Below are 57,671 nucleotides of genomic sequence, written 5' to 3' on the forward strand. Positions count from 1 at the left end.
TGTCAAGCGGGCGAAAAGCGTGCCCGCTTGACACCTCCTCCTGGACGCGGCCAACGATCAGGCACGACTCGTGACGGGGCCCGCCGGAGCGCACGGAAAGGCAAGCTCGGCTTCGCCATCGCCCTCAGGCAGCTCGCCTTCGGCGTCGCCAAGGCAACTCGGCTTCGCCATCGCCACTGCAGCTCGGCTTCGCCATCGCCTTGCTCGCCTTCGGCCTTGCGACGTGAGTTGCCCTCGCCTACGCCCCTGCCCGTGGCCCCACTTTCGCTCCCGTCCTCGCCTTCGCCTTTGCCTCCGGTCCGCCTTTGCCTCTGCACTCAGCCCGCCCTTGCCTGCCCCCTGCGTGCTATGGCGGAGGCGTGTGAGCAGGGGCACGGCGTGAGGGCTTCTGAAGCGCGTCAGAAGGGTCGTAAAATCGTTCCGGTTGCTAACTAGTCTTTCAAGGGGAGCCGTGAACACCAGCCGTGCCATGACCGCGCTCGCGCTTGGCGGGTTCGGGATCGGGACCACCGAGTTCGCGACGATGGGGTTGTTGCCGCAGATTGCGGAGACGTTCGGGATTCCGGACTACGAGGCTGGGCACGCGATCAGCCTTTATGCGGCTGGGGTGGTGGTTGGGGCGCCGTTGATCGCGGTGCTCGGGGCCAAGTTGCCTCGCAAGGGGATGCTCATCGGGCTGATGCTCGCGGTGGCGTTGGGGAACGGGCTGTCGGCTGCTGCTCAGGACAAGACGCTGTTGTTGGTGGCTCGGTTTGTGGCTGGGTTGCCGCACGGGGCGTTCTTCGGGATTGCGGCTGTGGTGGCGGCTACGTTGGTGGCGCCGGAGCGGCGGGGGACGGCTGTTGCTCGGGTGATGGTCGGGCTGACGGTGGCGAACCTGGTTGGGGTGCCGTTGGCCACTGCGGCTGGGCAGCAGATCGGGTGGCGGACGGCTTACCTCGCGGTGGCGGTGATCGCGGTGGTCACTGCTGTGGCGATTGCTGCTTGGGTGCCTCGGGTGCCCAAGGTCGAGGGCGCGTCCATGAAGGGCGAGGTTCGGGCGTTCGGGCGGCCCACGGTGTGGTTTGCGATCTTCACCGGGATGATCGGCTTTGGTGGCATGTTCGCGGTGTACTCGTATGTTGCGCCGTTGACTACCGAGGTTGCCGGGCTGGACGCGACTGTGGTGCCGTGGATGTTGGCGGTGTTCGGGTTGGGGATGACGCTCGGGGCCACGTTCGGCGGGCGGTTCGTGGACCGGTCGGCTATGGGGTCGGTGTTCGGCGGGCTGGTTGCGGTGTGCCTGATCCTGGTGCTGTTCGGGCTTACGGCGACGGTTCCCGTGTTCCTGTTCGTGAACCTGTTCCTGCTCGGGTTCGTGGTGCAGATCTTGGCTGCGGCACTGCAGATTCGGTTGATGGACGCGTCGCCGGACGCGCCGTCGCTGGCTTCGTCGTCGAACCACTCGTCGCTCAACGTCGCCAACGGTGCTGGGGCGTGGCTCGGTGGGCTCGCGATCGCGGCGGGCTGGGGGTATACGAGCACGGCTTGGGTTGGTGTGGGGCTTTCGTTGGCCGGGTTGGCGATCGCGGGCGCGTCGGTGGTTTACGAGCGCCGGGCTTTCAAGCGGGAGACTACGAACCAGGCGATGGCGATGGCCAGCGCGACCAGCACCGCGGTCGAGACCCAGCCCAGGTAACGGTCGATCAGTGCGTAGTTCTCGCCCAGGAAGTAGCCGGCGAGGATCAGCGCGGAGTTCCAGGCGAGGCTGCCCGCCGCGGTGTAGAGGGTGAAGCGGGTCAGGGGCATGCCGGAGACGCCTGCTGGGATGGAGATCAGGCTGCGCACCACCGGGACCATTCGGCCGACGAACACCGCTGCGTTGCCGTGCTTGTCGAACCACGCGTCGGCTTTGTCCACATCGGACGCGGAGACGAACGGCAGGCGGCGTAGGCGGGCAAGGCCCAGCCAGGCGCCCAGGAAGTACAGGACGAGCGCGCCGCTGACCGAACCCAGAGTCGTCCACGCGATCGCGGCGACGAGCGAGATCTTGCCCTGAGCGGCCGTGAAGCCCGCCAGCGGCAGGATCACCTCGCTCGGTACCGGTGGGAAGACGTTCTCCAGGGCTACTGCGAGGCCCGCCCCCGGTGAGCCCAGTGCCTCCATCAGGCGAGTGATCCACTCCATGTCCTGATTTACCCGTTTTGCCCTGCACTTCAACCCGCGGGTGGAGACGGATCTCCACCCTGGCTACGGCGCCGGGACCAGGTGCTGACCTGCGCGGATCCTTAGCGTTGAGGCCATGACAGGGACTGTGGAGATTGTGCTGATCGCCGCCGCCGTCATCTACGTGATGGGGCGCCGGTTGATGGGGGAGCCCGCGGTGGGCAAGCGGCTGCTCCTGCTCCCGGCGGTGCTCGGGCTCATCGGGTTGACGCAGACTTCGGTGCACTCGGTGGCCGCGATCGGGTTTCTTGTGGCCAGTGCGGTGCTCAGCGTCGTGTTCGGGGTGCTGCGCGGCGTGACGATCCGGACGTACGAGCAGAACGGCATCGTGATGCTGCGGTACACGGCCATGACGATCGTGCTGTGGGTGGCCAGCATCGCCGCGCGGCTCGCCGCCGGGTTCGTGATGAACCTGATCGACCCCGGTGCGGTGCAGGCGGGCAACGGGCTGATGCTCGTGGTCGGTGCGGGGCTGCTCGCCGAGGGGCTGGTTGTGATGTCCAAGGCCGTGCGGGTGGGTGGGCAGGTCGTGTGGGCGAAGGGGCGCAGGGGTGAGGCTCACCGCACGTCGCCGTTCTTGGACTCGTGGCAGGAAAAGGTGCGCGGAACCCGGCATGATTCAGCTCGATGATGATGTTCGCTGACGGGTTGTTCCGGCCGCTGGTCGCGCTGGTGATCTCCGCGCTGACGGTGATCCACCTGATCGACCGGCCGCCGCACCTGCCCGTGCTGACCTGGACCCTGACCGTCGTGGCCATCGCCGCGGCGGTCGTGTCCGCGTTCGTGCTGGAGCGGTTGTCGGAACGCTGGGCGATTGCGGTGGTCACGGTGTTCGTGCTGGCCAGCGCGCCGATGTTCGCGCTGGCACCGGCCACCGCGGGGGTCGCGTTCGTGTTCCTCGCGACCAGCACCGCGGGGCGGCGCCTGCAGGACATGCGTCTGGCGGTCGGGCTGGCGGTCGTGGGGGCGCTGCTCGCGATGATCTCGACGTGGGTGGTGGTGACGCCCGACGGTCCGGAGTGGTGGCTGTGTCTCACGGCCGGGTTGCCGGTGTTCTTCGGGCTCATCCGCCGCGAGCGCGCCAACGCCCAGGTGGCCGCCGAGTACGCGGCGGCGTTGGAGGAACGCGGCCGGATCGCTCGCGAGATCCACGACGTCGTCGGGCATTCGTTGTCCGGTATCGCGGTGCAGCTGGACATGGCCGATGCCCTGCACGCGGCGGGGAAGTCCGACGAGGCCAACCAAGCCGTGCTGCGAGCGCGTGCGTTGGCGGTGTCCGGGCTGAAGGAGACGCGACGGGCCGTGCACGCGTTGAAGGATGCCGCGCTGCCGTTGCCGGAGTCGATCGCGAAGCTGGCGGAGAGCCACGGCGCGTCGTTCCGCGTGATCGGCGAGGACGCGGTGAGCGTGGAGATCGCGCAGGCCATCATCCGTGCGGCACAAGAAGCTCTGACCAACGCGCACAAGCACGCGCCGGGTGCGGAGGTGGACCTGGTGCTCGAGTACACGGCCACGACGATCAAGCTGACCGTGACGGACGACGGACCGGGCGGGGAACAGGGCAGCGGCATGGGCATCAACGGCATGCGTGAACGGGCGGCATTGCTCGGCGGGACGCTGTTCGCGGGTCCGGAAGGTCCGGGGTGGACGGTCAGGATGGAGCTGCCGCGATGATCAGGCTGTTGATCGTGGACGACCAGGCGGCGGTGCGCGACGGGCTCGCCGTCATGCTCGACCTCGACCCGGACGTCACGGTCGTCGGCACCGCGTCCAACGGCGAGGAAGCCCTTGCGGCGGTGGAGGAACTGACGCCCGAGGTCGTGCTGATGGACCTCAACATGCCGGTCATGGGTGGCGCCGAGGCCACCGGGAAACTCCGGGAGTCACACCCCGGACTGCCGGTCGTCGTGCTGACGACGTTCGACGACGACGACTCGATCCTGGCGGCGCTGAGGGCGGGTGCGCGCGGCTACCTGACCAAGGACGCGGACCGGGGCACGATCATCCAGGCCGTGCGCGGTGCTCACGCCGGCAACGCGATCCTGGATCCCGCCGTGCAGCTGCGGTTGCTGGACCTCGCGAGCCGCACGCCCGTGGAACAGCCCGGTGTCGACCTGACCGCCCGCGAGCGCGAGGTGCTCGACCTGATCGGCGAGGGCCTGCGCAACGGCGAGATCGCGCGCAGGTTGTTCATCAGCGAGGCGACCGTGAAGACGCACATCAACAACCTGTTCGCCAAGGCGGACCTGCACTCCCGCGCGGACGCGGTCAGGCTCGCCTTGGCGCTCAGGGGCTGAGCCTTCAGCCGCGCGGCTCCGGCCCGCACGACACGGTGTGCAGGGTGGCGTCGTTCGTCTGCACACCCCAGCTGCCGCGCGGCTGGCCGCAGCCGAACCACACCTGGCCGACCAGGTCGTCGTGCCGGTAGTCGTCGTAGTAGTTGATCACCACGAGCCGATCCGGCGTCGGGAACGGGATCGTCGGGATGGCGGCGGCCGGCGCGGCGGTCGCGGTCGCGAGGGCGGCGGTGAACAGAGTCGCCGCCAGGGCGCGCTTGAGCATCGGGCAGTCCTCTCCGATCAGGGGCATTCCACCTGAAAGGCGTTCCACCCGGTTCCACACTCGTTCCGCGGGACCGGAACGGGAACAGGGCATGAGGAATGATCGCGTTTCCACCTGAACTAATCCGATGAATCTTGTAAACGGCAGTCAAGTTGTGTCACTTTCGTTGACATCGCAGGTCGAGACCTCCTACCTTCGTCACCACAAGGACATCGCTTCGCCGCCCGATGTGCTCCCCCTGTCGTTACGCCGCCAGGAAGGACGCGCCGAACGATGGAATCGCGTATCACCCGCAGGGCAGCACTCACTGCAGCCGCCCTGATGCTCGTCACCGTCGGTCCAGCGGAGGCACTGGCTCCCGCGTGGAGCCCGAACCCCGGGACGGACGGGCTCAAGGCTTTCGAGGGCATCGAGGTCGACCGAGGCAACAAGTTCCCCGAGCGCAAGGGCAAGTACATCGTCGTCGAGGGCGACCACTACCGGTTCAACATCTGGAAGAACGACCGCGACACGACCGGTGGCGGTGACCGTCAGCGGACCGAGTCCAAGGGCATGGTCACCAACGGCGCCGCGCTCAAGATGAAGAACGGCGAGACGTGGGTCATCTCCTACGAGATGTACATGCCGTCGTCCTTGCACGGCACGAGCAAGTTCACGCACATCTTCCAGACCAAGACACCGTCGACCAACGGCGGCCCGTGGACCACCCTGTCGCTGGGCCGCAGCGGTAGCACCGAGACGATCAAGGCACGCGCGTTCAGCACGTCCGGCGCACCGGACATCGCCTCGGGCAACCTGGCCCCGTTGCGGGACAAGTGGGTCACCGTCGAGTGGACGATCACCCCGGGTTCCAGCGGCACGGTCGGCTTCGTGCTGCGCAACGGCTCGGGTGCGAGCGCGCCGATCGCGTTCCAGGGCAAGCGTTCCGGTGTGCGGATCCCGGACGAGGGCGACTACGTCCGGCCGAAGTGGGGCATCTACCGCTCGGTGCAGAGCGCCTCGTCGGACATCCTCGACACGTACATCAACTTCCGGAACTACACGGCCACGAAGAAGTGAAGTAACGGGTCGGGTGGCCCGCTGATCGCGTACAGGTCTACCGTTGATTGCCTTCTTCTCGATGGAGGTCGACGGTGCGAGGCGCGATCGCGGCGGGCCACCCGCTCACCGCACAGGCGGGCGCGGCGATGCTGCGCGCCGGAGGAAACGCCGTGGACGCGGCCGTCGCGGCGATGCTCACGTCGTGCGTGACGGAGCCGCTGCTCACCGGGCTCGGCGCGGCGGGCTACATGCTCATCGCCCCGGCTGGTGAAACCCCTGTGCTGCTGGACTTCTCGGCCGTGGCACCGGGTCGCGCGCCGCAGCCGAACCGGGCGGAGCTCGACCCCATCACCGTCCACTTCGGTGACGCCTCCCAGGAATTCCACGTGGGACCGTCATCCGTGGCCGCCTACGGCATGCCCGCCGGCGCGGCGAAAGCCGCCACCTACGGCCGGATTCCGCTCGAGGATCTTGCCGCCACGGCGGTGAAACACGCGCGCGAGGGCCACCGGGTCAACCGCTACCAGGCCTACGTCACCTCACTGCTGCTGCCGCTCGCGCACAGCGCGGGCCTCACCGCGTTCGAAGAAGGCGACCTCCTGGTGCAGCCCCAGGTCGCCGAAGCCCTGGAACGCCTGGGCAAGGACGGCGCGGCCCCGTTCTACACCGGCGACATCGCGGCAGCCATCGCCGACGAGATCACGCGGAACGGCGGCGACCTCAGCCGGGAAGACCTGAAGGCCTACGAAGTCGCACTGAGAGAACCGCTGCACGTGCGCCATCGCGGCCGTGACATCCACACGAACCCACCACCCGCGGCGGGCGGTGCGTTGCTCACGCAGATGCTGGAAGCGTTGCCGGACAACCCTTCGCAGCGGGATCTGATCCGCGCGATGGCCGCCCCGAAGACCCACCTGAACCGACTCGGTTCCACCACGCACATCTCGGTGCTCGACGCCGACGGCACGGCCTGCTCGGTCACCACGACGAACGGCGCGGGCTCCGGCATCTCGATCGCGGGCGTGCACCTGAACAACATGATGGGGGAGGAGGACCTGTCGCCCGACGGGTTCTTCAGCCACGCGCCCGGCGACCGGCTGCCGTCGATGATGTCGCCGACCGTCGTGACGAACCACGGCCGCGCGGAGCTCGTGCTCGGCAGCGCGGGCTCGAGCCGGATCTGCGGCGCGATCCTGCAGGTGCTCGTGAACGTCCTCGACCGCGGAATGCCCGCCCAGGACGCCGTCGACGCACCCCGTCTGCACCTCGGTGGAGATCATCTTCACGTCGAACCGGGAATTCGCCCGGAAACCGAGCTCCCGGTCACGCGATTCCGCGCTCCGAACATGTTCTTCGGCGGTTGCCAGGTGGTCGAGATGACCGGATCTGGCCTGCTCAGGGGTGGTGGAGATCACCGTCGCGACGGTGCTGTCGTGATCGTGTGAGACATTGCCCGCATAATGGGATAATTAGTTTCCTGATTGACCGGTCAACAAGCACGATGAGGGCGTGACGGCACTCAGCGAGAGAACCTCCTCGCCGCTACTTTCCCGAACGTTCCTCCAACTCTCCGTCATCAGCGTCGTCTGCGGCGTGTCGATGGCCTTCGCGATGCCGTTCGGCTCGCTGTTCCTGACCTCCGAGATCAAGGTCTCGCCGCTCCAGCTCAGCGTGTTCCTGATCGCGAGCCCGCTCGCGTCCGTGGTCGCCAGCACGATCATGGGCAAGCTCTCGGACGGCCGCGTCCAGCGCCGGTACATGCTCGTCGCGGGCGGTGTCGCCGGCGCGATCGGCTACGGCCTGTTCGCCGTGCTGCGCGACTACTGGCTCCTGCTCGGCACTTCCGTGGTCTTCGTGGCGATCACGTCGTCGTTGTTGCCACAGCTCTTCGCGTACGGCCGCCAGGTCTCACAAGGACCGTCGATGGTCGTCAGCATCCTGCGCACCCTGCTCTCGGTCGCCTGGGTCGCCGGCCCGCCGCTGGCCGCGCTGGTCGTCTCGACCATCGGCTGGGTGGGCCTGTTCGGTGCCTCGGCCGCCCTTCAGCTGGGTGTCGCGGTGCTCGCGATCCTGTTGCCAGTGCCCGAAGCAGAGCCCGAAGCGCCCGTGGTCGAGGAGGTCGGGCATTCGCGCGCCGGGTTCTCGTTCGTCGTCGCCGCCTTCACGTTCCTGCAGGGTTCCGTGGCGCTCGCGGTCAGCGGTCTGCCGTTGTTCGTGACGACGAACCTCCAGGGCACGGCGGGCGACGCCGGTCTCGCGATGGGGCTCTGCGCGGCGCTCGAGATCCCGATGATGCTGTGGTTCGGCTCGTTGGCGAACCGCATGTCCCAGCACAAGCTCGTCGTCATCGGTGCCGCGATCTCGTTGAGCTACCACGGTTTGATGGTGTTCGCGCACGCCGTCTGGCAGGTGATGGCGTTGCAGCTGCTGCACGCCACCGTCATCTCGTTGATCATGGGTGTCGGCATCACGTACTTCCAGAGCCTCGACCCCGAACGGCCGGGGCACGCCACCACGATGTTCAGCAACACCCAGATCGTCGGCGGCATGGTCGCGGGCGCGCTGCTCGGCGTGGCGGCGCAGTTCGGCTATCGCTGGGTCTACGGGTTCAGTCTCACGATGTGCGTGCTGGGGCTGGTGTTGCTGCTCGTCGCGGGCAAGGTCAGGGCAGCCGCGGAACCACGGCTTTCGCCAGCTCGGTAGCACCGGGGCACAACGTCGTGCCCTCGGCGAGCTTCTCCTCGGAGAGGATCACGCGAACCACCTCGATCCGCTCGTCGGCGCCTTCCCTGGCCACGCGATGCCGGATCTTCACCTGGCACACGCCCTCGTCGGACTCCGGGTCCAGGTAGGCGAGCTTGCCGCCGCCCACGTCGATGACGGTGCCGTCCTCGGAGTCGAACGGCGACTGGCGGCTGAACTCGATCTGGACCTGCCGCGGGTCGTAGTCCCAGCCACAGCCCCAGAACCCCAGCTCGTTCCACGGGTACGGGGTCGCCGCGGACTTCAGCCGCGGCTCCAGGTCCTCCGGTTCGAGCAGGCTGCACGCGTCGACGTTCGCGAGAGAGTCCTGGGGCCATGGCTCCCTGCGTCGCGGGATCCGGCTTTCCGTGAGCACCGCGTGCGCGCGCTCGCCCGCCACCTGGCCGATGTCGCACAACGGACGACCCGGACCGCCCTTGACGTCGATCTGCAGGCTGTTGCCGTCGACCAGCACGATCGACTTCGTGCAGACCTTCTCCGCGGACGCGGTCTGGGTGATCGCGCCGAGCGTCCCGGTCGTCTTCGTGGCGCCGTACTGGTTGAACTGCTTCACGAAGTAGTCGACCACCACACCGTCGTCACCACCGTAGGAGAGCCAGCTGGTGCACCCGTTGATCCAGTAGGAGTTCAGGGCGCTGGTGTCGACGTGGTTCGGGTTGAAGCGCTGGAGGTCGTCCTTGCTCGCGGTCAGCCCGCACACGTCCATCGTGCGGGGATCGCCGACGGTTCCGGCCACCGGCAGCCGCGAGTAGATCACCGCGCCGGCCACGACGACGGCGACGAGCGCGACGGCACCGAACACGAACACCTTGCGGCGCCTGGGATTCGGCAGCTTCAGCCCCTCCAGCAACGCGCGGACGTTCTCGGTCGCCGGCCGGTCCTGCGGGTTGCGCCGCAACAGCTGGGCGAGCAGCTCGCCGAACGGGCCGGAGCGCTGGGGCGCCGTGATGTCGTAGGCCTTGGCACGGCGGAGCTGTTCCGCGGATCCGGCGTCCGGGGATCCCCACGGCGAGGTGCCCTCCACGGCCGCGAACAGCGTGGCGCCCAACGCGAACACGTCGGAGGCCGGCCGCGCCTCGTGCCCGTCCGCGACCTCGGGCGCGAGGTAGGCGGCGGTTCCGGCCACGTCACCACCGCCGACGCGGGTCTGCTCGGCCCACCGCGAGATGCCGAAGTCGCTGAGCTTCGCCACGTCGTTGTCGGTGACGAGAACGTTGCCGGGCTTGACGTCCCGGTGGACCATGCCCTTCGCGTGCATGGCGGCCAGCGCGTCCGCGAGCTGCGCGCCGATCTTCGCGGCCCGCCGCGGGCTGATCGGGCCGTCCGCCTCGATGATCTCCGCCAGCGACCGCGACGGCAGGTACTCCATCACCAGCCACTGGTCGGCGCCGTCGTCGACCGTGCCGTGGACGGTGATCACGTTCGGGTGGCTGAGCTCGCCGCCGATGCGCGCCTCGTGCCCGGCGTCGCCTTCTCTGGGCCGCTTGAGCGCGACCGTCTCCTGCAGCTGGAGGTCGGTCGCCCGCCAGACCTCTCCCATGCCGCCCGCGCCGAGGTGCTCTTCGAGCCGGTACCTGTCCGCGATGGTGCGTCCAACCACGAACCTGGATCTTAGGGACAGGTCCCGGAGCGATGAGGGCACACTGCGAAGAATGTACGAAAGCCTCGCACGCCAAGTGCCGCAGACCGTGCCCGGCGGAATAGTCGCGCTGGCCGTGACTGGACGGGTGAACAGCGCACCCGTCGACGGCCACACCGTGGTGTTCGGGCGCAACCGGCCCGAGGTCGACATCTGTGTGGGGGAGAGCGACCTTCGGGTGTCACGGCGGCATGGCGCGCTGACGTGCCGTGAGGGTGCTTGGTGGGTGAGCAACCTCGGGCAACTGCCGATCCGGTTGCCGAAGTCGCGGTGGCTGTTCCCGGACGAGGACGCGGTGCCGTTGAACGACGGCTACACGCCGCTGTTCATCCGAGGCACGCGCGACCGTGAGCACCTGCTGGAGCTGTACGTGGCCGGACCGGACGGTGGTCAGCCCGCGGTGCCGCACGGGGCCGTGACCGAGCCACCGCGCCGTTGGCGGCTCACCGACGACGAACGGCTGCTGCTCGTCGTGCTCGGTCAGCGCTACCTCATGCACGAGGCGAACCCTCAACCGTTGGCCCGCCAGCACGTCGCCGAGGTGATGGCCGAGCTGCGGCCGGACGAGGCGTGGAGCCACAAGAAGGTCGAGCACATGGTCGCGGCCGTGCGCTCGCGGCTGTCGCGTGACGGCGTCGCGGGGCTCGTCCGGGAAGAGGTCGGCGAGCCCGTCGGCAACGCGTTGAACGACAACCTCATGCGGGAGCTCGTGCTGTCGACGACGCTCGTGCCACCGGATCTGGCGTTGATCGATGCGTTGTCATGACGTTAGATAGGCGAACGAAGCACCTTCTTGTTGTGCCACAACATGAGCGTCGCTCGCAGGTGATCTGTATCGGTTGCGAAACTACAAAACGCCGTGAGATCACCGCGTTCCGCAGGTGTCGCCAAAACGTAATCCGGAAGTCGGTGCAAGATCAGGATTTCCGGGCCTGGCGCGAGCGTTGCGCGCAGGTGCGAGACGGCTCTCGGAACGGCGTGGAACGGCACCGCGCGTCGATCAACTTCTCGACCGCGACAACGCGGTTGTGCTGCAACAACAACGTCGCTAACGCTGTTCGCGGATGGGTGCCGCGCAACGACTTCGAGTGTCCTCTGTGCACCGAGTCTCATGCCCCGCTTCCCTGACTCACGAGTCAGGATTCCGAGGGTCCGTGGAGGCCGGTTTTGTGACGGAACGTATACAGAGCAGGCTCATGATCTACACAGCGTGCTGTTAATTGAGCTCAAACGACACGTTCGTGAAAGAACCACGCGTTCGAGTGGTCCTGAGCTACTGGCACACTGCGCTCCGTGCAATCCCAGTTCCCCGACGAACCGACCGAGCGCCATCTCGCGCCGGACCCAGCGTTGATGGAGGCTGCCCGCGCCAGGGGCCGCGAACGCTGGGCCTCGGCCGGTGATCTGCCGGTGCAGGAGGAAAATCCGGCGCCGAGCCGTCAGCTCAAGCCGCGTGTCGCCGCGATCGCCCTGATCGCCGCGCTGCTGCTCCTGGGCGGCATCGCGATCGTCACGTTCAACAGCGGATCCGGTGACGCGGACCCGAACATCGCGCAGCCCTCGCACAGCTACATCCCCGGCTTGATCACGCCGCCGGAGGAGCTGTCGGAGACGCCGTCCCTCGGGCAGTCCGGGAGCATGAACCCCACGCTCGCCTCGTCGGTGCTGGGCCTGGTCCCGCCGACGACCCAGCCCGGCACGCCGCCGCCGGGCAACAACGACGGCAACCGGGCTCCCGCAGGCGCGAAGTCGCTGACCATGGGACCGGGCTGTGGTGGGTACTCGAGCGTCGGCTCGTACCGCGACGGCCGCAAGGGCTGGGTGGACCACGGCGACGGCAAGTGCGGTTCGGCGTTCGTGTCGATCCCGATGTCCGGCGACTCGCGCAAGGACGACGCCTCCGCCTACGGGATGTGGACGTTCACTGCGTCGGGCTCGTGCGACGTCTCGGTGTTCATCCCGAACGGCAACCTGGAGGAGGTCGGGGGTAACCCGACCGTGTACTACGTCTTCGACCGCAACGGCGTCGGCGGCACCCCGATGGCGTCGTTCGCGATCAAGCAGGTCGACAAGCGCGGACAGTGGGTCTCCGCCGGGAAGTTCAAGGCCAGCGGAAACCTGACCGTGCAGCTTCTCACCCGAGGTCAGGACTGGAACAACTCCGGACCTACCTACGCCCATCACGCCGCTTCGGCCATCAAGGCAGACTGCACTGCGTGAGAGATCTTCATCTGGTCCGGCACGGAGAAGCGACGAAGGACGAGTCGAGGCTGACCGCACGCGGCCGCAAGCAGTCCGAACTGCTCGCGGAACGGTTGCGGGGCAAGGGTTTCGCGGCGGTGCACCACGGTCCGTTGCCACGCGCGGTGGAAACGGCGTCGATCATCGCCGAGGTGCTGAAGGTGCCCTGCCGAGCCGAGGCCGCAGCGGACGACTTCGTGCCGCACTTCGTCCCCGACCACGACGAGTTCTTCGACCAGTTCCCGGAGTCGGAGCGCACCCGCGGCCCGGCGCTGGCGCACGAGGCGGAGACGCGGTTCGCCCGGCCCGGTGACGGACCGGTGCTCGTCGTGACGCACGCGTTCCTGATCAGCTGGCTGGTGCGGGACGCGCTGGACGCCCCGCCCGAGCAGTGGCTGACTTTGAACAACGACAACGCGGCGCTGACCGTCATCCGCTACGACGCGGGCAAGTCACCCGCGCTGGTGCGGTTCAACGACGCGGGGCACCTCAGCTCGCTTTGAGCGTGAGGAGCGTGATCTCGCTGGGAGCGAAGACGCGCATCGGCGGGCCCCAGAAGCCGGCGCCGCGGCTGGTGTAGAGCTGGGTGCGGTCGCTGTGCCTGCTGAGGCCGGCGACCACCGGCTGCTGCAGCCGCACCAGGTAGTGGAACGGCCAGATCTGCCCGCCGTGCGTGTGCCCGGACAGTTGCAGGTCGACGCCCGCCGCGACGGCCTTCTTGATCTCCGACGGCTGGTGGGCGAGCAGCACGACCGGGTCGCTGCCGTGGGTGCCGCTCAGCGCTGTCGTGAGGTCGGCGGAGTGGCCGGGCTCGCCGGAGTGGTCGGCGGTGATGTCGTCGATGCCCGCGAACACCAGGCGGGCGTCGCCGCGCTCGATCGCCACGTGCTCGTTGTGCAGCGCCTTCCAGCCCAGGCGGGTCATGAGGTCGATCCAGCCCTGGGCGTTGGAGTAGTACTCGTGGTTGCCCGTGATGTAGAAGCGGTGCTTCGTGTTGACGTCGCCGAGCGGCGTGGCCTGCTCCAGGCGCTGGTCGGCGGTGCCGTCCGCGATGTCACCGACGTGCACGGCGACGTCGGCGTTCAGGTCGTTGACCGCGTCGACCATGCCGCGCGACCACTTGGCGCGGTTGATGGCGCCGTAGTGGGTGTCGGTGATGACCGCGACGGTCAGACCGTCGAACGCCGGGTCGAGGCGCGGGATGGTGACGTCCTGGCGCTTGATCCGTGGCACGCGCATGGCCTCGTAGACGCCGTACGCCGTGATGGCGACGATCAGGATCGCCAGCAGAACCGCGATGAAGCGGGAGCGGAACGGGTTCTCGACGCCGCCCAGAACGAGTGCGAGGCGCACCACGTCGGTGATCAGTGTCCAGACGAACGCGATCCACACGAAGCCGAGCAGGAACTGGGAGATGCGCGCGGCCCGGTCACTGCCTCGCTGCGTGAAGAGCACGATCATGGAGATGGCCGCTGCGACGAAGACGACGGCGGCGATCGGGCGGACCGGCTCCGGCCACTCGGCGCTCGCGGCGAACAGGCCCTCGAACGGGACCCAGAACAGCAGTGTCGTGACGCTCAGGAGGACGAGCGTGAAGACCACCCGCCGTACCGTGATGCGGGGCCGGGTCGCGGTGGTCGTCATCGCTCATCCTCCTGAAAGGTCTTACATCTAATTTATGTCAACGCACGGATGAGGGTTTGCTCGCCCGAGTTGCCGTTGACGTCCGTCACACGTGTTTTGAGGGAAATCGGGCCGGGTTTCACTGACAGCAGAACTCCGCGGTCTCCGAACAGCACGTAGGACGCCGGTTTCCACGTCTTTCCGTCGTCGTAGGACACGTCCACGGTGAGCTTCTTGGTTCGGCCGGCCGTGGTCGTCTTGTCGAGGCGGAACGGGATGCTGCCGCCGTCGCGGTCGTCGAACCTCACCGCGGTGAGGGGGAGCGGGCCTTCTTTTGCGTCGAACTCCCAGGCCGCCTGAACGGTCTTGGTGGTGGCTTCGAGGCGGTAGCGGGCCTTGCCCGGTGGAACCTGGAACGTGCCGCCGTCGGGGTGGTTGATGCCGTTGACGAGCTTGCCGTCGCGGGTGAGCTCGGTGCGGCCCTCGACGCCCTGGTCGCCCGCGAAGCCGTAGTGGCCCGGGGTCGAGTCGGACAGCAGTGCGGTGTTCGCCGTGATGATGTTGCCGTTGCGGCGCATGGTGGTGGAGGAGACGGACGGGCCGTACGCGCCGTGGCTCCACTTCTCGTCGTAGGTCTTGCCGTTGGTGAGCTGGCGCCAGGTCTGCGCCTGCAGCACTGCCTGGTCCTGGACCTGCCCCGACCACCATTCGATCTCGCCGGTCGAGTGGTAGTAGGTCGTGTGCTTGCCGGGGAACGTGAGGCCTTCGGCCGCGTCGCCCGGTGGTGGCGTGGAGAGCGGGTGTTCGGTGAAGGTGATCCACTCGCCCGGTGCCTCCGGTTTGCCGACGGTGGCCGTGGTCCTGGCCAGGTCGGCGTCCTTGACGTCGGGGAACGTCGCGGTGAGGGCGTTCTCCGAGCTGGCCGCGATGGCGCACATGTTCGTGTCACAGGTGCTGCCCTTGGCGTTGCGGACGAACTGCACGCCGGTGTAGATCATGCCGTTCGCGCTGCCGGGCGCCACATAAACCTCGGTGCCCTGGCTGGCGAACGCCGATCCGTTCGCTGTGCCGAGGCTGGTGCCGATGTTCCCGGTTCCCTTGGCGCCGTTGACCGTGGCTTCGAGCTTGTCTCCCCGGCGGGCGTCGAGCGTGACTTCGGCGCCGTCCGGGCCGACCGTGACGTCTTGCGCGACAAGGGTTTGCGAGGGTTCCCACGGCGGGCGGCCCTCGATCGGGCTCGGCACCCAGGAGAAGACGGTGTAGCGGCCCTGCGGGACTTCACCTTGCAGCGCGTGGCCGTTGCCGATGCCGCCCGCGTACATCTTCTTGTTGGTGTGGTTGGCCATCGCGATCAGGAAGCCGTAGCCGCCGGTGCCGTTCGGGGCGCCGTCGCGGGCGATCGACTGCACCTTGATCCTGCCGGTGGCTTCGGTCTTCTGCTGGGTGGAGATCGCCGTGCGGAGGACGTTGTTGTTGTCTCGCGCGATGATCACGTCACCGGCGCCGGGTGTGGTGGCCTTGAACGTCGCCGTCGCCGTGCCCTTCGCCGGGACCTCGACGGTGGTGTGGTCGGCTTCGACGTTGGCGGGCTTGGAGATCGTGAGCTTGATCTTCTGCGCGCTGTCGTTGCGGTAGGTGACGGTTCCGGTGCCGAGCTTGAGGGTCGCGGGCTCGGCGGTGAGCTGGGTTTTCGTTGCCCTGTCGAGGTTCGCGACGCCGGTGCCGCCTTCGAACGTCGTCGCGTTGATCGCGTCCGCGGTGTTGGTGAGCGCTGCTTTGAGACGGGAGGGGGACCAGTCGGGGTGCTGCCCGGCCAGGATCGCCGCCGCGCCCGTGACGTGCGGGGTGGCCATCGAGGTGCCGCTCGCGACGGTGTGTCGGTCGTTGATCGGATAGCCCATGTCGGTGCCCGCTGCTCGTGCCGCCGCGATGGCGTATCCGGGTGCGCTGATCTCCGGCTTCACGGCGCCGTCGATGCGCGGCCCGCGGCTGGAGAAGTAGCTGAGCTGGTTGTCCTTCGTGACGCTCGCGACCGCCAGTGCCGCGTCCGCCGCTGCTGGGCTTGAGACCGACTCGGTGCGCCCTTCGTTGCCCGCCGCGACAACGAAAAGCATGTTGTACTTGGCGCTCAACGTGTTCAGCTCCTGGCTGAGCTCGTCGGTGCCGTCGGTCGCCTCGCCGCCGAGGCTGAGGTTGACGATCTTCGCGCCCTGCTCGGCCGCCCACCGCATGCCCGCGATGATCGCGGACTCCTCGCAGCCGTACGGCTCGCACACCTTGCCGATCAACAGATCCGCGTCCGGTGCCACGCCCGGTTCCGGTCCCTTGCCCGCGACGATGCCGGCGACGTGCGTGCCGTGGCCGACCACGTCGGTGACATCGTTGTCCTCGGTGAAGGATTTGGTGGCTTTGAGGCGGCCTGCGAGGTCCGGGTGGTTCTGGTCGACGCCGGTGTCGAGGATCGCGACCTTCACGCCTTTCGCGGTGAGCCCGCGCTGCCAGGCCTTCGGTGCCTTGATCTGCGGGGTGCTCTGGGCGTCGAACGGCGTGAAGACCCGGTCGGGGCTGATCTTCGCGATGCCGGGCAGCGAGCTCGCCTGGTTCGGAGCTTGTGGGTTGAGCTGCTGCCACATGGTGTCCGTGAGCTTCGCGGACGTGATGCGCTGGTCGGTGTAGCGGATGAGGAGCTTGCGCGGTGGGCTGGTGACGTCGAACAGCTTCTTGTCCAGCACGCCGTTGAGGACGAGCTGCTGCGCGTCGAACGGGATGACCGACACCCGGCCCTCGTCCACCCGCTGCAGGAACGGCATCCGCTCGCGTCCCGGCGCGGGCTTGATGACCACGGCGGGCGGTTTGCCCTGCTGTGTGACGACGTTCACGCGGTCGCCGGTGATGAGGACGGTCCCAGTTTGCGTTGGAGAGGCAACCGCCGACGGCACCACGAGTCCTGATATCAAGACCGCGGCCACCGCCGGCGCCGACCTGCTTAACGTTTTCATGCAGGTCACGCTTCCGGCGTTCCGCGTTCCGGAACAAGAGCCGGAACGGCCACAACCGTTGACCGACGTCCAGATCCGCCGACATAGAGTAGGGCCCATGATCTTCTACACCGACGAGGAGAGCCGCACGCTGCGCACCGCCGTGTACGGCGCGATGCTGCTGGTCTCCCACGCCGACCCCGGCCCCGTGCTGGAGGAGCGGTTCGCCGGCCTGCGTGCCCTGACCAACCTGGGCCCCGACCTGCGCGCCGTGATGGGCGCGGCCCGCCCGTCCGTCCCCGCGGGCACCGACGAGGAGATCGAGCCGGTCGTCCTCGAGGCCCTGCGCCGCTCGATGAAGATCCTGTCCGCCCGCTCGCCGGAGGACGCCGCGTCGTTCCCGCGCGCCGTGCTGGCGATCTGCCGCGAGGTCGCCGAGGCCGACGGTGTCGTCGTCGACTCCGAGGACGCGATGGTGGCCCGCATCGAGGGCGCGCTCGTCGTCTAGCTCATGTCTTTGGAGGAACGCCTCGACGGGCTCGCGCTGCCGCCCGGTGAGGTCGTGCACGGCGACGGCGGGTCGACGCTGTGGGTGAGCCACGGCCCGGCCACGCCCGACCTGTGGGTGTCGATCGCCGCGTCGAAGCCAGGGCTGTGGCCGCTGGTGCTGGGCCAGGACGGGCCGTGGGAGAACGGCGAGCTCGTGGGTGCCGAGCCGGGTCAGCACGACCCGGCCGTGCTGCTGCCGAAGTGGTGGTACGAGTACGTCGAGGAAGACGAGGACGACGACGTCACCGCGCCGTTCGGCCGCGACTGGCCCGGCTTCGCGCCCGCGCTGCCGTTCAGCGGAGATCCGGACGGAGTGGCGTTCGCGCTGGTGTCGAGCCTGCTCGGGGGCGATCCCCGGATGAGGCTCGGGCTGGTGGCGGCGGACCGGGGTGCCGACGCGCTGGCCGAGATGGGCTGGTCAGGCCCCGCGAACTACGTCGGAGACATGGGCGAGGTCGTCGCCGTCATCCGCGACTGGGAGGAACGGTTCGGCGCGCGCGTTGTGGGCGTGCAGGGCCACGACACGTTGCATCTGAGCGTGGCCGCACCGCCGCAGACGCACGACGACGCGCTGTTGGTGGCCGCTGAGCACTTCGCGTTGTGCCCGGACAACATCTGGTCGTCGTTGGACGCGCCCACGCTGGACGCCTACGCGGCGCGGCTCGTCGGACAGGATGCGTGGGCGTTCTGGTGGGATTAACCTCCGTTGATGAGCGTGGATGTGCGGCCTGAGGTCGTCGTGCGGAAGCCGCGGGCCGAGGTCGCGGCGTACATGTTCGATCCCGCCAACGATGTCTCCTGGACGGGCGGGATCACGTCGTCGCGGCCTGACCAGCCCGGCTTGCTGGTCGAGGGCTCGACGGTGGTGCGCACCGCGAAGTTCCTGGGGCGCACGTTCGACTACGGCTACGTGGTGACGGCGCACGAACCCGACCGGCTCGTGGAGATGAAGGTCGAGAAGCCGTTCCCCATGGTCGTCCGGTACGAGCTGTCTGATGTTGATGAGGGGACCAACGTCGCCATCCGGGCTGTCGGCTCGCCCGGTGGGTTCTTCTCGGTGGCGGAACCGCTGATGAGGTGGCAGGTGCGGCGCAGTATCGCCGCGGATCTCGGGCGTCTCAAGAGGAACGTCGAGGCCGTCCACTGAGCGGACGCTGGGCCGAACGGCGGATGTGCGCCGTTCTCGCGGTGGCAGGGTGGATCTCACTGGGGATCAACTCTCGGGGGAGATGTCACCGCACATGGATCTGTCGCGCCGCGAACTGCTCACGCGCACCGGCCAGGCCGCCGCTGTCGCCACCGCCGCGTCCACGCTCACCATCGGTCAGGCTCAGGCTTCTGGGCATGCCGCCGAGTCCGGTGTTCGCCTGACGCAGGGCACCAACATCTCGGTTTCGCGTTCCGCGGACGGGAAATGGCTCGCGTTCGACCTCGTCACCGCGATCTGGGTGCTGCCGGCGGCGGGTGGGGTGGCGCGGAAGCTGACCGACGAGCTGCAGGACGCCACGCTGCCGTCGTTCGGGCCGGGCAACCAGATCGCGTTCCAGTCCTATCGGGACGGCAACTACCACCTCTACGTCGTCGGGCTCGACGGTTCCGGTTCGCGGCAGCTCACTTCGGGCAAGTACGACCACCGTGAGCCCGCGTTCTCGCCGGACGGCAAGAAGATCGCGTTCGTCAGCGACCGCGCGGGCAGCTACGGCGTGCACGTGCTGGACGTGGCTTCCGGGGCGATCACGCAGCTGACCGGTGCTCCTGACGAAGCCGCCGCGCCGCAGTGGTCGCGTGACGGCAAGAGGATCATCTTCGTCACGGGCAACGCGACCGTGGACGTCGTGACGTTGGACGGCCAGCGTTCGCGGCTCGTCACCGCGCCTGCGGGTTTCCAGCTGTTCGGTGCCGCGTTCGGTCCTGGCGACCAGCCCAGCTACACGCAGATGCGCCCCGGTCAGGCCGATCTGATGCTGGGCACGAACGTCGTGGTGAGCGGTCAGGACGTGTTCGGGTTCGCGCCCGTGTGGGACGGGGACCGCGTTCTCTACACCGCCGACGGTCACATTCGCTGGCACGCCAACGGGTCTGTCGTCGACGTCCCGTTCGAGGCGACGGTTCCGGTGCGCACTGTTCGACTGCACCGCGGCAAGAACCTCGTCGCCGGCCCGGTCAAGGGCATCGCTGGTCCGGTGGTGTCGCGGGACGGTACGAAGATCGCGTTCCGGGCGTTGAACTCGTTGTACCTGGTGAGTGCCGGCAAGACCACGAAGCTCACGGACGGCAAGTACTTCGACTCCGACCCGGATTTCTCGCCCGACGGTACCCGGTTGATCTACGCCAGCGACCGCAGCGGCGTGGCTCAGCTCTGGGTTCGTGACCTGGCTTCCGGTGAGGACAAGCTCTTCGCCCCCGCGCCAGGCGCCCAGACCACCCCGCGTTTCTCGCCTGACGGCACCAAGGTCGCGTACGTCGACCAGGACGGCCAGGTCTGGATCACCGACGCCACCGGCCGTCGCCAGATCACGCCGACCCTCTTCCAACCGGGCCGTCCGACGTGGTCCGCCGACGGCACGGTCGTCGCTCTGGCCGCCGTGAAGCCGTTCTCGCGCCGGTTCCGCGAGGGCACCAGCCAGATCCTGTCCGTGGACCTGGCATCCGGCGAGCTCAAGTACACCGAGCCCATGCCGTTCCGCTCCATCGCCACGCGAGGCGACGACGGCCCGGTCTGGTCACCCGACGGCAAGCACATCGCGTTCGTGGTGGAGAGCGTCGCGTGGGTGGTCTCGGTCGACTTGAAGGGGAACTTCACCGGTGAACCGCGCCAGGTCACCCGCGAGGTCACCGACTCGCTCGCCTGGCACGGCAACGAAGCCTTGGTGCACCTGAACAACGGCAGGCTCCGGAAGTCCACTCTGGACGGCAGGACGTCGACGATCCGCGTGCACCTGAACTGGGCCAAGCTCAAGGCCCCCGAACGCCAGGTCGTCCACGTCGGGGCGTACTGGGACGGCGAGGCGCAGGACCTGCGTTCCAACGTCGACATCGTCGTGGAGAACGGCTGTGTCAAGGAAGTCCGCCCGCACCAGGGCCCCGCTCAGAGCACGCTGACCGCCATTCCCGGCCTGATCGACGCCCACAACCACTGGCACCTGCGCGGCCGCCAGTGGGGCGCCCGCCAGGGAAACGTGTGGCTGGCCTACGGCATCACCACCGTCCGCTCACCTGGCGACCCGGTCTACCAAATGGTCGAGACCCGTGAAGCGCTCGCGGCGGGAACCCTGACCGGGCCACGCTTCTACGCCACCGGTGAGGCCATCGACGGTTCCCGCGTCTACTACAACTTCATGCGCCCGACGCTCTCCCGCGCCCAGCTCGACCTGGAACTGCGCCGCGCCCACGAGCTCGCGTACGACATGATCAAAACCTACGTCCGCCTGCCCGTGGAACTGCAACGCGCCGCCGTCCAACGGTCACGCGTCCCGTTGTCCTCGCACTACCTCTACCCGGCCGCGAACCTCGGCATGGACGGCATGGAACACGTCGGCGCCACCAACCGCCTCGGCTACTCCCACACCGTCACCCGCCAGGGCAAGGCCTACCAGGACGTCGTGTCGTTGTTCGTGCGGTCGGGCATGTCGATGACCCCGACCCTCTTCCACAACCGCGCCCTGTTCGCCGAGGACAAGTCGCTCGCCACCGACGAACGCACCCGAATCCTGTTCCCGCCGTGGGAGTACGAGCGCTACCTCGCCGACGCCAACAGCGGAGGCGCGGCCTCGTCAGCCGCCATCCTGCGCAACTGGGTCGAGTTCGCCCTGGCCGTGCACCGAGGCGGCGGCCTGGTCATCTGCGGCACCGACGCACCGCTGGACGCTCCGGCCACCGCCACCCACATGAACCTGCGCGCGATGGTGAAATTCGGCTTCACCCCGCGCGAAGCGTTGATCACCGCCACGCGCAACCCGGCCCGCTGGCTCGGCCTGCCGCTGGGCGCGATCAAGCCGGGCGCGCCCGCGGACATCACGTTCGTCGAGGGCAACCCGCTCGCGGACATCAAGGCGGCGGCCAACGTTCGTCAGGTCATGGTCGGCGGGCGGCTCCACCAGGTCGCGGATCTGCTGAAGCCGTACCAGAACGCGGGTCTCCTGGCCACGACGAACGCGTTGGAGCCGTTGCCGTCGGCGGAGAACAAGCACTGGTGGCACGAACCGGAGTGGGCGGAGCACGTCTGCTGCGCCCACTGACTGGCAAGCGGGGGCCGCAGTTAGCTCGGTCGGTCCGTGTTAGGTGCCCGGTCGGGCCGCTGACGGCAAATCGTAGCGGCCCGCAAACCGGACATCACGAACCTCGGCCTGGAAAGATGGTGGCCCCTGCTTGAGCTCCGACTGCGCGCGATCGCAGCGACGGCATGGGTGGATTGTGCTGGCGCTCGCTCGATGAACAGGCTGCTGTGGCTGGGCCGGTGCCGGTCAACGTGTTCTCCACGTGATCACCGCGAGCGGGGCGATTCAGATTTCCATGTGGAATCGCATAAAAGTCTTCACGGCAACGCGTTGCACCACTTCGTGCCTCGCTGATCGTAGTGTGACGAAGTGCAACCACACAGGCCGCAACCGCGTCGATATCTGGGTGTCGTCGTGTCGAGCACCTTCGAAGATCTCAAGGAACATCGTGCCGCTCTCATACGAGCGATTGAGGGCCAGCACCTGCACCCAGTGGCGATGGAGCAGGATTCGGCGTTGCCCGCCGGCTCGGTCGTCGACGCTTCGTTGACCAAGGTGCGTGACGCGGCCGCGTATGTGGGAGTGATCAGTCACCGGTACGGCCAGGTGCCGGAGTGCGTCGAGAACCCGGACCGGCTGTCACTCACCGAGCTGGAATTCCGGGAAGCACGAAGGCTGGGCTTGCCGATTCTCGTCTTCATCATGGGGCCGGCCCATCCACTGGTTGCGGGCGACGTGGAGGTTGACTCCGACAAACGAAGCAAGCTGGACGCCTTCCGCGAAGAAGTGAAGCGTGCGTCAGCGGGCGGCACCGTGCATCGTGTGTACCGCGTGTTCGACACCCTCGCCGATTTCGCGACTGCTGCGATGCAGTCCATCGGTGAGCTGCGCTGGCACCTCCTGCTGGCGCCTGCGCCGGAGATCGACGAAGGCATCCCTGCGCCGCCCGAGCTGTATGCACACCCGAGCTACATCGGCACTCACACGTTCGTTGGAAGGCGCGCCCAGCTCGCGACCATGAACGACTGGGCGGACGCTGCAGACCAGCACCCAGTCTTGGTCTTCGAGTCGATCGGTGGAAACGGCAAGAGCATGCTCTCGTGGGAATGGGTCATGCGCCATGCCCCGACTGTTCGCGGTGATTGGGCTGGCCGGTTCTGGTACTCGTTCTACGAGAAGGGCGCGGTGATGGACGACTTTTGCCGCCGCGCACTCGCCTACACAACGATGCGCCCGGTCGCTGAGCTGGCGACGAAAGGGTCTGCCGAGGTCGCTGAGCTTCTCGTGGGGCAGTTAAAGCGCCGCCCGTGGCTCATCGTGCTCGACGGCCTCGAACGGGTTCTGGCCGCCTACAGGCGATTCGACGCGTCCCAGTTGCTCGACGAACACGCGGGTGACTTGAACGACATCACCGACGGCGATCCCTGTGCTGCTATTCGTCTTGAAGACGACGAGCTCCTCCGCCAGCTCGCGGGAGCGAATCCCTCCAAGATCCTCATTACCTCTCGCCTGGTGCCGTCGGTCTTGCTCAACACGTCGAACCAGCCCATCCCGGGCATACTGCACGAGAGGCTGCCTGGACTTCGCGCGGCAGATGCCGAAGCTCTGCTGCGCAGTTGCAACATCACTGGCGATTCAGCGGCCATCCGCGCCTATCTGAAGCGCCATTGCGACTGTCATCCACTGGTGACCGGGATCCTCGCTGGTCTCATCAGCGAGTACCTGCCCGCACGGGGTGACTTCGACGCATGGGCTGCCGACCCGCACCATGGAGGACAGCTCAACCTCGCGGAGCTCGACCTCGTCCAGAAGCGCAACCACATTCTGCGATCAGCATTGGCTGCACTGCCCGAACCGAGCTGGCGACTGCTCAACAGCGTCGCACTGCTTTCTGAGACCGTCGACTACGAGACCCTCAGGGCGTTCAACCCGCATCTGGCTGTGGGGCCTTCTGTCCCGGGCGTTGATCAAGCCGCCGCGCTGCGCAAACTGACCGCCACGGTCCACGATCTTGAGCACCGCGGGTTGTTGCAGTACGACCGGCGAACGCAGCTCTACGACATCCATCCGGTGGTTCGCGGTGTCACTACTGGTGGTCTGCTCAAGGAGGACGTGCACCACATAGGACAACGGATGGTCGATTACTTCACTGCGCAGTGGGAGAACCCACATGCCGAACCGGAGAGTCTCGAAGACATGCGCCACGGGACGGCACTTGTACGGACGCTCGTGGGCCTGCACCGGATGCGCGAGGCCAGCGTCCGATACACCGAACTGGGCAGGTCGCTCGTGCACAAGTTCGAGGCGTTTCCGACGGTGTTGTCACTCCTGCAGCCGTTCTTCTTCGCCAGTTGGACTGCGCCGCATCCTGATCTCAACGCCGAGCAAACCGCATCGCTCGCCACCGACGCCGCATGTGCCTTAATGAGAGTGGGTGAGCACGAGCGCGCTGTAGTGCTTCACGGTCTCGCGTTGACCAAGAATCTCGACAGCGGCCGCGCGGTGCGTGCTGTGGTCAATCTGGCCAATGCTGCAACGACACTCGACGGACTGAATCGGCTGGCTCGAGCCGACCGGGTGTTGAGCCTCGCGTTGGAGCTCGCTGAGCTGTATCCGAACGGCAGGGCATTGTTCGTCGCGCGCCTCTCCATGTTCGAGCGCCTGGTCGACTCGGGGCTGGAGGACGAGGCTGAGAAGATCTGGGCATCACTGGACTTCTGGCACAGCTGGGACTACTCGGCGCGACGCAGCGGTCAAGCCGAGATCGTGAATGCGTACTTCAAGCTGCGGACCGGGCGCCTCTCGCTTAGCGAGGTGGCATCGATCGAACGGCACGCACGAGCGACGAACAGCATTGTCCTTCAACGGAAGGTCCACAGGCTCAGAGGAAACCTCTACGTCCAGCTGGACGAGTGGGGCAGGGCCATCGATGAGTTGGCTGCGGCGATGCGCATGGCTCATGCTGCTGACATCCATGATGCCGACACGGATGCCAAACTTGTGCTAGCCCGGCTCCACATCGGACAGTCAGCAGGAGCGGCCGCAGAAGCCGAACGCCTCGCTGCCGGAATGCGGCCCGCACACGCGTCGCTTGCTCTGGTGTGGCAGGTGCTCGGCAACACCGAGAGGGCGCAGGAGCAAGCAGAACTGGCATATCGAAGAGCTTGGGCCGATGGTGAGCCTCATGTCAGGCGATACGACCTGAGGGAAGCAGCCTTGTTGTTGCACGATCTCGCAGTGGCCCAGCCGAACCTCCTTCCTTACGACCCAGCAGTCGATCCTCCGCTGCCGTGGGAAGCGAAAGTCAGGACTGCGATCAACAACCAGCGCAGCATCAAGGGAATGGACTAGCCGGTCCAGCATCGCGGTCGGTGGGCCATCGATCGTCGCGCGCTGACCTGGCCGGCAAGGCTTGACCTCCGCATGCACACGTCGGCTCCTCTCCTTCCCACGTGGACTCTGTCCGTCGACGTGGGAACGAAGGTCTCAGCCATCCTCGCTCTCATGACGGACACCGCCTATCCTTCGCCGCCAGGGCGCAGACAAGGACGTACCGCCTAACGCAACTGCTCATCACGCATTCTCGGTCGTGCTGTTGCGGAGCGGGTCAGCTGGTGTAGCCGATGCTCGCGTACTCGAACTCGCCGGTGCCCTTCGCCCCGAGGTTCGCGATGGTCGACCGCACCGCCACCGCGCCGGGCTGGTGGTAGAGCGGCAGCTGGTGCGCGATCTTCCACAGCTCCTCGTCGATCCGGTTGGCGAGGGCGGCGCGTTTGTCGTCGTCCAGCTCGGCGGTGGCCTCGTCGAACAGCTTGTTGATCGTGTCGCTGCCGATGTGGCCGTAGTTGCCGCTCGTGTTGGCGGGATCGAGGTAGAACGCGGGCTTGGCCTGGATGATCGGGAACGGGTTGACGGGCCAGCGGAAGCCGGTGACGTCGAAGTTGCCGGTGAAGACCCACTTGGTCAGGAACTCGGTCGAGGGGACGGAGGTGATGTCGACCTTGACGCCGACGGCCTTCAGCTGCGACTGCACCAGTTTCGCGACCTGCTCGTTGGGGGCGCTGGGGGTGGGGATGACGTAGCGCAGGACGAGCTGCTTGCCGTCCTTGGCGCGGTACTCGCCGTCGAGCTTCCAGCCGAGCGAGTCCATTGTGGACCGGGCGAAGTCCTGGCTGAACGGGATCGTGTGGTCCTGATAGTTCTTGGTGCCGGGCAGGAACAGGCGGTTGCCGACGGGGGACGGCGTGCCGTTCGTGATGCCGCCGACCAGCGCGCGCGTGATGATGGCCGGGTCGATGCCGCGCATGATCGCGGTGCGCAGCGAAGGATCGGCGAGGATCGAGGACGGGGCGCCGTTGAACGTGAGGTGGTTGTAGTCCGGTGCGGCGGCGTCGCGGAGCACCACGCCCGGGATGCTCTTGGCGCGCTGGAACAGGTCGATGCTGGCGCCGACCTCGTAGAAGTCGATGGCGCCGTTGGCCAGGGCGTCGGCCTGCGCCGGGCGTTCGACCACACGGAAGGTGATCTTGTCGAGCTTCGCGCGTGGGCCCCACCAGGTGTCGTCGCGCACGACGGTGACGATCTTGCCGGTGCGGTCGATCGAGCCGATCTTGAACGGGCCGGCGGTCACCGAGGGGCCGTCAGCCCACGACTTCGCGAAAGCCGAGGCAGACGCGTTCAACTCCTTGGGCAGCAACGGGTTGAAGAGCGCCCGCCACTCGGCGAACCGGCGCGCGAACGTCACCTTCACCGTGCGGTCGTCGTCGCCGCGCGAGACCGTCGAGATGTCCTCGTAGCCGGTGGTCGTGGAGACCTCGTAGCCCTCGGCCTTGCCGGACAGGGCTTTCGCCTGCGCCGCGAAGTCCTCCCAGGACAACGCCCTGCCGTCACTCCACTTGGCCTTCGGGTTCAGCCGGTACGTGACGACGAGCGGGTCGCGGGACGTGACCTCGGCGCTCTCCACGTAGTCCGGGTTCGCGAGGACGGACCCGTCGGGCTTCTGCCGCGCGGTCTGCGGCATCAGCGCCGCGAAGATGCGGTAGTTGTTCCCGGTGGCGCCGTCGGTGCTGAAGTAGTTCCAGTTGGCCGGGATCTCGTCGACCGGCCACCGCAGCTCGCCGCCGTCCTTGAGCTGCGAGGGATCGACGCGGTTCACGTCTTCTCCCGCGCGCGGCTTCGGCTGGGCACCGTTGGGTTGCGGTACCGCGCAGGCGCTCAGGACCAGGGTGGCGGCGACGGCCGTCGCCAGCGTGCGTCGAATCGTCATGATGCGCTCTCCGTCGTGGGTTCAGCACGACCCTGGCGCAACGAAGAACCTTTCGGACATCGTTTTGGCGATCTTGACGACTCAGTTGCCCGCCGCGAGAGTGTCGAGCCACTGCAGCATCAACGCGGTCTCGGCGTCGGACAGCGCGGTGCGGCGGGTGCGCAGGAGAGCGGCCAGTTGCACCGAAGTCGTGAGCAGGCTGGTGTCCGTGTCCGGCACGGGCTCCAGGATGAGCAACCGGTTGTGCACGGCGTCGCGCACCTGGGTCGAGAGGCCGGGGTCGGCGTAGGTCTCCGGCTGAGTCACGATGCTCAGCGCCACGCCGACGTTCGCCGACATGATGACCTTGGCGGCGGTCTCCGGATCGGTGCGCAGGCGGCCGGCTTCGGCGCAACGTTCGAGCACGAGACGTAGGAGCAGCAACGCTTCCTTCGCGGCGTCGGGCACGGCGTCGAAGCTCGGCGAGTACATCATCCGGTACACCGAGGGGTGCGCCTTGGCGAACGCGACGTGCGTGTCCCAGCCGTCGCGCAGGTCCTTGACCGGGTCGGCGGAGGGCTGTGCCTCGCGCTTGGTCGCGAGGTAGCGGTCGAAGCCGTAGTCGACGACGGCGCTGAGCAGGCCGTTCTTGTCCCCGAAGAGGCGGTAGAGCACGGGCGCGCCGACACCGGCCGCCGCGCAGACGGCTCTGGTGGAGATGTCGCGGTCCGGCGAGCTGTCGAGCAGCTCCTCCGCCGCCTCCAAGATGCGCGTTCGCGTGTCCATGACGGTGAGTATAACGCCGCTAACAACATGGGGTAGCACTGATAACCGATCGGTGTTATCGTCGATACTGAGAGTTGTTAGCAACGTTACGGAGGAACCCGATGAGCACCGCAACAGTCACTCAGGCCCCGATTCGCCTCACGGTCGCCGCCGCCGGTATCGCCGCTGTCGCCTCACTCGTGGTCACGCTGGCAGGCCTGCCGGTGTGGGCGCTGTTCGTGGGGTGGGTCGCCTGGCTGCTCCGCCCGGCCTCGGTGGCGCAGGGTCTGCGGTCGATGGCTTGTGCGGCAGCGGGTCTGCTGCTCGCGATCGCCGCGCAGGCCTCCATCGGTCTGCTCGCACCGGTTGTCGGGCCGCTCGCGATCGCTTTGACAGTCTTCGCGGTCGGCGTGATCGTCGTCGGCCTGCGCACTCACGACGTGTTCGGCAACCCGTCGGCCTGGTTCCTCGGGCTCGTCTCGTCGTTCGCGCTGCACGCCGACAACGCGGTGGACGGGCTTGTCACGTTGGTGCCCGCGATGGCCGTCGGCGCGGTCGCGGGCTTCGTCGGGCAGCGCGTAAATCATCTGCGGATCATCGGCGGTTCGTGACACGATCGTGCGATGACGGAATTCGCGACCCCTGAACAAATCGCTCAACGCACCAGCGCGGCCAGAGACGCCGCTGTGGCAGCGGGTCGCGACCTCGGGCTCGACATCACCGAGGGCAAGGTGCTCTACGAACTGTTCTCAGTTGTGGTGCACCTTGCCCCTTCGCCCGTGGTGGCCCGCGTCCCGACCGTTCTGCCGCACACCACGACGCCGGAGGACCTGGCCCGGCGGCAGCAGCAGGAACTCGATGTGGCGCAATGGTTGTACGACCAGGGCACGCCGGTGATCCCGCCCAGCCCGCTCGTGCCGCGCGAACCGGTGCAGCGCGACGGTTTCTCCATCACGTTCTGGCCGTTCACCGAGGAGGACAAGTCCGCCGCGCCGGACTACGTCAAGAACTCCGAGCTGTCGGCGGATCTGCACAAGGCTCTGCGCGACTATCCCGGCGAGCTGAGCTTTCTCTCCTCCGCGGAACCGAGGTTCGTCCGCGAAGGACTCGATCTCCTCGAAGGTCAACCCGACATCGTCGATCCTGTCGATCTTGCGCGCGCCAAGCAGGAATGGGAGGTCCTGGAGCCGCTCGTCAGCGACGAAACCCTGTTCCAGAAGGCATTTCCCGGAGTCGATCTGCAGCCTATCCACGGCGACTCGCCGCCCGCGAACATCTTCGTCGGAGTGGACGGGCCGTTGTTCTCGGACTTCGAGCTGATCACCAAGGGTCCTGTCGAGTGGGACCTGGGCGGGCTCGGGCCGGAGCTCGAAGCCGCCTACGACCGCGGTGCCACCAAGAACGGCCTGCGCACGCTCGACAAGGACGTCCTGCGGTTCGTGAACGCGGTTGGCGCGATTCGGGTGATCGCGTACCTGTCGTGCGCGCACCAGTTGCCGGCCATGGTCGAGTTCATGAAGCCGTTCATCAACCAGTGGCGGGACACCGACGTGTACGCGTGATGAGACGCACGACGGGGGAGTGCTGGACACCCGAGCCGGGCTGAAGTTAGGTTAGGCTAACTTCAATTCGGAGGTGGGTGCTGAACGCCACGCTGTCGCGAGCACTGCACACCCAGGCAGTGCTCACGCCCGATGCCACCGCCGTCGTGTTCGGGGGCGACCGGCTGACCTACGCCGAGCTCGACGCGCGCGCCAACGGCGTCGCGCACCACCTGATCGAGCTCGGCGTGCTGCCGGGGTCCCTGGTCGGGTTGTGCCTGCCGCGCGGGCTCGATCTCGTTGTCGCGCTGGTAGGTGTGCTCAAATGCGGCGCCGCCTACCTGCCGATGGACCCCGCTTATCCGGCCGACCGGATCGCGTTCATGGTGGGCGACGCCGCGCCTGAGGTCGTGCTCGACGCGGTGCCCGCGGTGATCGCGGACCAGGTGGATCTCAGTCACGCGCAGGGTGTCGCGTACGTGATCTACACGTCCGGCTCGACCGGCAGGCCGAAGGGCGTGCGGGTCACCCACGCGAACGTCATGGCGCTGATGGACGCCGCGTTGCCGCTCTTCGACTTCACGCCGTACGACGTGTGGACGTTGTTCCACTCCACGGCTTTCGACTTCTCCGTCTGGGAGATCTGGGGCGCGCTGCTCACCGGTGGCCGGGTGGTCGTGGTGCCCAAGGAGATCGCGTGGTCGCCGGAGTCCTTTGTGGAGCTTCTGCGGGCTGAGCAGGTCACCGTGCTGTCCCAGACGCCTTCCTCGTTCTACCAGGTCATGAACGCCGACTCCGGTGGTCTCGCGGTCCGCACTGTCGTGTTCGGCGGGGAAGCGCTGGACGTGTCACGGCTCGGGCCGTGGCGTTCGCGTTATCCGGACTCGGATCTCGTGAACATGTACGGCATCACCGAGACCACCGTGCACGTGACCTTCTTGCGGCTGGGCCAGGACGTGGCCGAGGGCAGTCCGATCGGCGACGCGCTGCCGAGCCTGGAGCTGCACCTGCTCGACTCGCGGCTGCGGCCGGTGCCGGACGGCGAGACGGGCGAGCTCTACGTCGGCGGTACGCAGCTCGCGCTCGGCTATCTCGGCCAACCGGGGCTGACGGCGTCGCGGTTCGTGGCCGCGCCCGGTGGTCTGCGCTGGTATCGCACCGGGGATCTGGCTGTGCGAACCGGGGGAGAGCTGCACTTCGCCGGGCGGTCGGACGACCAGGTCAAGATTCGCGGGTTCCGGGTCGAGCTGGGTGAGGTCACCGCCGCGCTGCTGGAGTGCCCCGGTGTCACCGACGGCGCGGTCGTCGTGCGTGACGGGCAGCTGCTCGCTTATGTGAGTGGCACGCCAGAACGAGTGCGGGAGCACATGTCTGCTGCGTTGCCCGCGCACATGGTGCCGGCCCGTGTGGTGGTGCTCGACCGGCTTCCGTTGACAGCAAACGGAAAGCTCGACCGCGCCGCGTTGCCTTCGCCGGACTCCGGCAGCCGTCGTCAGGAACTGCTCCGCCGCAAACTGGCAGAAGCGAGAGGTTGATGAACACGCAGGACCTTCGGCAGACGATCGCGGACCTGGTCGAGGAAGAACCCGGCTCGATCGCACCCGGCACGAACCTCTTCGAGCTGGGCCTCGAGTCGATCGCGTTGATGAGGCTGGTCAACGAGTGGCGACGGGCAGGCGTCGACGTCAGCTTCGCGGTGCTCGCGGCGGATCCGACGCTGGGTGCGTGGGAGAGCCTGGTGACAGGTGCCACGGCTGCGGACTCCGTGGCAGAGCTGGAGAACATCGACGAGAGCGCCGCGTTCCCGTTGGGCACCATGCAGTACGCCTACTGGATCGGGCGAGAGGACGGCCAGCGACTCGGTGGGGTCGCCGCGCACCTCTACACGGAGTTCGACGGTGCCGGCGTCGATCCTTCCCGGCTGCGCGAGGCGTTCGCTCGGCTGGTCGCACGCCACGACATGCTGCGTGCCCGGCTGACCGACAACGGTGCCCAGGTCGTGCTGCCCCAGTCGCCGTGGCCGGGTCTCGTCGTGCACCACTCGCCGGATCTCGACGCGATTCGCGAACGGCTGTCGCACCAACGCCTGGACATCGAGGCGGGGCAGGTGTTCTCGGCCGAGCTGAGCCTGCTCGCCGACGGTCGTACGCGGCTGCACCTCGACATCGACATGGTCGCGGCGGACGCGGTGAGCTATCGGATCCTGTTGTCCGAGCTGGCGCGGTTCTACCTCGACCCGGACTGCTCGTTGGCCCCCGTCGGGTACAGCTACCAGCGTTATCGTCTCGCGAAGTCCGCCGCCCGGCCGGAATCCGTGCGGTACTGGCAGGATCGCCTCGCCACGCTGCCGGGGGCTCCGGTGCTGCCTAATGGACCTGGTGGTGCGCCTCGGGTCGCGCGCAGGCACTTCACGATCAGCGCTGACGATCGAGCGTCGCTCGTCGCTGCGGCACAACAGCGTGGCCTCACCCCGGCGATGGTCGTCGCGACCGCGTTCGCGTCGGTGATCGGCCGCTGGAGCGCGACGCCGCACTTCCTGCTCAACGTGCCGCTGTTCGACCGCGAGCCGCTGCACCCCGCGGTCGGCGAGGTGGTCGGTGACTTCAGCAGCTCGGTGATGCTGGAGGTGGACCTGCGCACTCCGGCCACGTTCGCCGAACGGGCTCGGGCCGTGCAGAAGCAGATGCACACCGATGCCGCGCACGCCGACCACTCCGGTGTCGACGTGCTGCGCGACCTCACCCGCCGAACCGGGGCGCAGGTGTTCGCGCCGGTGGTGTTCACGAGTGCGTTGGGGTTGGGGGAGTTGTTCGACCCGGCCGTGGAGCGGGCGTTCGGCAGTCCTGTGTGGATCGTGTCGCAGGGGCCGCAGGTGTTGCTGGACGCGCAGATCACCGAGGTGTCCGGCGGCATCCTGGTCAACTGGGACACGCGCGAGGAGCAGTTCCCCGCCGGCGTGCTGGACGAGATGTTCGCGGCGTTCGAGCAGCAGATCCAGGCGTTGACCGGGGATGCCGCGTGGGACGAGGTGTCTGAGCTGCACGGCGAGGCTGTTGCTGGTGCCGGTCAGGTCGCGGTTCGCGAGCACGTCGCCCCGCGCACGGACCTGGAGAAGGTCGTCGCGCTGGTGTGGGCGGACGTGCTGGACGTGGCCGAGGTCGGGGTGACCGACGAGTTCTTCGCGCTGGGCGGCGACTCCGTCATCGCGACGGCGCTGATCACGCGGCTGCGCGAGTCGCTGGACACTTCCGAGATCTCCGTGCGGATGTTGTTCGCGGCACCCACTGTCGCCGGTCTCGCGGAGAAGATGCTGACGGCGGAGGAGGAACCGGGCAGGCTCGCCCAGGTCGCCGAGATCTACCTGGAGATCGAGGCGATGGCCGACGAGGACGTCGTGGCCGCGCTGGGGGACACCGATGGAGGACGGTGACGGTGCGGCGAGCTGGCCGCCGGAGCTCGTGAGTCGGTACCGCGAAGCCGGGATCTGGCGTGACGACACCCTCAGCGGCCTGCTGCGAGTGTGGGCCGAGCGCAGCGGAGACGCGATCGCGGTCGTGTGCGGGAGCGAGCGGATCAGCTACGCCGAGCTGGACCGGCGGGCGTCGGAGCTGGCCAGTGGTCTGCTCGCGCGAGGCTTGCAGCCCGGTGACCGGGTCGTCGTGCAGCTGCCGAACAGCGCGACGTTCGTGATCGTCCTCTTCGGACTGTTGCGCGCGGGCATCATCCCGGTGCTGGCGTTGCCCGCTCATCGGCGTACCGAGATCGAGCACTTCGTCACGCACGCGGAGGCGGTCGCGTACTTCATCGCCGACCAGGACAGCGGGTTCGACTACCGCACGCTGGCCGCGGACATCCCTGCCGTGGATCACGTGTTCGTGGCGGGCGAGCCCGGCCCGTACACAGCTCTTTCGGATGTTTCGGCTCCCGTCGGCTCGTTGCCGTCGATCGAGCCCGGTGACGTCGCCGTGCTGCTGATCTCCGGCGGTACCACGGGAAAGCCGAAGCTGATCCCGCGCACCCACCGCGACTACGCGTACAACGCCCGTGCGAGCGCTGAGGTCTGCGCGCTTTCGGCCGACGACGTGTACTTGGTCGTGCTGCCCGCCGCGCACAACTTCCCGCTCGCCTGCCCCGGCCTGCTCGGCACGCTGGGAGTCGGCGGCCGGGTGGTCATGGCACCCGCACCCGCGCCGGACGTGACGTTCGACCTGATCGAACGCGAGCGCGTCACCGTGACCGCTCTGGTGCCGCCGTTGGTGCGGCTGTGGATCGACACCGTCTCGTGGGATCGGCGCGACCTGTCGTCGTTGCGGCTCCTGCAGGTCGGCGGCGCGAAGCTGGACCCGTCGCTGGCTTCGTCGGTGGCGCCGACGCTCGGTACGGCGCTGCAACAGGTGTTCGGCATGGCGGAGGGGCTGCTCAACTACACGCGGCTCGACGATCCGGACGACCTCGTCACCACGACGCAGGGACGACCGCTGTCCTCGTTCGACGAGGTGCGCGTGGTCGACCGCGATGGCGTCGATGTGCCAGACGGCTCGGTCGGCGAGCTGTGGACGCGCGGCCCGTACACGTTGCGCGGCTACTACCGCGTGCCCGAGTACAACGCGACCGCCTTCACCGCCGACGGCTTCTACCGCACGGGCGACCTGGTGCGGCGACTTGCTTCCGGGCACTTGATCGTCGAGGGCAGGGTCAAGGACGTGATCAACCGCGGCGGCGAGAACGTCTCCGCGGGTGAACTCGAAGAACACCTCCTGGCCCACCCGTCCGTCGCCCAGGCGGCCGTGGTCGGCGTGCCGGACACGACTTTGGGCGAGATCGTGTGCGCTGTCGTCGTGCTCGCTCCGGATGCCGCTTTGAAGCTCAAGGAGCTCAAGGCTTTCCTGGCCGCGCGAGGCCTGGCGCGCTTCAAGCTGCCCGACCGTCTCGCGATCTTGCCCACCTTCCCGGTGACGGCGGTGGGCAAGATCGACAAGAAGGCCGTGCTAGCCCAGCTCTGACACCAGCGTCCGCATGATCTCCGCCGCCCGGCCGTGGGACACCACGTCCGGGCGGTGCGCGATCCGCAGTTCGAGTTTCGCTCCGGGATAGGCGAACAGCCCGACCGGGTAGTGCAGCGCGTCGTCCCACTCGGCGTCGAGCAACCCGGTGTCGGCACCGGCGAAGTTCTCGTACACCACCACCGTGTCGAACAACTCCCGCTCGATCCGGCCGTGGTGGAACGCCGGGAACGTGACGTCTTCTCCTCGTGCCCGCACCGGCACCGTGTTGATCAGCAGCCCGACGATCCGCTCCACCCCGGGCACCTCCGGCGAACGCCCCGACACGGTCACGCCGAACATCACGTCGTCCTGCCCGGTCAAGGCTTGCAGCACACGAGCCCACGCGGCCAGCAGCTCATCGCTGGTCGCCATCGGCGCCTCACCCCAGAGATCCACCGACCGTTCGCGCGCGGTGGTGTGTGCGATCTTGGTCGGCTTCGCGTCGGCGAGCAGTTCGTCCCACTCCGTCGAGTGCTGCTGCCCGAGCCACACCAGGTGTTCGCGGAACGGCACGACGTCTTGCAGCGGCTTCCCCTCGTACAGCGCGAGCAGATCGCCGAGCACGACCGGCACCGACCACCCGTCGAGCAACACCCGGTGCGAGTCGATCGTCAACCGCTCGCCGTCGATGCCGAACCGCAGCAGGTCCGACTGCTGATCGCCGACCACGGCCACGCCGTCGGTGAAGTTGGTGCGCAGGGCGGGATGCCGGCGCACGACCTCCTTCAGCGCGGTTGTCATCCTTGCCGCGTCCAGGTCCGGAATCCGGAACGAGGCGCTGGTGGTGAACGACTCGGGATCGGTCTTGGCCCAGACCAGCATGTCCGCCTGCAACGGCGTCAACGGATACACCTCGCCGAGCGCGGTGATCTCGCTGAGTGCCCTGGTGAAGCCGCTGATCAGGTCGGACGCGTCGATCGCGCACGCCCAGTGGGCTACGAGTTCGTCGCCTTCGGCCACCACAGTGAGTTCGACGGCGTGTTTCATGGGCGTTCTGGTGTCCACAAGGGACAGATCCGGCACGAGCTCCCAGTCGGCGCCTGAGGTGTCGAAGCGGCCGAGGAAGTTGAACCCGATCTGTCCGCCCGGGGAGGCTGTCGCGGGCAATGGTGCGAACGCCGTGGCGAGGTCGTCGGACTCGGCGATGACCGGGGTGAGGGAGGTGAACCAGCCGACGGTCCGGGACAGGTCGAGGGCGCCGGCTCGGCCGTGGCCTTCGACGTCGATCACGGTGCCGGGACGCCATCGCGCCACCGCCCGCACCAGCGCTGCGCGTAGGACCTCGGAGGAGGCCTGCGGATGCCTGGTGATGAGGTGGTGGGCTTGGCCGACTGTGCCGAGGTTTGCCGGCAGGAGGTCGCGGGAGGCCTGCGGATGCCGGGTGGTGAGGTGGTGGGCTTGGCCGACTGTGCCGAGGTCTGCCGGCAGGACGTCCGGACGCCGGGTGGTGATCTGGTCGGCTTCGCCCGAGGTCCTGAGGGCCGCCACCGGCCGTTGCCCCTGCCCAGCAGCCCAGCGCCGGAACGACACCGGCACCAGGTCGAGTCGCTCCCCGGCTACCGCTGCCCGCAGGTCCCCGATGATGATCCGCCAAGACACCCCGTCGACCACCAGATGATGCGCGACCAGCAGCAACCGATCGCCGGCGAGAGTCGCCGCGACCATCACGCCTCCAGCCGGATCGAGCCTGTCGACCGCATCCCTCACCGAAGCCGCGGTGATCTCACCGGCGACCACCACCTCGGGAACCGACACCTCGGCCGGGACAACCAGCCGATCTCCGGTCCAGCGCGCCCGCAACATGTCGTGAAGTGCTAGCACCTTCAGCAGTCCAGCAGCCACGGTCGAAGCTGCCGGCGAAGGCACCCGCACCACCACCGCTTGGGTGGAGTAGGAGATGTCGCCCAGCCACCGCATGATCGGCGTCAGCGGCACCTCGCCTGTGCCGTCCTCGTGCACCAGAACCAGCGAAGCAGTCAGGGCGAGGCGTTCGACCGTCCGGCGTTCGAAGACGTCTTTGGGCGTGAACGAGAAACCGGCCCGCCGCGCCCTGCTGACGAGCTGGATGGCGAGGATGCTGTCGCCGCCGAGGTCGAAGAAGCTGTCGTCGACACCGACCGACGGAAGGCCGAGCACGTCGGCCATCACCCCGGCCAAAGCCAGTTCCTCGTTGGTCTGAGGCTGCCGGGACGACGTCTGCACGACCGGGGCGGGCAGGGCCTTGCGGTTGAGCTTGCCGTTCGGCATGAGTGGCAACTCGGACAACGCCACCACAGCACTGGGCACCATGTGTTCGGGCAGTTCGGCAGCGAGCCGGTCGCGCACCGAGGCCAGGTCCACCTGTCCCACCACATAGCCGACCAGCCGTCGCACGCCGGGAGCGTCCTCGCGAACCGCCACCGCGCAACGCATTCCGGTGACTCGGGCCAGCGCTGCCTCGACCTCGCCCGGCTCGACGCGGAAGCCGCGGATCTTGACCTGGTCGTCGGCCCGGCCGAGGAACTCCAGCTCGCCGTCCGGACGCCAGCGCACCAGGTCGCCGGTGCGGTAGGCGCGCGAACCCGGCGGGCCGAAGCGGTCGGCCACGAAACGGGACGCCGTCAGGCCGGGACGATTCAAATATCCTCGCGCGAGCCCGGCGCCTGAGATGTAGAGCTCGCCGGGTACACCGGGTGGTACTGGTTGCAGTGCGGTGTCCAGCACGGCGATTCGTGAGCCCTGGACGGGGTGGCCGACCGCCGGGCCGCCGGGGCCGACGCGGGCGACCAGCGAGTCCACTGTGCACTCGGTGGGGCCGTAGAGGTTGAAGGCGGCCGAACCCTGGAGCCGTTGCCACAGAGCGGGTGTCACCGCCTCGCCGCCGAAGCCGAGCACCGAGGGCGGCGATGGCAGCCACCGCAAGGTCTCCTCCAGCAGGCTCGGGGTGAGCTCGATGAAGTCGATTCGGGAAGCGGTGATCTGCGCGGCGAGGCGTTGGGGGTCGGAGTAGGTGTCGTGGTCGAAGACGTGGATCGCGTGGCCGTCCAGCAGCCACAGTTGGGGTTGCCAGGAGGCGTCGAACGAGAACGACCAGGCGTGCCCGACCCGGCCGCGTCCGGGCAGGTTCGCGTACAACTCCGCGCGGTGGCTGTGGAAGAGGTTGACCAGGCCGCCGTGCAGCGCGAGAACGCCCTTGGGACGGCCGGTGGAGCCCGAGGTGTAGATGACGAACGCGGGGTGTTCGGGGGACACCACGACGTCCAGGTTGGTGCCGGGCAAATCCAGCGTGGGCAACGACTCCAGCACGACCACGGGTGCTGCGTCGCGAAGAACGTAGTCCCTATGTGCCAAGGGATAGCGCGGATCCAGTGGCAGGTAGGCGCCACCGGCTTTGAGCACGCCCAGCACGCCGACCAGGAAGTCGACCGAGCGAGGCAAGGAAAGCCCGACGATCCGTTCCGGGCCGACGCCCAGCGAGACGAGGTGGCGGGCGAGCTGATTGGCGCGGAAGTTCAGTTCGGCGAACGTCAGACAACCATCTGAGTCCACCACCGCAGGGTGCGACGCGGAAAGCAGAACCTGCTTCTCGAACAACGACACCACGGTGTCCGGAGAAACAGGTCCAGTGCGGTCCAGGAACCGCGGCTCGCCGTCGAGCAGGAGGTCGAACTCGTCGACCCGGCGGTCGGGCGAAGTGACCGCCTGCACGAACATCTGCTCCAGCCGGGCCAGCAGCCGCCGCACGGTCTCGGCGCGGAACAGTGCGGTTCGGTAGGTGGCCTGCAGGTGCAGCTGACCGTCTTTCAGCAATGCGTCGAAGGAGAGGTCGGTCTGCGAGGTGCCGTTGTGGAACTTCTCCCAGGAGACGTCGACGCCCGGCAGCGTCGGGCCCTCCATGTCCTGCGCCAGGAAGATGACGGTCACGTCGAACAACGGTGTACGGCCGAGCCTGCGGTCCACCTTCAGCTCGTCGAGCAGCAGGTCGAACGGCACGTCGGCGTTGGCGTACGCGCCCGCGCAGGTCTGCCGGATCCGGCCGAGCAACTCGAGGAACGTCGGACGGCCGCTCAGGTCCACCCGCAGCGGCACGGTGTTGCCCAGGTTGCCGATCAACGACGAAAGGCCCGGCTCTTCGCGGTTCTGCGTGACCGTGCCGATGGTGATGTCGTCGGCCTGGGCATACCGGCCCAGCAGCACGGCGATTCCGGCCACCAGCACCATGAACGGCGTCGCGTGCTCGGCCGCGGCCAGGTCGGTGAGCCGCGAAGTCAGCGCGGGGGAGAGCGAGCGGACGAGCCAGCCGCCGTCCTCGGTGACCTCGCCGGTGCGGTCGAAGTCGGTCGGGATCTCGACGGGCTCGGGCAACGGCGTGAGCACGCGACGCCAGTAGTCCAACTGCGCCTGGTCCAGCGAAGACGTCCAGCGCTGGCGGTGCCACGCGGCGAAGTCCGCGTACTGCAAGGGCAACGGCGGCAGCGCGCGACCGGCGTACAGGGCCCCGAGCTCGCGGGAGAAGATGCCGAACGCAGGCCCGTCCCAGGTGATGTGCTGACCGACCATCACCAGCGCGAACGAACCCGGCAGCCTCACCAGCACCAGCCGCAACGGACTGCGGGAGGCGAGGTCGAACGGCGCCCGCCCGGCGTCGAACGCGATGTCCCGCAACGACTCCTCGGTACCGTCCACTTCGGACCAGGACGGCGGCAACGACTCCAGCACGACCTGCTGCGGCACACCGGCCGAGTCGACCGGGTAGACCGTGCGCAACACTTCGTGCCGATCGGCGAGCATCTCGAACGCGCGCCTCAAGGCAGTGACTGAGAGGTCGCCGGTGAGCCGCCACAGCACGCACACGTTGTAGGCGGAGGCGGCGGGATCGACCTGGTGGAAGAACCACATCCGCTCCTGCGCGTGGGACAGGGGCAGCGGGCCGGGCGGCCGCGCGGGGATCGCACCCCGCACAGCCACCACACCGCGGGCGGCGAGCTTGCGCCGCAACAGTTCCTGACGACGGGTCTCGACGCTGGTCACTCAGGCGCCGATCGTCTTGAGGGTCGGCTTGAGCTCGTCGAGCAACCAGCCGACGCCTGCCGCGTTCGGTGCCTGCAGCAGCTGTGCGACGGAGATCTTCGTGGCCTGGTAACGACCTTCCTTCACGACCTTGAGCTCGCGTGTGACCGGGTTGGTCCTGAACGTCTCCTGGTCCTGGCCGCCCGCGAACGTCATGAACAGCACGTCGGCGCTGTCCAGCCGAGCCGCCTGCTCGTAGCTGATGCCGATGGTGCCGGGCGCGAGCTGGTCGCTGGCCTGCACCGACGCGAACTCGTCAGGAACCTTGAGCCCCAACGAGTTCATGAACTTCGTCGACAGGTTGTCCTTGCCGACGACCAACGGCAGCACGGTGCCGCGCGCCTGTCCGAAGAGGTAAGACTTGCCCGCGAGTTTCGGCAGCTCCTTCTTGACGGCCTCGACCTTGGCGTGGGCGTCCTCGACGAGCTTCGCGGCTTCGTCCGAACGGCCGAGCGCCTTGCCGATCTGCGCGGTCTCCTCCTCCATGGTGGAGCCGTAGAGCGACTTCGCGTACGCGACCGTCGGCGCGATCTGGTTCAGCTTGTCGACCTTGGCCTGGTCCAGCTGGTTGCTCGTGACGGCGAGGATCAGATCGGGGTTGTAGGAGGCGATCTTCTCCAGGTTGAGGTTCGCCGCGTCGAGCCCGAGCACGTCCTCGCCGTACTTCGTCGCGATGTAGGGAAGGTTCGGGTCGGCCGGGTCGAAGTAGCGGACGGCGCCGACGACGGGAGCGCCGAGAGCGGACGCGACGGCGAGGTCGTTCCAGCCGAGCACCACCACCCTCTCGGGCCTCTTGTCGATCTTGGCCTCACCGAAGGCGTGCTTGATCGTGACCGGGAACACCACCGCCGATTGAGACGCGGAAGACGAGTCCGAAGTAGACGGCGCGGCACTCGAACCGCACGCCGAAGCAGCTGTGACCAGCGCGAACACGGCCACCACTGCACCAGTGCGACGGCTAAATGATCTTGTGAGCATAGGTAAGCCTAACCTTGCTTTCCGGGCAGTCGTCAACCACTCTTTAGGGCAGCCTTACTTCACATGGGGAGGATCACTGGTGACCGAGCGTGTCCGGCCGTGGAGGGCCGATCCGTATCAGTCCGGGAACTCGGGGCAGTTGCTGACGGCGTTGGAAGCGCTGATGCTCGCCGGAGCACACCTGCACTCCGGCGGCCGGTTCGCCGACGTCGGCTGCGGCTCGGGTGAGCTCGCGCAGGCCATGGCCGCGCGCAACTTCGAGGTCGTCGGCAACGACTACTCGCTGTCCATGGTCGAGGCCGCCAAGCAGCGGTGCGCCGGACTGCCCGCCGAGTTCGACGTCCAGGACGCGCACGAGTTGTCGTTGCCGGAGAACAGCTTCCAGGTCGTGCACTCGTCGTGGATGATCCACTGGCTGAGCGACGCGGCGACCGCGGTGCGCGCGATGGCCCGTGCGACGACGCCCGGCGGCCTGGTCGTGCTCCAGTGGAGCTGCGCGCAGCCGCGGAAGGACGGCTTCGCACTGAGAGACGTCGTGAACTCCGTGATCGCCCGTCCGGCCTGGGAGCAGCGCCTCGCGGACACGCCCTTCAGCACCTACCAGCACCCGCACGACGAGGTGGCCGCACTGCTCAAGGCAGAGGGCCTGGACATCCTGCACGTCGAGACCGATGTGCAGGCACAGGAGGGCAACGGCGACCCGGAGGCGTTGCGGCGCGGGCTGAAGGCGGCCGCGTTCCACACCCAGGCCGAGGTGCTCGGCGACGACGCGGACAAGTTCATCGACGAGGTCATCCACGCGTTGCTCGACGGCGGAGCGCTGAACCCGCACAACGCCAGGATCATCGCGCGCAGGCCCGGCATCACGCAGGCCGCCGTGCGCCGCTTCCCTTTGTCGGTAGGGCATCTCGAGGTCGAGTCCACTGAGGACATCTCACCGCTGATGCGCCGCATCAACTTCCGGGTCGACGCGCCCCAGCTCGAACCGCTGCAGCCGGCCGAGACGATCACCTTGATCTGGCCGGCGGAAGACGCCAACGAGGTCGTACTGCCCGAGACCGGAAGGTGGCGCTTCCCAGCGCACGCCGGCCGTCAGCACACCGCGAACCTGACCATCCGCGAACTGAACGGCGACCGCCTCACCGCGGACTTCTTCCTGCACGGCGAGCACGGCCAGATGTCGCGCTGGGCCGCGAAAGCCAAGCCCGGTGACCGCATCGGGTTCGGCGGCAGCCGCGTGCACTGGGTGCCGGACCCGACCGCGGACTGGGTGCTGTTCGCCGGCGACGAGACCGCGCTGCCGTCCATCGCGGCCATCGCCGAGACCCTCCCCGACGGCCGGCGCGCCATCGCGGTGATCGAGGTCCGCGACGAGGCCGAACGGATCGAGCTGGCCAACGTCGAGGCGCACTGGATCTTCCGTCGCGACCGCGAACCCGGCACCACCAACGAGATCGAGGAGACCGTCCGGGCGCTGGAGTTCCCGGAAGGCCGCGCCCAGGTGTGGGGCGGTGGCGAGTCGTTGCTCATCCAAGGCCTGCGCAGACACCTGGTGAGCGACCGCGGCCTCGCCCGCGACCAGGTCTGCGTGCTCGGCTACTGGAACCGGCCCAAGGGGGAGACACAGTGAGATACTGGGAGCGTCAGGTCGCGTTGTCGGCCGATCCTCTTCGCGTGGCCGCCACCCTCGCGGCAACGTCCACAGAGGACAACGTGCTGTACGAGAACCAGGGCTCGATCTGCTGGGGCGAGGGCGCGTACGCCACGGTGACCACCAGGGCGAACGAACCGCTGTCGGCGGTCGCGGACCAGCTCGCCGAGGTCGGCGTCGAGAACTGGCGCGCGTACGGCTGGGCGACCTTCGAACTCGCGCATTCGTTGCACGGACTGGAGAACGTGCCGGAGACCGACGCCGTCACGTTGATGATCCCGAGGCGCGAGGTGCGCTTCGAGAACGGCACGGTCCTGCTGCGCGCGATCACCGCCGCCGACGTCGACGCGCTGGAGTCACGGCTCGCGGACGCCGTGCTGACCGGTGGTATCGAACCCGCCGAGGCACGGGTCGAGGTCGACGTCGAGGACCACGACGCGGAGAGCTACCGGCACGCGGTCGCGGCGGGCATCGCGGAGATCCGTTCCGGCGCGCTGGACAAGGTGATCCTCTCGCGCGTCGTGCCCGTGCCCGAAGACATCGACCTGCCCACGACGTACCTCACCGGCAGGCTCGCCAACAGCCCGGCCAGGTCGTTCCTGCTGCGCCTGCACGGCTGGGAGGCGCTGGGCTTCAGCCCGGAGATCGTGATCGGCGTGAGCCCCGACGGCCAGGTGGTCACGCAGCCACTGGCCGGCACGCGTGCGTTCTACGGCGACCACGAGACCGACCAGGCGAGCCGCGACGAGCTCTACCGCGACGCCAAGGAAGTCTTCGAACACGCGATCTCGGTACGTCTGGCAGCGGTCGAACTGTCCACTGTGTGCACGCCGTCGTCCGTGCGGGTCGAGGAGTTCATGAGCGTGAAGGAACGCGGCAGCGTGCAGCACCTCGCCTCGCAGCTCTCCGGCGAACTCGCACCGGGCCGCACCGGCTGGGACGCGTTCGCCGCGCTCTTCCCGGCCGTCACGGCGTCCGGCATCCCGAAGGCGCCCGCGTGCGAGCTGATCCGACGCGAAGAAACGAAATCCCGTGGCCTCTACAGCGGCGCGGTGCTGACGGTGGATCACGACGGCACGATCGACGCGGCGCTCATCCTGCGCAGCGTGTTCCGCAAGGACGGCAGCACCTGGCTGCGGGCGGGCGCGGGCATCGTCGCCCAGTCCACGCCGGAACGCGAGCTGGAGGAGACGCGGGAGAAGCTGCGCAGCGTCTCCCGCTTCCTGGTTCCCGCAAGGCAGTTCGCCTCAGCTGATTAAGCGTGCGCTGCGGCGCGATCTCCCAGCCAGGCAACGACTTCCTCAGCGGGCAACGGCTCGCTGAGGAAGTACCCCTGCACCACGTCGCACCCTGCCTCGGCCAGCGCCGTCCAGGTGTCCTGGTCCTCGACACCCTCCGCGACGGCCTGCAGCCCGAAGTTCCTGGCCAGGGCGACGAGAGCGTGCACGATCGCGCTGTCCCCGGCGTCCGTGCACATGTGCGTCACGAACGACCTGTCGAGCTTCATCTCGTGGACCCGCATGCTGCGCAGGTACGAGATCGACGAGTACCCGGTGCCGAAGTCGTCGATCGACAGCCGCACCCCGAGATCGGTCAGGTGCCGCAGCACGTCCACCGCCCGGTCCGGGTCGGAGATGATCGCCGACTCGGTGATCTCCAGCGTCAGCAGCCGCGCGGGCAGCCCGTGCCGCTTGATCAGATCGGACACGTCACCCGGGAACTCCGTGTGCAGCAGGCAAGCCGCGCCCACGTTGACCGAGACCGGCACCTCCCAGCCCGCGTCCTGCCACGCCCGGCACTGCCGCAGCGCGGCGTCGATCACGTACCGGGTCAGCGGCTCGATGAGGCCGTTGTCCTCGGCGATCGGGATGAACTCGTCCGGCCGCACCAGCCCGCGGGTCGGGTGCTGCCAGCGGGCCAGCGCCTCGACGCCGCACACCGCGCCCGTGTCGGCCAGTGCCTTCGGCTGGTAGTGCAGGAACAGCTCGCCGCGGTCGATCGCGTGCCGCAGCTCGGTGACGGCGGTGAGCTGCGAGGCGCCGCGTTCGTGCAGGCGTGCGTCGTAGACGGCCACACCGGACTTCTCGCGCTTGGCCGCGTACATCGCGATGTCCGCGTGCCGCAACAACTCGTGGCCGTCCATGGAGTCCACAGGGCACAACGCCACACCGACGCTGCCCGCGATCTCCAGCTCCAGACCCTCCAACGTCACCGGCATCGCCAGCGCGCCGAGGATCTTCTCGGCCACCATGGTCGCGTTCTCGGCCGAGCCGACACCCGGCAGCAGCACCGCGAACTCGTCGCCACCCAGCCGTGCCACCAGATCCGTGTCGCGCACGGCCCACGACAGACGGTTGGCCACCTGACGCAGCAACAGGTCTCCGGAGTGGTGCCCGAGCGAGTCGTTGACCTCCTTGAACCTGTCCAGGTCCACGATCAGCAACGCCAGCGGCTCGTTCTTCTTGCACGCCTTGTTGACGGCCGTCTCCATGCGACGCGCGAGCAGTGTCCGGTTCGCCAGACCCGTCAACGCGTCGTGGTGCGCCTCGTGCTCGTTCTTGGCGGCCTGGCGCAGGATCTTGCGGCGGTGTCCCAGCAGGACCATGCCGAACAGTCCCACCAGGAACGCGTCCAGCACGAACGCGAGGATCTGCGCGACCCGCAGGCTCGCGTTCTTCTCGTCCGCGGCACGCAGGTACTCGGTGGTGTCGAGGCGCTTGGCGCCGATCTGCGTGGAGATCTGGCGGCGCAACGACGAGTGCGCGAGCGACGCCTGGTCCGCCTGCAGCGGGTCGCCGTCGGCGATCACCTTGCGCAGGATCGCCCCGGTCTGGTCGTACAGAGGCAACAGCCGCGAGGCGACAGCGACGTCGTCGGGCTGCCCCTTCGTCCGCAGCCACTCCAGCTCACCGCGCGCGGAGGCGACGGAGTTCTGCAACGGCTCGATGGTCTGCTCGGTCCGCTTGACCTGCAGGTCCCGCAACGCGTTGTCCGCGACGTTGATGTGCTCCAGCACGCGGCTCCACCGCTCGCTGGAGTCGTTGAGGTCCCGCACGTGCGCGGTCGTGGCCTGCGCGGACACGCTGCTCCACAGCGCCAGTCCCGCCAGGACCAGCAGCCCGGCCGTCAGCCCCGCCGTCGCCACCCGTGCGGTGGCGCGGCCTTCCCAAAGCCTCACCGTGCCTGCTCCAACGGTCGCACCCAGCTCGCCGGATCCTCGACGAAGCTGTCGATCTGCGGCTGGAAGAACTCCCTGCGCGCCTTTTCGGATTCCTGCCGGTGCAGGATCGAGTCGAGGTTCGCGGTGGTCACCGTCAGCCCCGGCGTCTCGATCCAGCCCTCGGGCAATGTCGCCATGCCCCTCGCGTGCCGTGCGAGCAACCAACCCGCGACGGCTCCCTTCAGATAGTGCTCCGGCGAGATGGTCGCCACCATCACGCCGTCCCGCACCGCCTGCAACGTTCTCGGGTCGACCCCGAAACCGCCCACCAGCCACCTCGCCGACTTCTCGGTCCTGATCGCGGCGAGGTTGATCCCGTCGCAGTCACCGGTCCCAACGAACGCGAGGGCGTCGGGGTTCGCGGCGATGAGTCGGCGCCAGGCGTCACGATTGGCCTCGTCGTCGCGCTGCGTGTCGAACGGCCCCAGCACCAGTACTCCCGGTAGCTTCTCGGCGAATCGCCCCCGAATACCGTCCGCGCGGTCGTCGAACCCGGCGAGTCCCGGTGAGGTGTTTCCCAGCACCACAGTCCCGGTCGCGTTCGAGGGCAATCGGCGCATCAACTCGTCAGCCAGCTTTTCGCCGAGTTCGTAGTTGTCGTTACCGATGTGCAGTTTCACGCCTGAACTCGCGGTGAGTCGCATGTCCACACCGACGACGGCGACGTGCTGGCTCAGCGCATCGCCGATGGCCGGTGCCATCAGCGCCGGTTCGGACGTGGCGACCGCGATTCCGCCTTTCGCGGCGAGCGTCAAATCGGCGAACAACTCGACTTCCTTGTGCCCGTCCTGGCCGGGCGGCCCGGTCACGGTGGCGCTGACGCCGCCGATGCGCCCGACGCCCTCGTGGAACCCGCTGGTCATCTCCTGCGCGAACGAGCCGCCCGTGCGCTTGACGACGAAACCCACGTGCGGCAGCGCGTCGGACTTGGCAGCGCCGCCGCAGCCGGATAACAGCAACAGACCCAGCACCAGCGCCGCAGCTCGCATCTATGACCTCGGGCTCGCTCGACTGACGGGTGATTGATCTCGCTAGAGCGGCCGATGCTACATCGCTTGGTGCCAAATCGGGATAACGCCTCCCAATACCGGGAAGCGCTTTCACGTTGCAGAACCGTCAGGCGGGTTCGTAACCCAGGTTGGGGCGCAGCCACTGCTCGACTTCGGCGAGCGGCTTGCCGTAGCGGCGTGCGTAGTCCTCGACCTGGTCACGGCCGAGGCGTCCCACGGTGAAGTACTTGGCGTCCGGGTGCTGGAAGATCAGGCCGCTCACGCTCGCCGCCGGATACATGGCGAACGACTCGGTCAGCCCGACACCGATTTCGTCGGCGTTCAGCAGGTCGAACAGCTCGTGCTTCACCGTGTGGTCCGGGCACGCCGGGTAGCCGAGCGCGGGCCGGATGCCGCGGAACTTCTCCGCGTGCAGGTCGGCGAGCTCCGGCTGGGCGTCCGGCTCGAACCAGTCGCGGCGGGCGCGCAGGTGGATCCACTCGGCGAACGCCTCGGCGAGCCGGTCTGCCAGGGCTTTCACCATGATGGCCCGGTAGTCGTCGTTCTTGGCCTCGTAGGTCGCGGCCAGCTCGTCGGCGCCGTGGATCGTGACGGCGAAGCCGCCCAGGTGGTCACCTTCCGGTGCCACGTAGTCCGAGAGCGAGCGGTTGGGGCGCGACACCTGCTTCTGCGTCTGCTGGCGCAGCATCGGGATGAGCGTGCCGTTCTCCAGCTGGATGTCGTCACCCGCGGAATGCGCGGGCCAGAAGCCGTAGACGCCCTTTGCCGTGAACGAACCGTTGGCGATGATTTCGTCGAGCAACTTGGTGGCGTCGTCGAAGAGTTCGCGTGCCACGGGCTGCTCGAGGATCGCGGGGAACTTGCCTTTCAGCTCCCAGGCGAGGAACAGGAACGTCCAGTCGACGAACTCGCGGAGTTCGCTGATCGAAGGCGTCAGCACTCGGGTGCCGGTGAATGCGGGTGTCGGCAATTCGGTGAAGTCGACTTTTTCCGCGTTCGCACGAGCGGCTTCGAGACTCAGCATCGGCAGCTGCTTGCGGTTTTCGTGCTGCTCGCGCAACCGGGCCTGCTCGGCGCGGTTCGCGATGTTGAGCTCGTGGGCGCGCCGGTCGTCCAGCAGATCCGAAACCACGCCGACGACCCGCGACGCGTCGAGCACGTGCACGACCGGCTCGTCGTAGACCGGGGCGATCTTGACGGCGGTGTGCTGGCGGGACGTGGTGGCGCCGCCGACGAGCAGCGGCAGCTTCATGCCGCGGCGCTGCATCTCCTCGGCGACCGAGACCATCTCGTCCAGCGAAGGCGTGATCAGTCCGGACAGACCGATGACGTCGGCGTGCTCCTTGATCGCCGTGTCCAGGATCTGCGCGGCCGGGACCATCACGCCGAGGTCGATCACCTCGTAGTTGTTGCAGCCCAGCACGACGCCGACGATGTTCTTGCCGATGTCGTGGACGTCGCCCTTGACCGTGGCCAGCACGACCTTGCCGTTCCCGCCCGCCGTCGCCTTGGGCTCGGCGTCCATGAACGGTTCCAGGTAGGCGACCGCGCGCTTCATCACGCGGGCGCTCTTCACGACCTGGGGCAGGAACATCTTGCCCGCGCCGAACAGGTCGCCGACGACCTTCATGCCGTCCATCAACGGGCCCTCGATGACGTCCAAAGGCCGGGGGAGGGCTTGGCGGGCCTCTTCGGTGTCCTCTTCGATGAAGTCGACGACACCGTGCAGGATCGCGTGCTCCAGGCGCTTGCCGACCGGGGCCTCGCGCCAGCTCAGGTCGATGACGCGCTTCTGACCCGGACCCTTGACGGTCTCGGCGTGCGTGACGAGCCGGTCGGTCGCGTCCTCGCGGCGGTTGAAGATGACGTCCTCGACCAGTTCCAGCAGGTCCGGCTTGATGTCCTGGTAGACGACGAGCTGGCCGGCGTTGACGATGCCCATGTCCAGCCCGGCCTTGACGGCGTGGAACAGGAACGCGCTGTGCATGGCTTCGCGGACGACGTCGTTGCCGCGGAAGGAGAACGACAGGTTCGAGATGCCGCCGCTGGTGCGGGCACCCGGACATCGCTGCTTGATGAGCGGCAGCGCGTCGATGAACGCCTTCGCGTAGCCGTTGTGCTCCTCGATGCCGGTGGCGACCGCGAGCACGTTCGGGTCGAAGATGATGTCCTCGGCCGGGAAACCGAGCTTCTGCGTCAGCAGGTCGTAGGCACGGCCGCAGATCTCGACCTTGCGCTCGGTCGTGTCCGCCTGGCCCTGCTCGTCGAACGCCATCACGACGACACCGGCGCCGTAGTCGCGGATCGTGCGGGCCTGCTGCAGGAAGGGCTCTTCGCCTTCCTTGAGGCTGATCGAGTTGACGACGCCCTTGCCCTGCACGCACTTCAGACCGGCCTGCAGCACACCCCAGCGCGAGCTGTCGATCATCACAGGGATGCGGGCGATCTCGGGCTCGGTCGCGATCAGGTTCAGGAACGTCGTCATGGCCTGCTCGCCGTCGAGCAGGTCGGCGTCCATGTTGACGTCCAGCAGGTTCGCGCCACCGCGGACCTGGTCCAGCGCGACCGCGAGCGCCGCCTGGTGGTCGTCGGCCTCGATCAGCCTGCGGAACTTGGCCGAGCCGGTGACGTTGGTGCGCTCACCGATCATCACGAAGCCGGTGTCGGGGCCGATCTCGAACGTCTCCAGGCCGCTGAACCTGGTGGTGTTGCGGGGCTGGGGCACCTCGCGGGCGGGCGTGGTGCGCACGGCGTCCGCGATGGCCTTGATGTGCGCGGGCGTGGTGCCGCAGCATCCGCCGACGACGTTGACGATGCCGTTGCCCGCGAAGTCCTTGAGCAGCGTGGCGGTCTCGTCCGGCGTCTCGTCGTAGCCGCCGAACGCGTTGGGCAGACCGGCGTTGGGGTGGCAGGCGACGTAGGTGTCCGCGAGCCGCGCCAGTTCCGCTACGTGCGGGCGGACCTCCTTGGCGCCCAGCGCGCAGTTCACGCCCACGACCAGCGGCTTCGCGTGCTCGACCGAGTTCCAGAACGCCTCGACGGTCTGACCCGACAGCGTGCGGCCGGACAGGTCGACGATCGTCACCGAGATCCACAGCGGCAGATCCGGGGCGACCTCGCGGGCGGCGGTGACGGCGGCCTTGGCGTTGAGCGTGTCGAAGATCGTCTCGATCAGCAGGAGGTCGACGCCACCCTCGTGCAGCGCGGCGATCTGCTCGGCGTAGGAGGCCTTGACCTGCTCGAACGTGACGGCGCGGTACGCGGGGTCCTCGACCTTGGGGGAGAGGCTCAGCGTGACGTTGAGGGGGCCGACGGAGCCTGCGACGTATCGGTTGGGGTGTTCGTTCGCGGCCTGGCGGGCGATCTTCGCGGCGGCGATGTTCATCTCGCGCACGCGGTCCTGCAGCCCGTAGTCGGCCTGGCCGATCGACGTGGCGGTGAACGTGTTCGTGGTCGTGATGTCCGCGCCCGCCGCCAGGTACTGCCGGTGCACGTCGAGCACCAGGTCCGGCCGCGTGAGGTTGAGCAGGTCCGGGTCACCGACGACGTCCATGTGGTGGTTCGCGAACTCGGTGCCGTGGTAGTCCGACGGCGAGAGCTTGGCCTGCTGGAACATCGTGCCCCAGGCGCCGTCGAGCACGGCGATCCGCTGGTTCAGCAGTGACTTGAGACCGTCCACGCGCGCTCCCGAAACGTCGTCGGAAGCGCCCTTGTCACGTGGTGGTGCAAGGCCGAGCGTGGCGGGTCCGGTGGAGCCCGTTGCAGCGCTTCTCGGCCTCGCGTTTCAGAATAGCGCGGCTGACCACGGGGCAGGAACCGGTCTCACTTCGTAGGATGAATCACGTGACCGGAAAGCGTGCTTTGGTGCTGGGCGGCGGTGGCGTCACCGGAATCGCTTGGGAGACAGGGATTCTGCACGGACTCGCTGCTGAGGGCGTCGACCTGTCGGAAGCGGACCTGTTCGTGGGGACGTCCGCGGGATCCGTGGTGGCCACGCAGTTGGCGGGCGGTACCGCGTTGAGTGACCTCTACGCGGGTCAGTTGTTGCCGCCCGATGGGGAGATTCCGGCGCGGCTGACGCCCCTGATGATCGCTCGGTACGCGCTTTCCTACGCGTTGCCCGGGAGCGCTGCCCAGAAGCGGGGCAGGCTGGGACGCGCGGCGTTGAAGGCGCGCACGCCGTCCGAGGAGTCTCGTTTGGCGGTGTTCTCGTCTCGACTGTCTATTTCGGACTGGCCTTCGCGTGATCTGAAGGTGACGGCCGTCGACGTGTCCGATGGCCGGTTCGTGGTGTTCGACCGGGACAGCGGGGTGCCGCTGGTGCGCGCCGTGGCGTCCAGCTGCGCGGTGCCGCTGGTGTGGCCGCCGGTGACGATCGACGGTCACCGCTACATGGACGGCGGGATGCGGTCGGTGGCCAACGTGGATCTCGCGGCCGGGTACTCGCGGGTCGTGGTCGTGGCGCCGTTGACCCGGTCGATCAGCCCGGCGGCGACTCCGCAGGCGCAGGCCGCCCGGCTGGGTGTGCCGTCGATCGTGGTGAGCCCGTCTCGGGAGGCTCTGGCCGCGATCGGCTCGAACCTGCTCGACCCGGCACGCCGCAAGCCGGCCGCCGAAGCCGGCTTGGCGCAGGCCGCCGCTGTCGCGGATGCCGTCCGCGAAGTCTGGGACTAGGGACTGTTCGATCGAGCAATAACTGGTCAGTACCTCTTGTCCGGCGCGTTTTGCCTGCTTACCGTCGCCAACCACTCGCATTGGATGTTTTGTTAACCAATTGCTGGAGGCGGTTGTGGGAGGCAGAACAGCGGCAGCGTTAGGCGCGGCAGGGCTCGTGGCCGGCCTGCTCGTGGCAGGCGTGACCAGTGCATCGGCGGCGGATCCACTGGTCTCGCAGGGCAAGGCGGTGACGGCGTCCTCGGTCGAGGGCTCCGGGTTCGAGGCGGGGAAGGCGGTCGACGGCAGTGCGTCGACGCGCTGGGCCTCGGCGGAAGGGCACGACCCCGAGTGGCTGAGGGTCGACCTCGGGTCCTCGCACACGATCAGCCGGGTTCGCCTCAACTGGGAGGCCGCGTACGCCAAGTCGTATCGCGTCCAGACCTCCGGTGACGGCTCGGCGTGGACCGACGTCTACTCGACCACGACGGGCAACGGCGGGTTCGACGACCTGACCTTGTCCGGATCAGGTCGGTACGTGCGGGTCTACGGCACCGCTCGCGGCACAACCTATGGGTACTCGTTGTGGGAATTGGAGGTCTACGGCGTGAGCGGTGGGAACCCGCCGACCACCACGCCGCCCACCTCCACGACCACGCCGACCACCACGACGACCACGACCCCGCCGACCACCACCACCACCACGACCACCACCCCGCCCTCCGGTCTCGGCTATCCGTTCGGCAGCCGTCGGCAGTCCTACGCGGCCGGCATCCTGCGCCCGTCCGGCAGCACGTCCACTTTGGACGCGGCCGTCGTCGACTACTACCAGCGCTGGAAGTCCGCGTTCGTCCGGCACAACTGCAACAGCGTCTGGTCCCAGGTCCTCGCGACCGACGCCGACCACACCTACGTCGCCGAAGCCCAGGGCTACGGCATGGTCGTCGTCGCCACCATGGCCGGCGCCGACCCGGACGCCCGCAAGATCTTCGACGGCTTCGTGAAGTGGAAGATCGACCACCCGTCCTCGATCGACCCGGACCTGATGGCCGCGGAACAGGGCGACGACTGCAAGAGCATGAGCGGCGGCGACGCGGCCACCGACGGCGACATGGACGTCGCGTACGGGTTGCTGCTGGCCGACAAGCAGTGGGGCAGCACCGGTACGTACAACTACAAGCAGCTGGCCATCAAGCACATCAACGCCATCAAGCGCAGCGAGATCAACCCGTCGACCAACCTGCTGCGCCCCGGCGACTGGGCCGACTCGGGCGACCCGCGTTACTACGTGACCCGCTCGTCGGACTGGATGGCCGACCACTTCCGCGCGTTCCGCAAGGCCACCGGTGACTCGGCGTGGGACACGATCCGCAACGCCCACCAGAACCTGCTGAAGACCATGCAGCAGAACTTCGCTTCGAGCACCGGCCTGGTACCCGACTTCGTGGAGCGGACGAACTCGACCCCGCGCCCGCCGGCCGGTGAGGTGCTGGAGGACCCGAACGACGGCAAGTACTGGTGGAACGCCTGCCGCGTCCCGTGGCGCGTCGGCGCCGACGCGGCCACCAGCGGCGACGCGACGTCGTTGGCCGCGGCCCGCAAGCTCAACTCGTGGGCTCGGACCAAGTTCGGCGGCAACCCCAACAACATTCGCGTGGGCTACCAGCTCAACGGCACGCAGATCTCCAGCGACGTGTCGGAGGCCTACACCGCGCCGTTCGCGGTGGCGGCGACGACCGACTCCGGCAGCCAGGCGTGGCTGGACGCGTTGTGGAACAAGATGGTGTCGACGCCGATCGGGAGCAACGACTACTTCGCGTCGAGCATCCAGCTGCAGGTGATGATCACGGTGACCGGCAACCACTGGGTGCCGTGACACGGGGCTTGACCTTGACCTAGGGGCAAGGTTGGAAGGTCTCTGTCATGAACAACGACTTCATGACAGAGACCGCCCTCCACTTCCAGATCCCCGGCGCCGCTGTCGGCGTCTTCCACGACGGCGAGGAGCACTTCTTCGTCCACGGTGTGACCAGCGTCGAGAACCCGTTGCCCGTCAACGAGGACACGCTGTTCCTGCTCGGCTCGGTCACCAAGACCTACACCGCGACCGCGATCATGCGGCTCGTCTCGCAGGGGCGCGTCTCGTTGGACGCGCCGGTGCGCACGTACGTGCCGGAGCTCGAGCTGGCCGACGACCGCGAGTTCACCGTGCGGCAGCTGCTCAACCACACGTCCGGCCTCGACTGGGGCACGCTCGTCGACACGGGCGAGGGCGACGACGCTCTGAAGAGGCACGTCGAGGAGCTCAAGACGCTCAAACTGATCGGCGCGGTCGGCGAGCGGCCTTCCTACAGCCAGTCCGGGTTCAACCTGGCCGGCCGGATCATCGAGAACGTCACCGGGCAGACCTACGAGCAGGCCATGGCGACGTTGCTGCTGGAGCCGCTCGGGCTGGGCGACACGCACTTCGACCGGGACGCGGTGATGACGCGCCGGTTCGCGGTCGGGCACGAGAAGGGCGAGATCGCGCGGCCGTGGAGGCATTGGCGCGCCAACAATCCCGGTGGTGGCATCGCGGCTTCGGTCAGGGATCTGCTGAAGTGGGCGCAGTTTCACCTCAGCGACAACGGGCTGGAGGAAATGCGCAAGCCCACTGCGGTCATGCGCGGCAGCAATCTCGGGGACGCGATCGGGGTGAGTTGGTTCCTGCGCGAGATCGACGGCGTGCAGGCGATCGGCCACGGTGGTTCGTCCAATGGGCAGTTCGCCGAGCTGTTGATCGTGCCCGAGCGGAACTTCGCCGTGGTGTCGATCGCGAACCAGGGGCCGGACGGGATTCCGTTCAACCAGGCCGTCGTGCGCGAGGCGCTTCGGCACCACATCGGTGTGCTGGACCGGGATCCGGAGCCGTTGCCGTACGACAGCGCCAAAGCGGCGGAGGTCGCGGGCAAGTACGACAACGACGCGATGGTCATGACGATCGAGGACACCGGTGAGGGCCTCGTGCTGGAGGTGTTGATCCGGCCCGAGATCCGGGAGAGCGCGGAGATGGAGCTGCCGGCGGACCACGCGCCGTTCCCGATGGGGTTGCTGCCCAAGGACGAGTACGTGCTCACCGAAGGCGCGTTCAGCGGACAGCGCGGGTTCTTCACGCGCGACGGGAACGGGCGGATCATCGGGGTCGATCTCGCCGGTCGGATGTTCGGCCGAGTGCGATGATGGCCGCATGATCACGATCGGTCAGCTCGCCCGGTACGCGGGCGTGACGATCAAGGCGGTGCGGCACTACCACAAGGTAGGGCTGCTGGCGGAGCCCGAGCGCGACCACTCCGGTTATCGGCGGTACTCCGCGCGGGACGCGATCGACCTGGTCAAGATCCGCACGCTCGCCGAGGCCGGGGTGCCGCTGGCTCGCGTGAAAGAGCTGATGCGGGCGGGCGAGGAGGAGTTCGCCTCGTCGATCACCGAGATCGACGAGGCGCTCCGCCGCCGTGAGGAAGAGATTCGGCTTGCGCGCCAACGGGTTGCGCGGCTCACGGCGGGCAACTCGCTGTTCCTGACGCCGGAAGCGGCCCGGCTGCTGGCCACGCTCGAGGAGATCGGTGTCAGCGAGCGCGGCGTCGCGATGGAACGCGAGGTCTGGGTGCTCATGCAGGCGGTGGCGCCGGACGAGGCCGCGATCTGGCTCGCGGACAAGGCCGACTCGCTCGAAGACCCCGAGTTCCGGCAGATCTACCAGGAGTACGACGAGGCGTTCGGGTGGTCGCAGGACGACCCGCGGCTGCCGGCCCTGGCGAAACGGGCGGCCGAGTGGATGAGCACCAGAGACGCATTGCCGGTGGCGAACCCCGAGATCGCCGCGCTGGCGATGGAGGCGGCCGGTGCGTCGTCACCGGCGTGGAACCGGATGGCGAAGCTCTAGGACCACTTCAGGAGCACGAAGTCCCTCTCAGCTGACTTGAGTCTGGCTTGAGCGCGTCCGTCCTACGATCGTTCCATGCGGATTCGACGCTTGTTCTGCATGATCCTGGCGGCCGTTCCGGTGCTGGCGGGCACGGGGACGGCGCAAGCAGGAGAGCAGCAGTTGTTGTACTACAACCACGCTTGGGGAACCTTCGACCGCGCCACGGCCGACGCCGTCGAGCACTCCCCGTACGTCAAGGAGTTCGCGAACTTCGAGGTGCGCACGACCACCGGCGCCGACGGCAAGGTGTGGACCGGCCGGTACCTGCGCGGCCGGGAGACCTACCTGGAGATCTTCGGTGTCGGCGACGTCGGCGGCCAGGACGGCGAGCTCGGCGCGGCCGGTCTGGGTCTCTCGACCGAACGCGACGGTGACGTCGACGCGGTGAAGTCGCGACTGGTCGCGGCCGGCAACACCCCGACCGAGTTCCTGCAGACCCGCGACTTCGGCGACCACAAGCCGGTGCCGTGGTTCGACGCGCTGCTCATCACCGAGACGTACGACAGGTTCGGCGCGTGGGCGATGGAGTTCCGCGACGAGTACTTCGCCGACCCGCGCAGCCAGACGGGACCCGCGCGGTTCCCCGGCGACGTCTCGCGAGAGCGCTATCTTCCGGACGGCTACAAGGACAAGCTGATGCGCGACGTCAGCCTGATCCAGATCGACGTGACCGCGCGCGACCTGGCCGCGACGGTGCCGTTCCTGCGGGCCGGCGGGTTCTTCGTGCGCACCGAACCGGGCCGCGTGGTGGCGTCGAAGGGCGGCACGACGATGCGGTTCGACGAGGTCGCGATGGGCCACACCGGACTCAAGCGGGTCGAGTTCGACCTGAACCGCGCGGTGCGGCCGCACGTCGAGTGGCTGGGCACGTCGACGCTGGTCGTGGGCCCGGGCAAGCGCGCGGTCTGGAGTTTCTGACACAGTTGAGTTGTGTCGCTGGTCGGACGAGAACGAGAAGAGCACCGCTTGGCCGCCCTCGCGGCGTCCGGTGGCTGCCTGCAGATCGTGGGAGAGCCGGGCGTCGGCAAGTCCGCGCTGCTCAGCACGCTCAGCGGCCACCGGGTCGTGGGCGTCGAGGCCGAGCGGGACCTGCCTTACGCCGGACTGCACCAGGTTCTGCACCCGTTCCTCGATCTGTCCACATTGTCCAGTGTGCGGCGCGGTGCGCTGGAGGTCGTGTTCGGACTCTCCGACGGTGCCGCGCCGCCGGTCCACCTCGTCGGGCTGGCCGCGCTCGATCTGCTGAGCGGCGCGGTCGTGCTGGTCGACGACGCCCACTGGCTCGACCAGGCGAGTCAGGACGTTCTCGGGTTCGTCGCGCGCCGGTTGACCGACGGGGTGCTCGTCGTGACGTCGCGGAAGCCGTTGTTCGAGGGCGTGTGCACGCTCTCGTTGGAACCGTTGGCGTTCACCGGCACCGACGAGAACGCGGCGTGCCTGCTCGAGCAGACGGCGGACCGCGAGCTGAGGCGTGGTGGTGCGGCGGCCGCGATCCGCGCCTTGGAGAACGCCGCGCGGCTCGGTGAGGATCGCGGGCAGGCCAGGAGGTGGCTGAGGGCGGCTGAGCTGGCTGCTGAGGCAGGACGTCGGGAGGACGTCGAGCGGATCCTGCTGGAGGTTCGCGGGCTGGACCTCACGCTGCGGGAACGTGCGTTGGTGACGTGGTTGCCGAGTGCGTTCGACGACGGCGTGGGGGAGGGCGCGGCGGGGCCGGGGGAGCTGGTCGGGCTGGCTGAGGCCGTGGTGGCGGACGGCGATGTCGAGCTGGGGATGCGGATCTTCTGGAGCGTCGCGATGCGGTGCTTCTGGGTCGAGCCGGGGACGGCGGTGCGCGAGCGGATCGCCGCTGTGGCAGCAAGGCTGCCGATCGATCCGTGCGACCCGCGCATGATCGCGATGGCGGCCTACGTCAGACCTGTGGAACAGGGTGATTCCGTCATCGCGGCTTTCCGCAACGGAATGCCGGACGAACCCGCGACGTGCCGCCTTCTCGGCAGCGCCGCTCTCCAGGTCGGCGCCTTCGAGGAGTCGGTCCGCTTCTCCGTTGCCGCACAACGAGAGTTCCGCGCCCAAGGCCAGTTCGGACTGCTGGCCAGGTCTCTCGCCGTCGAAGCATGGAGCCGAACCCGCCTGGGCGACATCGCCACCGCCGAACCCGCCGCCGAGGAAGCCGCCAAGCTGGCCGAGGAAACCCACCAGCCCTACATGCTCGGACTGGCCAAAGCGGTCCAGGCCGAAATCGCTGCCCTCAAAGGAAACTACGAAGAGGCGAACCAGAAAGCCGCCGAAGCCGAGCGAATCGGTCTGGCGGCGGGTGCGCGACCGGTGCTGGCCACCGTCCAGCTCGCCAGAAGCCTTGCCGCGCTGGGAGAAGGTCGCTACGCCGACGCGTTCGCCGCTGTCCGGCGCATCCACGACCCGGCGGATCCGGCCTACCAGCTGGCACTCCGCCGCTACGTGCTGCCGGAACTCGCCGAAGCCGCCACGAGAAGCGGCAACCAGGACGAAGCCTGCAAGATCGTCGAAGAGCTCGACACCACCACGAGCTCACCCGCGCTGGCGTCCGGACTGCGGTACGCCCGCGCCCTCCTCGCACCGGACGACGAGGCAGAAGCCCGGTTCACCGCCGCTCTGGAGGCCAAGAGCTCGCCCTGGGACCGCGCCCGCACCCACCTGGCTTTCGGTGCCTGGCTGCGCAGGCAACGCAAGGCAACCCAGGCCAGGCCCCACCT

Annotated in this window: 40 protein-coding genes and 1 riboswitch (1 of these 41 running past the window's edge); of the genes, 28 read left to right on the forward strand and 12 right to left on the reverse strand. The window is 68.0% G+C overall.

Annotated features, from left to right (window positions below; translation table 11 throughout):
- The first annotated feature begins 451 nt into the window (after positions 1-451).
- Positions 452-1,678 carry an MFS transporter gene (locus AB0M24_RS41930; RefSeq protein ID WP_363779666.1) on the forward strand — a complete coding sequence of 409 codons (1,227 nt, stop codon included), beginning with the start codon at positions 452-454 and terminating at the stop codon, positions 1,676-1,678.
- Here the strand turns inward: AB0M24_RS41930 and AB0M24_RS41935 are convergent.
- Complete coding sequence (locus tag AB0M24_RS41935) at positions 1,585-2,166, reverse strand: DedA family protein (RefSeq protein ID WP_363779669.1); 582 nt, start codon at positions 2,164-2,166, stop codon at positions 1,585-1,587. The genes AB0M24_RS41930 and AB0M24_RS41935 overlap by 94 nt on opposite strands.
- A 115-nt stretch (positions 2,167-2,281) precedes the next feature.
- Between AB0M24_RS41935 and AB0M24_RS41940 the strand changes: the two genes are divergently transcribed.
- Genes AB0M24_RS41940 through AB0M24_RS41950 form a run of 3 tightly spaced genes read left to right on the forward strand, consistent with a single transcriptional unit; the run spans position 2,282 to position 4,502 of the window.
- Complete coding sequence (locus AB0M24_RS41940; protein WP_363779671.1) at positions 2,282-2,836, forward strand: DUF1453 domain-containing protein; 555 nt, start codon at positions 2,282-2,284, stop codon at positions 2,834-2,836.
- On the forward strand, positions 2,833-3,879 hold the full coding sequence (locus tag AB0M24_RS41945) for a histidine kinase (RefSeq protein WP_363779673.1): 1,047 nt from the start codon (positions 2,833-2,835) through the stop codon (positions 3,877-3,879). Before AB0M24_RS41940 ends, AB0M24_RS41945 begins: the two co-directional genes overlap by 4 nt.
- On the forward strand, positions 3,876-4,502 hold the full coding sequence (locus AB0M24_RS41950) for a response regulator transcription factor (protein ID WP_363779675.1): 627 nt from the start codon (positions 3,876-3,878) through the stop codon (positions 4,500-4,502). The genes AB0M24_RS41945 and AB0M24_RS41950 overlap by 4 nt, the downstream gene beginning before the upstream one ends.
- Positions 4,503-4,506: 4 nt before the next feature.
- Here the strand turns inward: AB0M24_RS41950 and AB0M24_RS41955 are convergent, their stop codons facing one another.
- The gene (locus tag AB0M24_RS41955; RefSeq protein WP_363779676.1) at positions 4,507-4,794 is read right to left on the reverse strand and encodes a DUF6289 family protein; all 288 of its coding nucleotides are present in this window, start codon (positions 4,792-4,794) and stop codon (positions 4,507-4,509) included.
- A 246-nt stretch (positions 4,795-5,040) separates the two neighbouring features.
- Between AB0M24_RS41955 and AB0M24_RS41960 the strand changes: the two genes are divergently transcribed.
- The 3 genes from AB0M24_RS41960 to AB0M24_RS41970 all read left to right on the forward strand — a co-directional run bounded on the left by AB0M24_RS41960 (position 5,041) and on the right by AB0M24_RS41970 (position 8,511).
- Positions 5,041-5,826 carry a hypothetical protein gene (locus AB0M24_RS41960; RefSeq protein WP_363779678.1) on the forward strand — a complete coding sequence of 262 codons (786 nt, stop codon included), beginning with the start codon at positions 5,041-5,043 and terminating at the stop codon, positions 5,824-5,826.
- Between the two features lie 74 nt (positions 5,827-5,900).
- A complete protein-coding gene (locus tag AB0M24_RS41965; protein ID WP_363779680.1) occupies positions 5,901-7,253 on the forward strand; it encodes a gamma-glutamyltransferase in 1,353 nt (450 codons plus the stop codon).
- Between the two features lie 64 nt (positions 7,254-7,317).
- Positions 7,318-8,511 (forward strand): sugar efflux transporter, encoded by a 1,194-nt coding sequence (locus AB0M24_RS41970; protein WP_363779682.1) that lies wholly within the window; start codon positions 7,318-7,320, stop codon positions 8,509-8,511.
- Here the strand turns inward: AB0M24_RS41970 and AB0M24_RS41975 are convergent.
- Positions 8,471-10,171, reverse strand: coding sequence for a serine/threonine-protein kinase (locus AB0M24_RS41975; RefSeq protein ID WP_363779684.1), 1,701 nt, complete (start codon positions 10,169-10,171; stop codon positions 8,471-8,473). The genes AB0M24_RS41970 and AB0M24_RS41975 overlap by 41 nt on opposite strands.
- Positions 10,172-10,223: 52 nt before the next feature.
- On the opposite strand from AB0M24_RS41975, the gene AB0M24_RS41980 reads away from it, so the two are divergent.
- The 3 genes from AB0M24_RS41980 (at position 10,224) to AB0M24_RS41990 (ending at position 12,954) form a co-directional block, all read left to right on the forward strand.
- Positions 10,224-10,976, forward strand: a complete 753-nt coding sequence (locus tag AB0M24_RS41980) for an FHA domain-containing protein (protein ID WP_363779686.1) — start codon at positions 10,224-10,226, stop codon at positions 10,974-10,976.
- Positions 10,977-11,503: 527 nt separating this feature from the next.
- Positions 11,504-12,430, forward strand: coding sequence for a hypothetical protein (locus AB0M24_RS41985; protein ID WP_363779688.1), 927 nt, complete (start codon positions 11,504-11,506; stop codon positions 12,428-12,430).
- A complete protein-coding gene (locus tag AB0M24_RS41990; RefSeq protein WP_363779690.1) occupies positions 12,427-12,954 on the forward strand; it encodes a histidine phosphatase family protein in 528 nt (175 codons plus the stop codon). Before AB0M24_RS41985 ends, AB0M24_RS41990 begins: the two co-directional genes overlap by 4 nt.
- Here the strand turns inward: AB0M24_RS41990 and AB0M24_RS41995 are convergent.
- The gene (locus tag AB0M24_RS41995; protein WP_363779692.1) at positions 12,941-14,095 is read right to left on the reverse strand and encodes a metallophosphoesterase; all 1,155 of its coding nucleotides are present in this window, start codon (positions 14,093-14,095) and stop codon (positions 12,941-12,943) included. The genes AB0M24_RS41990 and AB0M24_RS41995 overlap by 14 nt on opposite strands.
- 32 nt (positions 14,096-14,127) lie before the next feature.
- Positions 14,128-16,953 (reverse strand): S8 family serine peptidase, encoded by a 2,826-nt coding sequence (locus AB0M24_RS42000; RefSeq protein ID WP_363779694.1) that lies wholly within the window; start codon positions 16,951-16,953, stop codon positions 14,128-14,130.
- 217 nt (positions 16,954-17,170) lie between these two features.
- On the opposite strand from AB0M24_RS42000, the gene AB0M24_RS42005 reads away from it, so the two are divergent.
- The 5 genes from AB0M24_RS42005 to AB0M24_RS42025 all read left to right on the forward strand — a co-directional run bounded on the left by AB0M24_RS42005 (position 17,171) and on the right by AB0M24_RS42025 (position 25,169).
- Positions 17,171-17,560, forward strand: a complete 390-nt coding sequence (locus AB0M24_RS42005) for a hypothetical protein (RefSeq protein ID WP_363779696.1) — start codon at positions 17,171-17,173, stop codon at positions 17,558-17,560.
- 3 nt (positions 17,561-17,563) lie between these two features.
- Positions 17,564-18,301, forward strand: a complete 738-nt coding sequence (locus tag AB0M24_RS42010; RefSeq protein WP_363779698.1) for a DUF4253 domain-containing protein — start codon at positions 17,564-17,566, stop codon at positions 18,299-18,301.
- A gap of 9 nt (positions 18,302-18,310) precedes the next feature.
- Positions 18,311-18,748 carry an SRPBCC family protein gene (locus tag AB0M24_RS42015; RefSeq protein WP_363779700.1) on the forward strand — a complete coding sequence of 146 codons (438 nt, stop codon included), beginning with the start codon at positions 18,311-18,313 and terminating at the stop codon, positions 18,746-18,748.
- Between the two features lie 94 nt (positions 18,749-18,842).
- The gene (locus AB0M24_RS42020; protein WP_363779702.1) at positions 18,843-21,839 is read left to right on the forward strand and encodes an amidohydrolase family protein; all 2,997 of its coding nucleotides are present in this window, start codon (positions 18,843-18,845) and stop codon (positions 21,837-21,839) included.
- Between the two features lie 393 nt (positions 21,840-22,232).
- The gene (locus tag AB0M24_RS42025; protein ID WP_363779704.1) at positions 22,233-25,169 is read left to right on the forward strand and encodes a DUF4062 domain-containing protein; all 2,937 of its coding nucleotides are present in this window, start codon (positions 22,233-22,235) and stop codon (positions 25,167-25,169) included.
- Positions 25,170-25,425: 256 nt separating this feature from the next.
- On the opposite strand, the gene AB0M24_RS42030 is transcribed toward AB0M24_RS42025, so the two are convergent.
- Complete coding sequence (locus tag AB0M24_RS42030) at positions 25,426-27,084, reverse strand: ABC transporter family substrate-binding protein (RefSeq protein ID WP_363779706.1); 1,659 nt, start codon at positions 27,082-27,084, stop codon at positions 25,426-25,428.
- A gap of 81 nt (positions 27,085-27,165) precedes the next feature.
- On the reverse strand, positions 27,166-27,849 hold the full coding sequence (locus AB0M24_RS42035; protein WP_363779708.1) for a TetR/AcrR family transcriptional regulator: 684 nt from the start codon (positions 27,847-27,849) through the stop codon (positions 27,166-27,168).
- 101 nt (positions 27,850-27,950) lie between these two features.
- Between AB0M24_RS42035 and AB0M24_RS42040 the strand changes: the two genes are divergently transcribed.
- The 5 genes from AB0M24_RS42040 to AB0M24_RS42060 all read left to right on the forward strand — a co-directional run bounded on the left by AB0M24_RS42040 (position 27,951) and on the right by AB0M24_RS42060 (position 34,372).
- Positions 27,951-28,439: a DUF1097 domain-containing protein gene (locus AB0M24_RS42040; RefSeq protein WP_363779710.1), complete on the forward strand. Its 489-nt coding sequence runs from the start codon at positions 27,951-27,953 to the stop codon at positions 28,437-28,439.
- 12 nt (positions 28,440-28,451) lie between these two features.
- Positions 28,452-29,390 carry a phosphotransferase gene (locus AB0M24_RS42045; RefSeq protein ID WP_363779712.1) on the forward strand — a complete coding sequence of 313 codons (939 nt, stop codon included), beginning with the start codon at positions 28,452-28,454 and terminating at the stop codon, positions 29,388-29,390.
- A gap of 77 nt (positions 29,391-29,467) precedes the next feature.
- On the forward strand, positions 29,468-30,904 hold the full coding sequence (locus tag AB0M24_RS42050; protein ID WP_363779714.1) for an AMP-binding protein: 1,437 nt from the start codon (positions 29,468-29,470) through the stop codon (positions 30,902-30,904).
- Positions 30,904-32,799 (forward strand): condensation domain-containing protein, encoded by a 1,896-nt coding sequence (locus AB0M24_RS42055; RefSeq protein ID WP_363779716.1) that lies wholly within the window; start codon positions 30,904-30,906, stop codon positions 32,797-32,799. The genes AB0M24_RS42050 and AB0M24_RS42055 overlap by 1 nt, the downstream gene beginning before the upstream one ends.
- Positions 32,786-34,372, forward strand: coding sequence for an AMP-binding protein (locus AB0M24_RS42060; protein WP_363779718.1), 1,587 nt, complete (start codon positions 32,786-32,788; stop codon positions 34,370-34,372). Before AB0M24_RS42055 ends, AB0M24_RS42060 begins: the two co-directional genes overlap by 14 nt.
- Here the strand turns inward: AB0M24_RS42060 and AB0M24_RS42065 are convergent.
- Both AB0M24_RS42065 and AB0M24_RS42070 read right to left on the reverse strand, forming a co-directional pair.
- On the reverse strand, positions 34,358-39,424 hold the full coding sequence (locus tag AB0M24_RS42065) for an amino acid adenylation domain-containing protein (protein WP_363779720.1): 5,067 nt from the start codon (positions 39,422-39,424) through the stop codon (positions 34,358-34,360). The genes AB0M24_RS42060 and AB0M24_RS42065 overlap by 15 nt on opposite strands.
- Positions 39,425-40,402 (reverse strand): ABC transporter substrate-binding protein, encoded by a 978-nt coding sequence (locus tag AB0M24_RS42070; protein WP_363779722.1) that lies wholly within the window; start codon positions 40,400-40,402, stop codon positions 39,425-39,427.
- 118 nt (positions 40,403-40,520) lie between these two features.
- Here AB0M24_RS42070 and AB0M24_RS42075 point away from each other — a divergent pair, with 118 nt between their 5' ends.
- Positions 40,521-42,071, forward strand: coding sequence for an SIP domain-containing protein (locus AB0M24_RS42075; RefSeq protein WP_363779724.1), 1,551 nt, complete (start codon positions 40,521-40,523; stop codon positions 42,069-42,071).
- On the forward strand, positions 42,068-43,351 hold the full coding sequence (locus AB0M24_RS42080; protein WP_363779726.1) for a salicylate synthase: 1,284 nt from the start codon (positions 42,068-42,070) through the stop codon (positions 43,349-43,351). The genes AB0M24_RS42075 and AB0M24_RS42080 overlap by 4 nt, the downstream gene beginning before the upstream one ends.
- Here the strand turns inward: AB0M24_RS42080 and AB0M24_RS42085 are convergent.
- The 3 genes from AB0M24_RS42085 to metH all read right to left on the reverse strand — a co-directional run bounded on the left by AB0M24_RS42085 (position 43,348) and on the right by metH (position 50,001).
- Complete coding sequence (locus AB0M24_RS42085; protein ID WP_363779728.1) at positions 43,348-45,270, reverse strand: bifunctional diguanylate cyclase/phosphodiesterase; 1,923 nt, start codon at positions 45,268-45,270, stop codon at positions 43,348-43,350. The two genes, AB0M24_RS42080 and AB0M24_RS42085, sit on opposite strands and share 4 nt — an antisense overlap.
- A complete protein-coding gene (locus AB0M24_RS42090; protein ID WP_363779730.1) occupies positions 45,267-46,301 on the reverse strand; it encodes a sugar ABC transporter substrate-binding protein in 1,035 nt (344 codons plus the stop codon). Before AB0M24_RS42090 ends, AB0M24_RS42085 begins: the two co-directional genes overlap by 4 nt.
- A gap of 127 nt (positions 46,302-46,428) precedes the next feature.
- A complete protein-coding gene (gene metH / locus AB0M24_RS42095; protein ID WP_363779732.1) occupies positions 46,429-50,001 on the reverse strand; it encodes a methionine synthase in 3,573 nt (1,190 codons plus the stop codon).
- 16 nt (positions 50,002-50,017) lie between these two features.
- Positions 50,018-50,101: riboswitch (S-adenosyl-L-homocysteine riboswitch) on the reverse strand.
- A 64-nt stretch (positions 50,102-50,165) separates the two neighbouring features.
- On the opposite strand from metH, the gene AB0M24_RS42100 reads away from it, so the two are divergent.
- From AB0M24_RS42100 to AB0M24_RS42125, 6 genes are all read left to right on the forward strand, one after another.
- The gene (locus AB0M24_RS42100) at positions 50,166-50,996 is read left to right on the forward strand and encodes a patatin-like phospholipase family protein (RefSeq protein ID WP_363779734.1); all 831 of its coding nucleotides are present in this window, start codon (positions 50,166-50,168) and stop codon (positions 50,994-50,996) included.
- Positions 50,997-51,111: 115 nt separating this feature from the next.
- Positions 51,112-52,851 carry a glycosyl hydrolase family 8 gene (locus tag AB0M24_RS42105; RefSeq protein ID WP_363779736.1) on the forward strand — a complete coding sequence of 580 codons (1,740 nt, stop codon included), beginning with the start codon at positions 51,112-51,114 and terminating at the stop codon, positions 52,849-52,851.
- A gap of 47 nt (positions 52,852-52,898) precedes the next feature.
- Complete coding sequence (locus AB0M24_RS42110) at positions 52,899-54,194, forward strand: serine hydrolase domain-containing protein (RefSeq protein WP_363779738.1); 1,296 nt, start codon at positions 52,899-52,901, stop codon at positions 54,192-54,194.
- Positions 54,195-54,201: 7 nt separating this feature from the next.
- Entirely contained in the window at positions 54,202-54,897 is a 696-nt protein-coding gene (locus tag AB0M24_RS42115; protein ID WP_363779740.1) for a MerR family transcriptional regulator, read from the forward strand.
- Between the two features lie 75 nt (positions 54,898-54,972).
- Positions 54,973-55,857, forward strand: coding sequence for a DUF5829 family protein (locus AB0M24_RS42120; RefSeq protein WP_363779742.1), 885 nt, complete (start codon positions 54,973-54,975; stop codon positions 55,855-55,857).
- Between the two features lie 12 nt (positions 55,858-55,869).
- A protein-coding gene (locus AB0M24_RS42125) for a LuxR C-terminal-related transcriptional regulator (RefSeq protein WP_363779744.1) crosses the window boundary here: on the forward strand, positions 55,870-57,671 show its 5' portion. Its footprint extends 298 nt past the window's final position; 1,802 of the gene's 2,100 nt are visible here — the first part of the coding sequence; it begins with the start codon at positions 55,870-55,872; its stop codon lies beyond the right edge, outside the window.

The sequence above is a fragment of the Lentzea sp. NPDC051838 genome (genome assembly GCF_040681245.1).
GTDB lineage: Bacteria > Actinomycetota > Actinomycetes > Mycobacteriales > Pseudonocardiaceae > Lentzea.

Coding starts and splice junctions, on each gene's coding strand:
- AB0M24_RS41945 (WP_363779673.1), top strand. CDS start 2,833: ATGATGATGTTCGCTGACGGGTTGTTCCGGCCGCTGGTCGCGCTGGTG.
- AB0M24_RS42015 (WP_363779700.1), top strand. CDS start 18,311: ATGAGCGTGGATGTGCGGCCTGAGGTCGTCGTGCGGAAGCCGCGGGCC.
- AB0M24_RS42120 (WP_363779742.1), top strand. CDS start 54,973: ATGCGGATTCGACGCTTGTTCTGCATGATCCTGGCGGCCGTTCCGGTG.
- AB0M24_RS42020 (WP_363779702.1), top strand. CDS start 18,843: ATGGATCTGTCGCGCCGCGAACTGCTCACGCGCACCGGCCAGGCCGCC.
- AB0M24_RS41935 (WP_363779669.1), bottom strand. CDS start 2,166: ATGGAGTGGATCACTCGCCTGATGGAGGCACTGGGCTCACCGGGGGCG.
- AB0M24_RS42005 (WP_363779696.1), top strand. CDS start 17,171: ATGATCTTCTACACCGACGAGGAGAGCCGCACGCTGCGCACCGCCGTG.
- AB0M24_RS42010 (WP_363779698.1), top strand. CDS start 17,564: ATGTCTTTGGAGGAACGCCTCGACGGGCTCGCGCTGCCGCCCGGTGAG.
- AB0M24_RS42030 (WP_363779706.1), bottom strand. CDS start 27,084: ATGACGATTCGACGCACGCTGGCGACGGCCGTCGCCGCCACCCTGGTC.
- AB0M24_RS41980 (WP_363779686.1), top strand. CDS start 10,224: ATGTACGAAAGCCTCGCACGCCAAGTGCCGCAGACCGTGCCCGGCGGA.
- AB0M24_RS42090 (WP_363779730.1), bottom strand. CDS start 46,301: ATGCGAGCTGCGGCGCTGGTGCTGGGTCTGTTGCTGTTATCCGGCTGC.
- AB0M24_RS42055 (WP_363779716.1), top strand. CDS start 30,904: ATGAACACGCAGGACCTTCGGCAGACGATCGCGGACCTGGTCGAGGAA.
- AB0M24_RS42110 (WP_363779738.1), top strand. CDS start 52,899: ATGAACAACGACTTCATGACAGAGACCGCCCTCCACTTCCAGATCCCC.
- AB0M24_RS41950 (WP_363779675.1), top strand. CDS start 3,876: ATGATCAGGCTGTTGATCGTGGACGACCAGGCGGCGGTGCGCGACGGG.
- AB0M24_RS41995 (WP_363779692.1), bottom strand. CDS start 14,095: ATGACGACCACCGCGACCCGGCCCCGCATCACGGTACGGCGGGTGGTC.
- AB0M24_RS42060 (WP_363779718.1), top strand. CDS start 32,786: ATGGAGGACGGTGACGGTGCGGCGAGCTGGCCGCCGGAGCTCGTGAGT.
- AB0M24_RS41955 (WP_363779676.1), bottom strand. CDS start 4,794: ATGCCCCTGATCGGAGAGGACTGCCCGATGCTCAAGCGCGCCCTGGCG.
- AB0M24_RS42035 (WP_363779708.1), bottom strand. CDS start 27,849: ATGGACACGCGAACGCGCATCTTGGAGGCGGCGGAGGAGCTGCTCGAC.
- AB0M24_RS42045 (WP_363779712.1), top strand. CDS start 28,452: ATGACGGAATTCGCGACCCCTGAACAAATCGCTCAACGCACCAGCGCG.
- AB0M24_RS41940 (WP_363779671.1), top strand. CDS start 2,282: ATGACAGGGACTGTGGAGATTGTGCTGATCGCCGCCGCCGTCATCTAC.
- AB0M24_RS42115 (WP_363779740.1), top strand. CDS start 54,202: ATGATCACGATCGGTCAGCTCGCCCGGTACGCGGGCGTGACGATCAAG.
- AB0M24_RS41960 (WP_363779678.1), top strand. CDS start 5,041: ATGGAATCGCGTATCACCCGCAGGGCAGCACTCACTGCAGCCGCCCTG.
- AB0M24_RS42040 (WP_363779710.1), top strand. CDS start 27,951: ATGAGCACCGCAACAGTCACTCAGGCCCCGATTCGCCTCACGGTCGCC.